This is a genomic window from Pedobacter nutrimenti, from assembly GCF_003208655.1.
Lineage (GTDB): Bacteria > Bacteroidota > Bacteroidia > Sphingobacteriales > Sphingobacteriaceae > Pedobacter > Pedobacter nutrimenti.
The window spans coordinates 241,628-299,298 of sequence record NZ_QKLU01000002.1; the positions used below are offsets into that span (position 1 = coordinate 241,628).

55 protein-coding genes, 1 tRNA gene and 1 riboswitch (1 of these 57 cut by a window edge) are annotated in these 57,671 nt (G+C 42.6%); of the genes, 23 read left to right on the top strand and 33 right to left on the bottom strand.

What is annotated here, in order from left to right; translation table 11 throughout:
- A protein-coding gene (locus B0O44_RS05735; protein WP_211321322.1) for a UvrD-helicase domain-containing protein crosses the window boundary here: on the bottom strand, positions 1-2,268 show its 5' portion. The gene continues 966 nt to the left of window position 1, outside the view; 2,268 of the gene's 3,234 nt are visible here — the first part of the coding sequence; its start codon is at positions 2,266-2,268; its stop codon lies off the left edge, out of view.
- 557 nt (positions 2,269-2,825) lie between these two features.
- Between B0O44_RS05735 and B0O44_RS05745 the strand changes: the two genes are divergently transcribed.
- Complete coding sequence (locus B0O44_RS05745) at positions 2,826-3,344, top strand: thioredoxin family protein (protein ID WP_110828051.1); 519 nt, start codon at positions 2,826-2,828, stop codon at positions 3,342-3,344.
- A gap of 63 nt (positions 3,345-3,407) precedes the next feature.
- On the opposite strand, the gene B0O44_RS05750 is transcribed toward B0O44_RS05745, so the two are convergent.
- Positions 3,408-5,114, bottom strand: a complete 1,707-nt coding sequence (locus B0O44_RS05750) for a glycoside hydrolase family 3 protein (RefSeq protein WP_110828053.1) — start codon at positions 5,112-5,114, stop codon at positions 3,408-3,410.
- A gap of 121 nt (positions 5,115-5,235) precedes the next feature.
- Positions 5,236-5,820: a DUF4136 domain-containing protein gene (locus tag B0O44_RS05755; RefSeq protein ID WP_110828056.1), complete on the bottom strand. Its 585-nt coding sequence runs from the start codon at positions 5,818-5,820 to the stop codon at positions 5,236-5,238.
- Between the two features lie 359 nt (positions 5,821-6,179).
- Here B0O44_RS05755 and B0O44_RS05760 point away from each other — a divergent pair, with 359 nt between their 5' ends.
- Complete coding sequence (locus tag B0O44_RS05760) at positions 6,180-6,794, top strand: porin family protein (protein ID WP_110828057.1); 615 nt, start codon at positions 6,180-6,182, stop codon at positions 6,792-6,794.
- Positions 6,795-6,871: 77 nt separating this feature from the next.
- Here B0O44_RS05760 and B0O44_RS05765 read toward each other — a convergent pair whose 3' ends face one another.
- Together B0O44_RS05765 and B0O44_RS05770 are read right to left on the bottom strand one after the other, a co-directional pair.
- Positions 6,872-8,035, bottom strand: a complete 1,164-nt coding sequence (locus B0O44_RS05765) for a cysteine desulfurase family protein (protein ID WP_110829152.1) — start codon at positions 8,033-8,035, stop codon at positions 6,872-6,874.
- A 62-nt stretch (positions 8,036-8,097) separates the two neighbouring features.
- Positions 8,098-8,196, bottom strand: a riboswitch (SAM riboswitch).
- A 74-nt stretch (positions 8,197-8,270) separates the two neighbouring features.
- Positions 8,271-9,008: an SGNH/GDSL hydrolase family protein gene (locus B0O44_RS05770; RefSeq protein WP_110828059.1), complete on the bottom strand. Its 738-nt coding sequence runs from the start codon at positions 9,006-9,008 to the stop codon at positions 8,271-8,273.
- 109 nt (positions 9,009-9,117) lie between these two features.
- Here B0O44_RS05770 and B0O44_RS05775 point away from each other — a divergent pair, with 109 nt between their 5' ends.
- The gene (locus B0O44_RS05775) at positions 9,118-10,683 is read left to right on the top strand and encodes a M28 family metallopeptidase (RefSeq protein WP_245943603.1); all 1,566 of its coding nucleotides are present in this window, start codon (positions 9,118-9,120) and stop codon (positions 10,681-10,683) included.
- Between the two features lie 51 nt (positions 10,684-10,734).
- On the opposite strand, the gene B0O44_RS05780 is transcribed toward B0O44_RS05775, so the two are convergent.
- The 5 genes from B0O44_RS05780 to B0O44_RS05800 form a co-directional block, all read right to left on the bottom strand.
- A complete protein-coding gene (locus B0O44_RS05780; RefSeq protein ID WP_110828063.1) occupies positions 10,735-12,138 on the bottom strand; it encodes an outer membrane protein assembly factor BamB family protein in 1,404 nt (467 codons plus the stop codon).
- A 77-nt stretch (positions 12,139-12,215) separates the two neighbouring features.
- Positions 12,216-14,264: an ATP-binding protein gene (locus tag B0O44_RS05785; protein ID WP_110828065.1), complete on the bottom strand. Its 2,049-nt coding sequence runs from the start codon at positions 14,262-14,264 to the stop codon at positions 12,216-12,218.
- Between the two features lie 157 nt (positions 14,265-14,421).
- Positions 14,422-14,512 (bottom strand) — tRNA-Ser (locus B0O44_RS05790).
- A 54-nt stretch (positions 14,513-14,566) separates the two neighbouring features.
- Complete coding sequence (gene pyk, locus B0O44_RS05795) at positions 14,567-15,997, bottom strand: pyruvate kinase (protein ID WP_110828067.1); 1,431 nt, start codon at positions 15,995-15,997, stop codon at positions 14,567-14,569.
- A gap of 140 nt (positions 15,998-16,137) precedes the next feature.
- A complete protein-coding gene (locus B0O44_RS05800; RefSeq protein WP_110828069.1) occupies positions 16,138-16,557 on the bottom strand; it encodes an IPExxxVDY family protein in 420 nt (139 codons plus the stop codon).
- Between the two features lie 159 nt (positions 16,558-16,716).
- Here B0O44_RS05800 and B0O44_RS05805 point away from each other — a divergent pair, with 159 nt between their 5' ends.
- From B0O44_RS05805 to rnc, 3 genes are read left to right on the top strand one after another with little or no spacing between them, the layout of a single operon-like run.
- Positions 16,717-16,953, top strand: a complete 237-nt coding sequence (locus tag B0O44_RS05805; RefSeq protein WP_031266521.1) for an acyl carrier protein — start codon at positions 16,717-16,719, stop codon at positions 16,951-16,953.
- A gap of 28 nt (positions 16,954-16,981) precedes the next feature.
- Positions 16,982-18,235 (top strand): beta-ketoacyl-ACP synthase II, encoded by a 1,254-nt coding sequence (fabF, locus tag B0O44_RS05810; RefSeq protein ID WP_110828071.1) that lies wholly within the window; start codon positions 16,982-16,984, stop codon positions 18,233-18,235.
- 28 nt (positions 18,236-18,263) lie between these two features.
- Complete coding sequence (gene rnc, locus B0O44_RS05815; protein ID WP_211321323.1) at positions 18,264-18,992, top strand: ribonuclease III; 729 nt, start codon at positions 18,264-18,266, stop codon at positions 18,990-18,992.
- 2 nt (positions 18,993-18,994) lie between these two features.
- On the opposite strand, the gene B0O44_RS05820 is transcribed toward rnc, so the two are convergent.
- Positions 18,995-19,708 (bottom strand): hypothetical protein, encoded by a 714-nt coding sequence (locus B0O44_RS05820; RefSeq protein ID WP_110828073.1) that lies wholly within the window; start codon positions 19,706-19,708, stop codon positions 18,995-18,997.
- A 179-nt stretch (positions 19,709-19,887) separates the two neighbouring features.
- On the opposite strand from B0O44_RS05820, the gene B0O44_RS05825 reads away from it, so the two are divergent.
- Genes B0O44_RS05825 through nadD form a run of 3 tightly spaced genes read left to right on the top strand, consistent with a single transcriptional unit; the run spans position 19,888 to position 21,969 of the window.
- Positions 19,888-20,751: a YicC/YloC family endoribonuclease gene (locus tag B0O44_RS05825; protein WP_110828075.1), complete on the top strand. Its 864-nt coding sequence runs from the start codon at positions 19,888-19,890 to the stop codon at positions 20,749-20,751.
- 19 nt (positions 20,752-20,770) lie between these two features.
- Positions 20,771-21,343, top strand: a complete 573-nt coding sequence (gmk, locus tag B0O44_RS05830; protein WP_110828077.1) for a guanylate kinase — start codon at positions 20,771-20,773, stop codon at positions 21,341-21,343.
- 53 nt (positions 21,344-21,396) lie between these two features.
- On the top strand, positions 21,397-21,969 hold the full coding sequence (gene nadD, locus B0O44_RS05835; protein WP_110828079.1) for a nicotinate (nicotinamide) nucleotide adenylyltransferase: 573 nt from the start codon (positions 21,397-21,399) through the stop codon (positions 21,967-21,969).
- 9 nt (positions 21,970-21,978) lie between these two features.
- On the opposite strand, the gene B0O44_RS05840 is transcribed toward nadD, so the two are convergent.
- The gene (locus B0O44_RS05840) at positions 21,979-22,692 is read right to left on the bottom strand and encodes an SAM-dependent methyltransferase (protein WP_110828081.1); all 714 of its coding nucleotides are present in this window, start codon (positions 22,690-22,692) and stop codon (positions 21,979-21,981) included.
- Between the two features lie 306 nt (positions 22,693-22,998).
- Here B0O44_RS05840 and B0O44_RS05845 point away from each other — a divergent pair, with 306 nt between their 5' ends.
- A complete protein-coding gene (locus tag B0O44_RS05845; protein WP_110828083.1) occupies positions 22,999-24,426 on the top strand; it encodes a DUF6600 domain-containing protein in 1,428 nt (475 codons plus the stop codon).
- A 91-nt stretch (positions 24,427-24,517) separates the two neighbouring features.
- Positions 24,518-26,098 (top strand): peptide chain release factor 3, encoded by a 1,581-nt coding sequence (locus B0O44_RS05850; RefSeq protein ID WP_110828086.1) that lies wholly within the window; start codon positions 24,518-24,520, stop codon positions 26,096-26,098.
- 183 nt (positions 26,099-26,281) lie between these two features.
- Here B0O44_RS05850 and B0O44_RS05855 read toward each other — a convergent pair whose 3' ends face one another.
- The 11 genes from B0O44_RS05855 to B0O44_RS05905 all read right to left on the bottom strand — a co-directional run bounded on the left by B0O44_RS05855 (position 26,282) and on the right by B0O44_RS05905 (position 37,691).
- Positions 26,282-27,535 carry a pyridoxal phosphate-dependent aminotransferase gene (locus B0O44_RS05855; protein ID WP_110828088.1) on the bottom strand — a complete coding sequence of 418 codons (1,254 nt, stop codon included), beginning with the start codon at positions 27,533-27,535 and terminating at the stop codon, positions 26,282-26,284.
- Between the two features lie 26 nt (positions 27,536-27,561).
- Complete coding sequence (gene argH, locus B0O44_RS05860) at positions 27,562-28,893, bottom strand: argininosuccinate lyase (RefSeq protein ID WP_110828090.1); 1,332 nt, start codon at positions 28,891-28,893, stop codon at positions 27,562-27,564.
- Between the two features lie 88 nt (positions 28,894-28,981).
- A complete protein-coding gene (locus B0O44_RS05865; protein WP_110828092.1) occupies positions 28,982-30,049 on the bottom strand; it encodes a M20 family metallo-hydrolase in 1,068 nt (355 codons plus the stop codon).
- Positions 30,050-30,054: 5 nt separating this feature from the next.
- On the bottom strand, positions 30,055-30,873 hold the full coding sequence (gene proC / locus B0O44_RS05870) for a pyrroline-5-carboxylate reductase (RefSeq protein ID WP_110828093.1): 819 nt from the start codon (positions 30,871-30,873) through the stop codon (positions 30,055-30,057).
- Positions 30,874-30,875: 2 nt separating this feature from the next.
- Positions 30,876-31,664, bottom strand: coding sequence for an acetylglutamate kinase (gene argB, locus B0O44_RS05875; RefSeq protein WP_211321324.1), 789 nt, complete (start codon positions 31,662-31,664; stop codon positions 30,876-30,878).
- A 2-nt stretch (positions 31,665-31,666) separates the two neighbouring features.
- Entirely contained in the window at positions 31,667-32,623 is a 957-nt protein-coding gene (locus tag B0O44_RS05880) for an alpha/beta fold hydrolase (protein WP_110828097.1), read from the bottom strand.
- Positions 32,624-32,645: 22 nt separating this feature from the next.
- Positions 32,646-33,611, bottom strand: coding sequence for a Rossmann-fold NAD(P)-binding domain-containing protein (locus tag B0O44_RS05885; protein ID WP_110828098.1), 966 nt, complete (start codon positions 33,609-33,611; stop codon positions 32,646-32,648).
- The gene (locus B0O44_RS05890; protein ID WP_110828100.1) at positions 33,608-34,741 is read right to left on the bottom strand and encodes an aspartate aminotransferase family protein; all 1,134 of its coding nucleotides are present in this window, start codon (positions 34,739-34,741) and stop codon (positions 33,608-33,610) included. Before B0O44_RS05890 ends, B0O44_RS05885 begins: the two co-directional genes overlap by 4 nt.
- Before the next feature lie 35 nt (positions 34,742-34,776).
- A complete protein-coding gene (gene argC, locus B0O44_RS05895; protein WP_110828102.1) occupies positions 34,777-35,748 on the bottom strand; it encodes an N-acetyl-gamma-glutamyl-phosphate reductase in 972 nt (323 codons plus the stop codon).
- Positions 35,738-36,931, bottom strand: coding sequence for an argininosuccinate synthase (gene argG, locus B0O44_RS05900; protein ID WP_110828105.1), 1,194 nt, complete (start codon positions 36,929-36,931; stop codon positions 35,738-35,740). The genes argC and argG overlap by 11 nt, the downstream gene beginning before the upstream one ends.
- Before the next feature lie 58 nt (positions 36,932-36,989).
- On the bottom strand, positions 36,990-37,691 hold the full coding sequence (locus B0O44_RS05905; RefSeq protein WP_110828108.1) for a GNAT family N-acetyltransferase: 702 nt from the start codon (positions 37,689-37,691) through the stop codon (positions 36,990-36,992).
- A gap of 549 nt (positions 37,692-38,240) precedes the next feature.
- On the opposite strand from B0O44_RS05905, the gene namA reads away from it, so the two are divergent.
- From namA to B0O44_RS05920, 3 genes are all read left to right on the top strand, one after another.
- On the top strand, positions 38,241-39,317 hold the full coding sequence (namA, locus tag B0O44_RS05910; RefSeq protein WP_110828110.1) for an NADPH dehydrogenase NamA: 1,077 nt from the start codon (positions 38,241-38,243) through the stop codon (positions 39,315-39,317).
- 70 nt (positions 39,318-39,387) lie between these two features.
- On the top strand, positions 39,388-39,693 hold the full coding sequence (locus B0O44_RS05915; RefSeq protein ID WP_110828113.1) for a YbaB/EbfC family nucleoid-associated protein: 306 nt from the start codon (positions 39,388-39,390) through the stop codon (positions 39,691-39,693).
- 14 nt (positions 39,694-39,707) lie between these two features.
- A complete protein-coding gene (locus B0O44_RS05920; protein ID WP_110828115.1) occupies positions 39,708-40,385 on the top strand; it encodes a metal-dependent hydrolase in 678 nt (225 codons plus the stop codon).
- Positions 40,386-40,457: 72 nt separating this feature from the next.
- On the opposite strand, the gene B0O44_RS05925 is transcribed toward B0O44_RS05920, so the two are convergent.
- Positions 40,458-40,820, bottom strand: coding sequence for a hypothetical protein (locus tag B0O44_RS05925; protein WP_110828117.1), 363 nt, complete (start codon positions 40,818-40,820; stop codon positions 40,458-40,460).
- Between the two features lie 65 nt (positions 40,821-40,885).
- Entirely contained in the window at positions 40,886-43,702 is a 2,817-nt protein-coding gene (polA, locus tag B0O44_RS05930) for a DNA polymerase I (RefSeq protein WP_110828119.1), read from the bottom strand.
- 221 nt (positions 43,703-43,923) lie between these two features.
- Between polA and B0O44_RS05935 the strand changes: the two genes are divergently transcribed.
- A complete protein-coding gene (locus B0O44_RS05935) occupies positions 43,924-44,616 on the top strand; it encodes a hypothetical protein (RefSeq protein ID WP_245943604.1) in 693 nt (230 codons plus the stop codon).
- A 1-nt stretch (position 44,617) separates the two neighbouring features.
- Here the strand turns inward: B0O44_RS05935 and B0O44_RS05940 are convergent, their stop codons facing one another.
- From B0O44_RS05940 to trmB, 4 genes are read right to left on the bottom strand one after another with little or no spacing between them, the layout of a single operon-like run.
- Entirely contained in the window at positions 44,618-45,178 is a 561-nt protein-coding gene (locus B0O44_RS05940; RefSeq protein WP_110828123.1) for a DNA-3-methyladenine glycosylase I, read from the bottom strand.
- A 2-nt stretch (positions 45,179-45,180) separates the two neighbouring features.
- The gene (locus tag B0O44_RS05945) at positions 45,181-45,522 is read right to left on the bottom strand and encodes a carboxymuconolactone decarboxylase family protein (protein WP_110828126.1); all 342 of its coding nucleotides are present in this window, start codon (positions 45,520-45,522) and stop codon (positions 45,181-45,183) included.
- A gap of 23 nt (positions 45,523-45,545) precedes the next feature.
- On the bottom strand, positions 45,546-45,872 hold the full coding sequence (locus B0O44_RS05950; RefSeq protein ID WP_110828128.1) for an MGMT family protein: 327 nt from the start codon (positions 45,870-45,872) through the stop codon (positions 45,546-45,548).
- Positions 45,872-46,522, bottom strand: coding sequence for a tRNA (guanosine(46)-N7)-methyltransferase TrmB (gene trmB, locus B0O44_RS05955; protein WP_110828130.1), 651 nt, complete (start codon positions 46,520-46,522; stop codon positions 45,872-45,874). Before trmB ends, B0O44_RS05950 begins: the two co-directional genes overlap by 1 nt.
- Before the next feature lie 109 nt (positions 46,523-46,631).
- Between trmB and fcl the strand changes: the two genes are divergently transcribed.
- The 3 genes from fcl (at position 46,632) to B0O44_RS05970 (ending at position 49,095) form a co-directional block, all read left to right on the top strand.
- The gene (gene fcl, locus B0O44_RS05960) at positions 46,632-47,564 is read left to right on the top strand and encodes a GDP-L-fucose synthase (RefSeq protein ID WP_110828132.1); all 933 of its coding nucleotides are present in this window, start codon (positions 46,632-46,634) and stop codon (positions 47,562-47,564) included.
- A 102-nt stretch (positions 47,565-47,666) separates the two neighbouring features.
- The gene (locus B0O44_RS05965) at positions 47,667-48,101 is read left to right on the top strand and encodes a hypothetical protein (RefSeq protein ID WP_110828134.1); all 435 of its coding nucleotides are present in this window, start codon (positions 47,667-47,669) and stop codon (positions 48,099-48,101) included.
- 61 nt (positions 48,102-48,162) lie between these two features.
- Positions 48,163-49,095: a hydrogen peroxide-inducible genes activator gene (locus B0O44_RS05970; RefSeq protein WP_110828136.1), complete on the top strand. Its 933-nt coding sequence runs from the start codon at positions 48,163-48,165 to the stop codon at positions 49,093-49,095.
- A gap of 10 nt (positions 49,096-49,105) precedes the next feature.
- Here B0O44_RS05970 and B0O44_RS05975 read toward each other — a convergent pair whose 3' ends face one another.
- Positions 49,106-50,761 carry an ABC1 kinase family protein gene (locus tag B0O44_RS05975; RefSeq protein ID WP_110828138.1) on the bottom strand — a complete coding sequence of 552 codons (1,656 nt, stop codon included), beginning with the start codon at positions 50,759-50,761 and terminating at the stop codon, positions 49,106-49,108.
- A 158-nt stretch (positions 50,762-50,919) separates the two neighbouring features.
- On the opposite strand from B0O44_RS05975, the gene B0O44_RS05980 reads away from it, so the two are divergent.
- From B0O44_RS05980 to B0O44_RS05995, 4 genes are all read left to right on the top strand, one after another.
- Entirely contained in the window at positions 50,920-51,255 is a 336-nt protein-coding gene (locus B0O44_RS05980; RefSeq protein WP_110828140.1) for a tRNA-binding protein, read from the top strand.
- Positions 51,256-51,726, top strand: coding sequence for a nucleoside deaminase (locus tag B0O44_RS05985; protein WP_110828142.1), 471 nt, complete (start codon positions 51,256-51,258; stop codon positions 51,724-51,726).
- 118 nt (positions 51,727-51,844) lie between these two features.
- Positions 51,845-52,456, top strand: a complete 612-nt coding sequence (locus tag B0O44_RS05990; RefSeq protein WP_110828144.1) for a superoxide dismutase — start codon at positions 51,845-51,847, stop codon at positions 52,454-52,456.
- 72 nt (positions 52,457-52,528) lie between these two features.
- A complete protein-coding gene (locus tag B0O44_RS05995; protein ID WP_110828146.1) occupies positions 52,529-53,716 on the top strand; it encodes a class I SAM-dependent rRNA methyltransferase in 1,188 nt (395 codons plus the stop codon).
- Here B0O44_RS05995 and B0O44_RS06000 read toward each other — a convergent pair.
- Together B0O44_RS06000 and B0O44_RS06005 are read right to left on the bottom strand one after the other, a co-directional pair.
- Positions 53,713-53,970 (bottom strand): DUF6814 family protein, encoded by a 258-nt coding sequence (locus B0O44_RS06000; RefSeq protein ID WP_110829155.1) that lies wholly within the window; start codon positions 53,968-53,970, stop codon positions 53,713-53,715. The two genes, B0O44_RS05995 and B0O44_RS06000, sit on opposite strands and share 4 nt — an antisense overlap.
- Positions 53,971-53,981: 11 nt before the next feature.
- Entirely contained in the window at positions 53,982-55,514 is a 1,533-nt protein-coding gene (locus B0O44_RS06005; RefSeq protein ID WP_110828149.1) for an MFS transporter, read from the bottom strand.
- Positions 55,515-55,668: 154 nt separating this feature from the next.
- On the opposite strand from B0O44_RS06005, the gene B0O44_RS06010 reads away from it, so the two are divergent.
- Entirely contained in the window at positions 55,669-56,568 is a 900-nt protein-coding gene (locus tag B0O44_RS06010; RefSeq protein WP_110828151.1) for a bestrophin family protein, read from the top strand.
- 6 nt (positions 56,569-56,574) lie between these two features.
- On the opposite strand, the gene B0O44_RS06015 is transcribed toward B0O44_RS06010, so the two are convergent.
- Entirely contained in the window at positions 56,575-57,630 is a 1,056-nt protein-coding gene (locus B0O44_RS06015) for a nucleoid-associated protein (RefSeq protein WP_110828153.1), read from the bottom strand.
- Between the last annotated feature and the right edge of the window lie 41 nt (positions 57,631-57,671).

Consider the following 57,671-nt stretch of genomic DNA (forward strand, 5'->3'; position numbering starts at 1 on the left):
GGAAGGCAGCGTTTTGCGCAGGCCCTCCTCCTTCCAGTAATTCAGAAAAGCTGCAATTCCCCGCTCTCCCTGCAGGGTAAAACGTCCGGCCAGGTCTCTCAACGCAAATAAATAAGGCAAATTGAAAGCCTGTTCAGGACGCTGTAATCCATAAGCCTCTATGATTTTCTCCAGCAAGGCCGGAAGAGGCTGCTGCATCCATTTTTCCCATTCAGTGCAAAGTGCATGCGGCAGCAAATCACCCAAATCTGAAAGTTTCTTTAGCTTCAATCCAAACAGGTCACTGGGTTTCAATGACCGGTGCTGCAGATCGGCGTACAGGCTAATGCAGTTGGCTTTGTATAAAACCGTATTTTCTGCAAGCCCTCCCATCACCTGTAAGGTATTGATCAGCAATTTTATCGCCCGGTTATTGCTCAGCAGCAGCGCTTCGCCCGAAACCACATCAATCCCATGCTCCATTAAGGCCTCCACGGCAGCGATCGCCTCTGAGTTAGAGCGCACCAGAACACAAATGTCCCCTGCTTTATATTTTTTTTCCTGGAATAAATGTTCCAGTTCTGCAATCATTTTATCCAGGGCAAGTTCCCGAAAAGAAGTTTTGGTTAAGGCAGCTCCTTCTTCATCTGTTTTAAACACATTAAAACTGATCGTTCCACCTTCCAGGGTGAAAGGTGTTGTTTTTTGTGCAGCCTCTGCATAAACGGCTGTAACCACCTGATCAAAACCCTTTTCCTGCCACCAGGCCGCAAGATCCCCAGGCCCATTCTGCTCAGCGACTGTTGCATTTAAACTGCCTTGCATGAATTGGGGCAGTTGCCCGTACAGGTAATTGTTAAAATCAATAATGTTTTTGGTGCTCCTGTAATTTTCTTCCAGACTTTCTTCCTGCACATTATGTGCTTTTACATCCTTCTTTGCCTGCTGGTGCAGAATGTTCCAGTCTCCGTTGCGCCACCGGTAAATGGACTGCTTGGTATCTCCAACAATCAGGTGATCAATCAGTTTACCACTCGGAGCGGCCATCGCATTACTGAGCAAAGACTTAAAGCTGCCCCATTGGTTGGCAGAAGTATCCTGGAATTCGTCAAAAAGAAAGTTCCGGTAGCGGTTGCCCATTTTTTCCCAGATAAAAGAAGGATTTTCATCCGCATCATCTGTAATTCCTTTTAACAGGGTCTGCGCATCACTGATCAGCAGGTTTGGACTTTCATTTCTATACGCTTTCAGCAATACAGCCATTTCCTGCATGAGCCGCAGGTAATAAAGGTTTTTGTTAAAAGCATGTGCTAAAAGATAAGATGGCAGCCCCTGCTGATAACGGTTTACCAATTTACCCAGTACCGGATTCAGCTCCTGATAAGCCCCGGTATAATCCGAGCCTTTCTGAAACCATTCTTCCGGTTGGTCCAGCAGTTTTTCCAGACTCAGGACCTTGGAAAGGTCTCCCGAGGCAATTTTTTGCAAATTATTTAAAGGAGACCTCGATTTCCCCTTTAACTCCGATACATCAATGCCTTCTACCTGGAAAATTTCCAGTGCCTGGGTGGCGAGATCAGTCATTTCCTGCTCAAAAGCCTCGATTCCCAGCCTGGTCACTTTATCATAATCTTTGAAAAGGGCATCCAGGTCTGCCGATTCCCCCAAAGCCTCTATCGCCTTTTCAAATGGCTGATAACGTTCTTTAAAAATTTCATTGCTCAATTCAAGCAGTTCCCTGCGGTAATTCCAGCTCAGGTTATTGTCAATCCGGTCCAGGGCAAGATCAATGATCCACTGCAACAATACCGGGTTTTTATCCAGGGCCTTATCCAGTCTTTCTGCAAGTTCATTTTTTACCTTGTCATAATTCATTTCCAGACCATAACCGGCATCCAGTCCCAGTTCAAAAGCAAAACCACGGATCACTTTCTGGACAAATCCGTCAATGGTGCTCACCGAAAAACGGCTGTAATCGTGCAGGATTTTCCTGTAAATTGTATCTGATTTTCGTTTTAAACTGCCTGGGTCCAGCTCCGGGTGCGCCCTTAATACAATTTCACGGTAATCGTTAATTTTTTTGGAGGGGTCGTCTTCCGCAAAGCCTTTTAACACTTCCATAATGCGGCTTTTCATTTCCTCGGTCGCCTTATTGGTAAAGGTAACCGCCAGTATTTCCCGGTATTTTGTTTCGGAAGCCAAAAGCAGGGTCAGGTAATGCGCAGTCAGGCTAAAGGTTTTACCAGAACCTGCAGAAGCTTGTAATATTTTAAGAGGCAGTTGGGCCATCAGGTAAAGCTATCATTTATTTGCAAATTTTTTCTGACAAATGCGCTTTAGCCAGCAAATGAATTCCAATAACCCGGGCATCAAAGCAAAATGAACAGGGTATTTTTTTCAGATAAAAAGTTCTAAAAATGAACCCATTTTCCCTGAAAAGTTGTATCTTGAACAGGCAAGGAAACGGAATTGGACCCGGACTTAAACAATTGTGGAATAAGGCCCTGGGTTTGGCTGGTAACCAAGCCGACGCTAAGATTAGTATGTGCCGGATTTGAGCCGCATTTCATTCGATAAAATACATCTGACAGATGGCCGACAAGGCACTTAGCCTAAAACTTTAGCCCATGCAGCAGTAGGCCCTGCTTTAACCCTCATTTCAGCCCTAAAAAAACAAACACCGGAATGTGACAACCACCGCTTGCTCCTTAAAAATAAACTACCATTTAAGTCGTATAATTTTAAAATCAGATTACAAATGTTAAACATCAGGGCCGTAACTTTGCTTTCGGCAGGGCTCATGGAAAGGGCGAAGGCTGCTTAAAAAAAATACAAATTACAAATTGATGAAAAAAACAATCTTAATACTATCTGTCCTGCTGACCTTCAGTTCGGTTTCATTTGCCCAGGAAAAAAAAGAAGTCGTTCACATTTATAACCCTCAGGCTGATGCCCAAAGGGATATCAATGCTGCGGTGCATAAAGCAAAATTGGCACAAAAAAATGTACTGGTACAGGTGGGCGGAAACTGGTGCATCTGGTGTATCCGTTTTCATGATTTGGTAAATAAAACACCTGAGTTAAAAAAGACCATCAACGATAATTTTGAATGGGTACTGGTCAACTGGAGCCCGGAAAATAAAAATACTGAAGTACTCACAAAACTGGGCAACCCCGGACGTTTCGGATACCCTGTATTTGTTGTTCTGGATGGGGATGGAAAGGTCTTGCACATCCAGGATTCCGGTTATTTAGAACGCGACAAAGAAGAAACAACGGCTGAAGGAAAAGGACATAGCATAAAAAAAACAGAAGCCTTTCTTAAAAACTGGACTTATAGCGCTGTGCATGCCCCGGCAAAATAAGGTTAAAAACACAAAAAAGCCTCCTGTCTAATGGACAGGAGGCTTTTTTGTATATCCTATTTTTTATTGTCCGTCCCCGGATTTAAAAAAGGCATTTACGGTAACCGGCAGTTTACCTGTAGGTTTCAGCTCATTTTTAAAAGCAGCTGCAGCCGCTTTCTGCATAAAATCTTCTTTCTGATAAGCCACCAGCAAGGCCTTGCTGTTTTCCAGTCCAGGCCATTGGGCTAAGTTATAAGGATTGGCAAAAACAGCCAAAAGCGCGTTTTTCTGGGACATGTCTTTCAAAAACATTTTCAGGTCCGCACTCAGGACCATTCCGTTTCCAGGCCGGCTTCTTGTATCGTGTACGCCGATAATCACCTGCTCAAACATAGCCAGTTCCCTGCTTACTTTCGCAATGTCATTGGCATTGGCACTTTTGTCCAGTGTATAAAACACCGAATTCTGATAATAAGCGCCCAGTTCTTTCTGGAAAGTGGTGACCTCAGCAGAGCCAACACTAATAATTACGGTCCTTTTGCCTTTATCCAGTTGAGGTAAAACTGCTGCACCCCGCAGCATGGTTACCGCTGCGTTGGCCAGTTCCTGTACCAGGGCAATACTCTCGGGACGGTTCACATCAGCAGCCACATGATGCTCATTGAGGGTATCCTTTCGGTTTAATCCAACCCAGTACTTGGCCATCAGGATTTTTTTAACACTTTCATCAATCCGTTCCATGCTGATTCTTCCAGAACGCACCGCTTTACGGACCAGTTTAATCGCACGCTCACTATTCTGGGACAATTCTAAAATGTCATTACCTGCAATCACGGCCATTACATCGGCCTCTCCGTCTTTGAAATACTTGATGACCCCTTTCATTTCCATGGCATCGGAAATGATGATTCCCTTAAAGCCCAGTTCTTCTTTCAGTACACCCGTAACGATCGGTTTGGAAAGCGTTGAGGGCATATGTGGCGTATTGTCCAGGGCCGGGATGTTCATATGCGCAATCATCACACCGGAAGCTCCTTCTTTAATCAGCTCGCGGAAAGGATAAATTTCCAGACTGTCCAAACGGGCTTTGGTAAAGTTTAACTGTGGCAAATCATAATGTGAATCTACATCTGTATCTCCATGACCAGGAAAGTGTTTTAAACTGACCATCAGGCCCCCATCCTGCATACCTTTCATATAGGCACCTGCTTTGGAAGCCACATTGTATTTATTTTCCCCGAAAGAGCGGTAATTGATAACCGGGTTTTTTGCATTATTGTTCACATCGGCATCAGGGGCAAGGTTCATGTGCATCCCGATCCGGCGGTAATCCCTGGCCACTTCCAAACCCATTTTATAAATGAGTTCTTTATTTTGAATGGCCCCCAGGGTCATCTGATAAGGATAAGAAATCGTACTGTCCAGGCGCATGCCCAAACCCCATTCTCCATCTGAGGTCACCAGTAAAGGCACCCTGGCCAGTTTTTGGTATTTATTGGTCAGGATGGTTTGCCTGCCCGGGCCGCCCTGAAAAAAAACCAAGCCGCCAACCCTTTCTTTTTTGATCACATTGGCCACAGAATCTTCATAGGCTTTTGTCGAATTGGTCAATGCCCGCACAAAAAACATCTGCGCAATTTTTTGACGCTTGCTTAATTTATTAAAAACAGAATCGACCCAATGATTGGGTTCTGCTAAAGTTTGTATATAAGTTTTTTTCTGAGCGTTTACCGAAGAGACAGAGGCCGCTGCAAGAAGTACAGCAACCGAAAGGTGTTTGGTGTTCATTATTTAGTGCTATGGTTAGGTCTCCAAAGTTAAACAAAAGACAGGCTTATGAAAATTCAGGGGCATAAAAAATCCCGGAACAGTGTAACCATTCCGGGACATTGTGCTTCGGGGTTGCAAACTATGGTAGTTTTTTAAAAATATTGGTCACCACCTGAGGGATATCATCGACGGCTTTCTGAGGATTGCTCAGCTCTCCTTCTGCCCAGCCCCTCCAGATTACTTTTTTTGTTTTCCGGTCAATCAGATCGATCATAATACTTCCGGCTTTAACGGTTTCCCTCCTGGCCTGACTGCCCACGTATACTGGAAAGGGATCATAATAGGAATAATAGTAAAAAGCCCTTCCCCTATAGTAGGCAAGCCTTGGGCTTAACCTTGCCGGAGGGTTATAATACATAGGCTCATTATACGTTTTTACTTCTTTATTCACCACAGCGGTGTAGCGCACCAGAATGTCCGGGTTCTGATTGTCCAGGCTCAATCCTTTTTTATCCAGCTCTTTACTGGCTGCCTCTACAATTTTATCGGTGGCGACATCATTATTGTAAAAACTGGTGGTTTTGGACTGTTCTTCCGGAATCCAGGCATAAGTCCGGTAATGCTGGCTGCTCAGGGGTTTATTGCTGACGGCATAATAGCTGTAGGAAGAACAAGCTGAAACTACAATACTCATTGTAAACAGCAAAAAAAATATTCTTTTCATGGCGATCTATTTTTTTCTTCAAGAAAGATTACTATCCTATAGACATTCCTCTGGTCAAAAAGTTTAATAAACTCTACCGGTGATGATATTAAGTTACGGTTTTTTTTTGTTTAATCATATTCCGATGACAATTCACAGGATTTGTAGCAAATCGCATACACTTTAACCATCAGCCTATTTCAAAGTCCTGCACCTTTCTGTTTTTTTTATTTTTCCATTAAAACGCTACCCAAAAGCGTTCAAGGGCTTATTCTGATGTATTTCCAATGGCCACACTAAATTTACTGGCACATTATTTCGCAAGCTGTTCCCGACAATATAAAAATGAATCATCAACACCCTTATTAAATCAGATGCGTATGAAAAAGTTATTTGTCCTGCTGACCGCCCTGTTTATTACAGGGGCAGCAAATGCCCAAAGTCCAATTAGAATTGGTATAAAAGGGGGGTTAAACCTGCCCAACATTATTAAAGAGAACAACAACAATAATTTCAGCACCAAAGTAAACCCGGGTTTCAATGCCGGCCTTACCCTTGACATCAGCCTGATCGAAGGACTTGCCCTTACGCCCGAGGTCCTGTATTCCACTAAAGGGTATAAACTGAGCTCTTCTTTTGGAGATTTTACCCAAACCACCAATTTTCTTGACATTCCGGTTCTGCTGAGTATACGTCTGGCCGGAACTGGTTTAAATGTAGTCGCGGGTCCACAGGTCTCTTTCCTGCTCTCTACCAAAAATAAATTCCAGAACGGATTTGGTTCGGTCGATCAGACGATTGTAGAAGATGACGCCAACCGATTCAAAAAAAACCTTATTGGTGGTGTAATTGGCCTCCGTTATGACATAAACAGCAATGTCGATATCCATGGCCGCTATGCTATAGATTTTCAAAAGAACAATGAAAACGGAAGTTCCAGAACACCTGAATACAAAAATCAGGTCTTTTCAGTAGGCTTCGGATATAAATTCTAGACCTTCTATTTAAGAGGATAATTACCTATTGTTGTCCTGAGCATCACTCCTATGGAGTGATGCTTTTTTTAGGTCATTTAACACACCGCACTCAGTTCATGGAGTGTTTCCTTTACATACAAACTGGCCAGACGGTCAACGACATCATCAATTTCTTCAATGGTATTGTACCTGCTGAAAGAAAAACGGATGGTTGTCCTGTCTGGTTCTACTCCCAGTGCACTTAAAACATGCGAACCCGTACCCGAATTGCTGCTGCAGGCACTTCCTCCTGAAGCAGAGATTTCCTGCTGGTCCAGGTACAGCAAAGGGGACCTGCCGTCCGGAGCTTCCGGCAAAGAAACACTTAAAACAGTGGACAAGCTTAATTTTTCATTTGCGGTATTGCCGTTGAATCTGATTCCCGGAATCCTGTTGATGAGGTTGTAGATCATTTTATTTTTTAAATGTCTGAGGTGTGGCTGATAGGCTGATGAATTGGTATAGGACAGTTCCAGGGCTTTGGCCAGACCGATGATTCCGCTTACATTTTCTGTACCACTGCGCTGGCCTTTTTCCTGTGATCCACCTAAAATCAGGGGAGCAATTGGGTCCAGGTCCTTTTTATACAGAAAGCCTATTCCTTTTGGTCCATGAAATTTATGAGCGGAGCCAACCAGGAAATCGGCCCCCAGATTTTGGGTATCAAAACGGTATTGACCCATGGTTTGTACCGTATCGGTGTGAAATATTGCGCCGTAGCTTTTACAGCAGGCGGCAATTTCCTGGATGTCGTTCAAATTGCCAATCTCATTATTACCGTGCATAACCGACACAAATGCTTTTCCATGTGCTGCCAGAAGCTGATCTAAATGAGAAAGGGATAAATTTCCTTTCTCGTCGTGCCTGAGGTAAATAATTTTGATTTCCCCACTGCGCTGTAATGCCCTCAATGGGTTTAAGACGGCAGGATGCTCAAATGCAGTGGTAATGGCTATACGTATTCCCTGCGAGCGGATGGCCGAAACAATGGCTGTATTGTCTGCCTCGGTACCTCCTGAAGTAAAGATGATTTGCTCCGGCCGGGCATTGAGTAAATCTGCGATAATCCTGCGGGATTGCTCAATAGCCGTTCTGGCTGCTTTTCCATGATGATGTGAAGAAGAAGGGTTTCCAAAGTTTTCAAAAAAGTAGGGCTCCATAGCCCTGAAAACTTCTCTGCTTAAAGGTGTCGTTGCGGCATTGTCCAAGTAAATTCTCATGTCCATTTAATTTAAAATGTTGATAAAAATTACTCATTCAGAATTTTCAGATGATGTCATCAATCTTATCTTTCTGCCACCGGCAGAAGGAATTAGCACCTTGTCGGGGACAGGTTGCTAAGACGTCACAGGGCCTTTCCCTCAGTCTTTCTGGATAAGTAAATAAGTTATAAGAACGAATTCTTGGGACAAAGATATAAATAGTCTACCAATTAAGTATACTATTTGTGAAATTTTATTTTTTATTTTTTCCAGCTGCCGCTACAGCGCTCACCAGCAGCGGCTCCATCAGCTGATAACCTTTTAAGTTCGGGTGCACCCCATCCCCGGATAAATCGGCTTTCATTCCTTTTCTTTCATCCTTCATGACCTGGTAATAATCCAGGTACACCAGTTGCTGTTCCTTTGCGTACTTTTGCAGCAGCTCATTGAGCCGGGCAATCTTTTCTACCGGCTCCAGCCCCTTTCTCCAAGGATAATCGTATACCGGCAGGACCGAACAAATGACCACCTTTATGCCATTTGTCCTGGCCAATTCCATCATAGAAACCAGGTTACCAAAAATTTCATCAACCGTTGCCGGGCCCGTATTCCCTGCCAGGTCATTGGTTCCACCAAGCAACACCAGTATCCGGGGTTTCAAATTAATTACATCCTGCCTGAAACGCAAAAGCATTTGTGGGGTGGTCTGCCCGCTGATCCCACGGTTGATGTAATTTTTATGGGCCTTAAAAAAGTTGGAATCCACCCGCTGCCACAACTGGGTAATGGAATTGCCCATCAGCACCACCCTGTTTTCTTTAGGGTGCTCCAGATCAGCATTCTGGTTGGCTTGCTGGTAAAATTTCAGGGCTGCCCAATCTTGCTCCTTTATTTTCTGTGCGGCTGGTACAGGTTTTTCCTGCGCAGGGGCTGCAAAATTAAAAACGCACACCAGAATGAAGGTGATCTTAAGAGGCTTTCTCAAATTCATAACTTAACTGCATTTGCGGATCATTTATTGTAAAATTATTGGTAGACGTCGCGATTCTTTTCTTTTAACGCTAATTTCAGCTATCCAAACTCAAACTTAACTAATTTATATGATGAAAAGATTTACAACAACCTTATTGGGGCTTGGGCTTTGTCTTTCTGCTATGGCTCAGGAGAAAACAGATCCCGCAGCCATTCAAAAAATCAGAAAGGAAGGCCTTGAAAATTCGAAGGTGATGGACATTGCGTTCCACATTACCGATGTTGCGGGTCCCCGGCTGGCCAATTCACCAGGCCTGAAACGGGCACAGGAGTGGGCTGTAAAACAATTTAATGAATGGGGCCTGAAAAACGTTCAGCTGGAAGCCTGGGGAAATTTTGGTAAAGGCTGGCAAATCGATAAATACTATGCCGCCACCACCCTTCCTTTTTACCATGCCATTATCGGTTCACCGAAGGCCTGGACACCTGGCACCAATGGCCCTGTTAAAGCGGAAGTGATCCTGATCAAAGCAGATACGGTTACCGATCTGGACAAATACAAGGGAAAGCTGGCCGGAAAGATCATTTTATTTGATCAGATGACCATCCAGCCTTTAAAAAACACCTATAAACCCGATGCGGTACGCCTAACCGATTCTGCCTTAAATGCAATGGCTGCCGCTGAAGCGGGACAGGTGGCTGCACGCCGTCCGGGCAATCCAAACAATATGATGGCCCAAATGCTAAAAATGAGGGCTACCCGTGCGGCCATTGCCGACAGGTTAAAAGAAGAAAATGCGGCCTTGCTTTTGGCTTTCGCCCGGGGCAACCATGGAACTTTTTTTACCAGCAACGGCGCTTCTTATGCCCTTGACGCCAAAGCCGTATTGCCTGAGCTGGAAATTTCTGCGGAAGATTACCTGCATATGCTCCGTTTGCTGAGGGCCGGACAAAAAGTAGAAATGGAAGCCGACATTAAAACTTCTTTTTACGATCAGGACCCTCAGGGTTACAATGTCATTGCGGAGATTCCCGGAACGGATAAAAAATTAAAAGAGGAGCTGGTGATCATCGGGGGCCATTATGATTCCTGGCATGCGGCAACCGGCGCTACAGACAATGCTGCTGGTTCAGCGGTTATGATGGAAGCCATGCGTATTTTAAAAGCCATTGATTTTAAACCCAAAAGAACTGTCCGTATTGTTTTATGGAGTTCTGAAGAACAAGGCTTGCTGGGCTCCAGAGGTTATGTATTGAAACATTTTGGAGATCCTAAGACCATGGTACTGACTCCTGATCAGAAAAAAGTAAGTGCCTATTATAACCTGGACAATGGTACGGGTGCCATCCGCGGTATCTATTTACAGGGCAACAAGGAAGCCGGGCCAATTTTCCAGGAGTGGCTGAACCCTTTCAGTGACCTGGGTGCAAAAACGGTGACCATTAACAATACAGGCGGAACTGACCACCAGGCTTTTGATGCAATTGGTATTCCGGGTTTCCAGTTTATACAGGACCCTATGGATTACAATACCCGTACCCACCATTCCAATCAGGATACCTATGACCGGCTGGTTGAAGAAGACCTGAAAAGATCTGCAACCATTGTCGCTTCTTTTGTATACCATACTTCCGAGCGTGCAGCGCAGATTCCAAGAAAAGAACTGCCAAAACCTGCCCCGGTTAACCCTTAAGCAGGGTATTAAATTTATAAAAGCGCCCGGCCGTGATTGACCGGGCGCTTTTTAATTCACGGTATTCATCCCACTTGAAGGCGGATAATAAGCCTTTCCCGACTTCAGTACCACTGGCGAGCCCCCATAAGGAAAAGTACTTCTGATCTGGTTACCGATCCTGTTTCCTGTTCCTGCATCAAACACATTAAGGGAAAGAGAAGCAGACCCCGTGCTTACATAGATCTTATCTCCGGTAAGCACAAGCTCATTCATAAAATTCCCCTCAATAGACCAAATGACATTTCCAGTAACACGATCCAATTTCATTAAACTACTTGCACTTAAATAAATGCCACTTTCATCTACAATTAAACCCGATGCAGGCACAACCAGTGCAACCGTTTTTTTCCAGACGACAGTTCCCGTAGCAGCATCCATGGCATAAACATATCTGAATTGTCCATCATAACCTTTATCGTTGTGGCTCACAAAATAAACTTTGTTGCCGTACAACACCGGAGAGCCAACAAAAGGAGCAGTTGTCAGAGAAATTTGTCCAGAAAATTTACTCCTCCATTTTAAAGTCCCTGTATTTGCATCAAGGGCATACATATAGCCTTCTCCATCAATCTGGTAATAAGCAGCACTCAGGACATAGAGCGTCCCATCCTTTGCCACAGCCATCCCCAATGAGGCAGGCGCTATAAAATCCCATTTTATGGCCCCTGTATTCACATCAATGGCGTAAAGATGTTCCCGGTAACTGATGTACAGTATATTTTTACTAATGGAAGGGTTAACTGTTGTTTGCAATGGGATACTCCACAAGGTTGCTCCCGTTGCCGCGCTTAATGCCGAGATTTTCTTTTCAGAGGTGATAAAAACTTTATTCTGAGCGTATAAGACGGCGGCATTTTCTTTTTGAACCAGGTCATTTGTCCATAAAACATCTCCCGTTTTGGCCTTAATCGCATAGACTTTTTCCTGTCCGCTGAAAATCACATCGCCGGAAACTGCGGGCACACTACGTGCGTATTCTCCCACCCTCCAGCTTATTGTACCTGTATTGGTCAATCCCATTAAACCAAGGCTATAATAACCCGTACCCATTAAAATTTGTCCCTGATAAACTTCTATATTAAAGCTCTGAGAAACCGACAGACCTTTTTTGTCGGAAGCGATGATGCGTCCTGTATAGGTTTTATCCGGCAAAAGACTTGTAAGGATATACTTTCTGTTGGGCAGATTTTTAAAAAGTATTTTTCCATCAAGTTCTATGCTGTAACTGACCGCATCACCTTCAGGATCTACCGCTTCGGTCCATTCCAGTTCCTGGGTATCAGCTTCTCTTTCCAGCATGGTTATGGTAAATTTTTGCGGAGGGTTATTGTATTCCGGTGAAAGCGGGTTTTGTTTTGAACAGGAAACCAGCAACAAGGCAATAATGGCCTGAATGAAAAGAAATTTCTTCATGAAATGGGGGTATCTTTAGAGGGTTTGGTTGGTTTTATCTCCGCAAGGATAAGGATTTCTCTGAAGATTCCATATTTCTATTCTACCCTAATTTGACCCGGCTGGATGGCGGCACTGTTTTCCAATTCTTCCAACAGTTCATCCAGTTCCAGTTTATCGTTCCCGGCACCTAATTTTTCCTTCTCCACAAGGAGTTTTTGATTGATCCATTGCAATCTTAAATCTACTTCATTAAAGACCTCGCTCCATTTTTTAACATAAATTTTATAGTTTTTTATTTTAAAAGCCAGGCCGAATTCTCCATGATGCTGGGCGTTTTCGAGTTGATTTCGAATGAAATCGTCATAATCCTGTCCAATGAGGTAAAATTCCCAAAAATAATTTCCGGCATTGAACTGGTCCACACTTAAAATGGTATTCATATAGGTTTGCACCTGGTTAAATTCTTTCTGTGTCAAACGCTTAACACTTGTCGGGCTTTTCAGCTCAACAACCACATTGTTCACCTGATTGGTCTGATAGTCCTGCCGGACGAGGAAAATGTCCATCTCTTTCAGTTTATCCGGATGATCAATTTTTTGTTTGCCCTTATCTCCCTTCAAAATATAGCTGTATCTTCTTAAGGCTTCTTCAAATTTAACCTCTGCTGCACAGACCATGTTATATTGCTCTCCAAAAATCCAGTAATGCTGCTCTATCACCCTTTGCAGGTGATCTCTTTCATTCGCCTGCAGCTCATGGTCCAACACCAGTTTTTTAAGCTGTGACAGCGTTAAAATACGGTCATGCACCAGTTTAGTTGCTTTAATTACATTGCTCAGCCTGGTGGTACTCAGCAGTTCTTTTAATTCTTCGCGGTCGCGTGCGTCCAGCCGGACCACATCGTCAAGGATCTTAAAGAGATTTTCCCTTTCGTCTGCATCAATAACCAAGTTCAACAGATGAAGAAAAGTCTTTTTCTGCTCCATATTTAGCTTAACAAACAAGGCGGGTTCAACCTCATATAATTCCTTTACCAGGGCAACGAACTCTTCTTTTTTTAACTGGTCCCAGGGATTATTGCCAAATTTTGGAAAAACCTTTTCCCGTTCAAACTGGTGGATCAGGATTTCGGAATATTTTTTCAGAAAGGGCCTCCGTTTATCTTTAAGGTATTTATCCAGAAGCTCAATCAGTTCCCGGAAGACCACATAATCGTCCCTTTCATAAAATAAACGCAGCTTTCCGGTATCCTGCGAGGCTTCGGCCTCTTCTGGCGCTATAAAATTATTAAAGAAGTTATTTCTTATAATCATAGAATGATAAAAGCGGTCCCCTTTTTTATTGAGCTTGGTTGTCATTTGGTTCTTTAGGACAAATTTGTCGTTCAGAAAATAAAACCTGGAGAACTCATCATTCAGCTTACTTTTCCATTGGATAAAATAACACTTAAAAGTAATCAGATCTGGCGTTTCTATCGTTTTTCGAATGCTGACGGGAAACTCCTGCACATCTTCAATAATTGCCGAGTAATCAACCGCAATGCCATTGATTAATAGTTTATAGCCTTTATCCTTATTGATTTCCAGGTACCAGGCAAACTCATTAAGAATATAGGGAACCAGCTTTTTCTCTATAAAGCCTGGATGAAAATGATCGGAAAAGCCGCTGAATTCAATTTTTGTTCCGGATGAACCGGAAGTTGGGACAGGCCTTGTCTTTGTAAAGCTATCCATAGAATGACTGTTAATGGAAATTTTGTAAGCAAGCAGTCCTGCTTCGGATTCAAATGTAGTTTCCCATTGAGCAAAATTGCAAAATTTAAAAAAGGTCAACCTTCCGTACCCATCCTTTCCACGCAGGGTAAAATCCTGGTACTTCCCTTTTTTTGCTTTTTCAGATTCATAAAAGGGTTTAAATTTCTTTGTCAGTTCATGATAATTTATTCCCGAGCCATTGTCCTGGATACTGAATGTGGTCAGGGTATCAATGGCGGTCCGGGCAAGCGCGTAGTCCAGATTAATTTCTGTGGCCCCGGCATCAAAACCATTCCAGATGTATTGACAAACGGCATCCTCCTGACTAAATTTTTTGAGTGTTTTTTTGATGGCCAGTGAACTGATTTCTATTTTTTCTATGTCTTCCATAAGGCAGGTCTTGATTTACAAAACTAATATTTTTAGCAAAAAAATCAATCCCAAAACCTCATTTATTTAAAAATCAGAAAATTATCCCTTAGCGATGCAGCAGAAAACAAAAAAGCCCACAGGTTTTATCTGCGGGCTTGAACCTTTTATTAAGATTTGGCGGAGAGTGAGAGATTCGAACTCTCGATACCCTTTTGGAGTATACACACTTTCCAGGCGTGCTCCTTCGACCACTCGGACAACTCTCCTTTTCAGGATTGCAAAAGTATAAAAATTTTTGAAACCTGATGAATTATATTTTTTTATTCAATTACGGTTATTTTAAGCATATTGGTTTTGCCTTTACGTTCCATAGGAATCGCAGCCGTATTGATCACCACATCACCCTTTTTAATCAATTTGTGTTTTTTAAGGATGCTGTTTACGTCCTGAATGGTTTCGTCGGTGCTTTCAAATTTATCATAATAAAAGCCCTGAACACCCCAAACCAGGCTTAAGGTATTTAACAGGTTTTCATTGCTGGTAAAAATATACGTCAATGCTTTAGGCCTGTGGCTGGAAATTTCAAAAGCCGTATATCCGCTCAGGGTCATGGAAACAATTCCTACCGCATTGGTTTGCTTGGACAGGAAACTTGCTGTATCACAAACCGCATCACTTAAAAAGCTATCTGAATTTTGTTTAAGGAATTTTTCTGAGTGAAAAGGATAGTTGTTCTGCTCAATGTTCTGGATAATCTTTTGCATGGTCTCGATCACAATCAGCGGGAACTCACCTACAGAGGTCTCTCCGCTGAGCATCACTGCATCTGCACCGTCAAGAACCGAGTTGGCCACATCGTTCACCTCTGCCCTTGTTGGCCTTGGTGTAGTGATCATACTTTCGAGCATCTGGGTAGCAATAATTACAGGTTTTGAAGCTGCACGGCATTTTTTAACAATCATTTTCTGCAGCAGGGGAACTTCTTCCATTGGCATTTCAACCCCAAGATCACCACGGGCAACCATAATACCGTCCGAAACTGCAATGATTTCATCGATATTTGCAATGGCTTCCGGTTTTTCTATTTTAGCAATTACCCTGGCCGATTTCCCTCTTTCTTTAATAATTTCTTTTAATTCGATGATGTCGGCAGCATTCCGCACAAATGATAATCCAATCCACTCCACATCATTCTGAAGCACAAATTCCAGGTTACTGCGGTCTTCTACAGTCAAAGAAGGGATAGAAACTTTTGTGTTTGGCAAATTGACTCCTTTTCTGGAGGTCAGGATACCACCGTGAACAATTTCACAAATCACTTCGTCTTTCAGATTGGTTTCAAGCACCCGCATTTGCAGTTTTCCATCGTCCAGAAGAATGATTTCACCGGCCTTTACATCTTTGGGAAAAGACTCATAGGTAATGTAAATACGCTCCTCATTACCGATACATTCTTTAGTTGTGATAATGGTTTTGCTGCCGTTTACCAGATGGATTCCTCCGTCTTTTACCATTCCGATGCGGATTTTTGGTCCCTGAAGATCGGCAAGTATACCTACATTATATTTATGTTTTTTGTTCAGGTCGCGTATGGTATCCAGTACTTCCTGGTGGTCGGCCTGTGAGCCATGGGAAAAGTTCAGCCTGCAAACATCCAAACCTGCATTGAACATACTAAATAAAACGTCTGGTTTGGCGGAGGCCGGTCCTAATGTGGCAACTATTTTTGTTCTCGAATGAAAAGGTTTCATCAATTTTACATTTATTTAAAATCAGCCTTATATGTTACGGAAATGACCCCGGAACCTGTAGATATATTTGGCTAATTTTGTTATTAAAAAAACATTATAAAATCAAATATAGTGTATTTAATACACCTTCTATATAAAATTTACATTACCAAATTCTCCCTGGACTTTAACTTATAGGGATCAATCTGTGCAGCAACCTGAATATCAGGCAGTTTATTCAGTCCTGACAAAATATAATTAAGGTCTTCTTTATCCAGAAACTGATGGATAATCATAAAATAATCCACCTTCTTCATCTCCGGAATCAGGAAACCTTCACTGTTCCTGTTGCTTAAAATAAAGTATTCGTTCTCTCCCTGTTCCACATAAAAATAATACTTGGAAAAAGCGACCGGTGCCTCATCAATATTGAAATAAACTTCGTGGTCATCGGTTTTTTCGAAATTAAAATCCAACCGGGTATTGATCTGGTGGCACAGGATATAATCTTTGAGGGAGGCAGTAATTGCAATCAGGATAAAATCAAGATCCAGGGATAATTTCAGATAGGTTTTATTCAAGGCCGGCGCTTATATTTTAAGATGCGAAATTATAAAACTAAATTTACTTTACCGTTTGAAATAAAAACATTAAAATTGGTACTGAAATAAAAACATTTGAAATGTGTTAGAATTTATTTTTCTTTGCACTGAATTATTTAACCATTAAATTATAACATTATGTCTGATATTGCTTCAAGAGTTAAGGCTATTATCGTTGAAAAATTAGGTGTGGATGAGAGCGAGGTTACCCCGGAAGCTTCTTTCACAAACGACTTGGGTGCGGATTCTTTGGATACTGTGGAACTTATCATGGAATTCGAAAAAGAATTCAATGTAGCAATTCCTGATGATCAAGCTGAAACCATTGGTACAGTTGGTCAAGCAGTTGCTTATCTAGAGAAAAACGTAAAGTAAACATACGGTCCCCGTATAACCCGTATAAATGGAATTAAAAAGAGTAGTAGTTACAGGTTTAGGTGCGCTCACTCCAATTGGCAATACTGTCCCGGAATTCTGGGATGGTTTGGTAAATGGTGTGAGCGGCGCTGCGCCTATTACAGGATTTGACACAGAAAAATTTAAAACAAAATTTGCCTGCGAGGTCAAAAACTTCAATCCGGAGCACTTCATGGATAAGAAGGAGGCCCGCAAATTAGATCCATTTGTTCAATATGCCATTGTTTCAACAGAAGAAGCTGTTAAAGATGGTGGCTTTGATTTCTCTCAGCTGGACACCAATCGTATCGGTGTCATTTGGGGCTCAGGGATTGGTGGTATCAAGACTTTTCTGGAGGAGATGAGAAACTTTTTTGCCGGTGATGGTACACCACGCATTAATCCTTTTTTCATCCCTAAAATGATCATAGACATTGTCTCTGGTCACATTTCTATTAAATATGGCTTAAGAGGGCCAAATTTTGCAACTGTTTCTGCTTGTGCTTCATCCACTAATGCGATGATTGATGCCTTTAACTATATCCGTCTGGGAATGTCGGATGTAATTATTTCAGGTGGTTCAGAAGCCATTATTAATGAAGCCGGTATTGGTGGATTCAATGCAATGCACGCGCTTTCTACACGTAATGATGATCCTGCTACTGCATCAAGGCCTTTTGACAAGGACCGTGATGGTTTTGTTGCCGGTGAAGGTGCCGGTACAATTATTCTGGAGGAACTGGAACATGCAAAAAAACGTGGAGCGAAAATTTATGCAGAAATCGTCGGCGGCGGTATGAGCGCTGATGCAAACCACATTACTGCACCACATCCTCAGGGGCTAGGTGCGAAAATGGTCATGACAAACGCATTAAATGATGCAAAACTGTCTACCGCTGATATTGATTACATCAATGTCCACGGAACCTCAACTCCTCTTGGCGATATTTCTGAAACACAAGCAATTGTAGACCTGTTTGGTGAAGATGCTTATAAATTAAACATCAGTTCGACCAAATCAATGACAGGTCATTTACTTGGCGCTGCTGGTGCTGTTGAAGCCATCGCAGCGATCCTTGCCGTTCAAAATGACGTCGTCCCTCCAACTATAAATCACTTTACAGATGACCCTCAGTTTGATTCAAAACTGAATTTTACCTTTAATAAAGCCGAAAAACGTCCTATACGGGCTGCGCTAAGCAACACTTTTGGTTTTGGTGGCCATAATGCATCTGTAATTTTTAAAAAGTATGAGGAGTAAGACCAAATAGTGATATTTGCTACAATCGATGCCTTTATTTAACCTATATAAACTCCATTTCTCACGGGATCGGGAGTTTATAAAAAAGCTGAAAAATATTTTAGGCTTTGTGCCTGGTAATGCCATTTTATATAAAATGGCATTCAGGCATCGTTCTGTCGCAAAAATATTGAAGAATGGCAGCCGGAGCAGCAATGAGCGTCTCGAATTCCTGGGAGATGCCATTTTGGGTTCGGTAATCGCAGAATTGCTCTTTAAAAGCTATCCCTATAAAGAAGAAGGTTTCCTGACAGAAATGCGTTCTAAAATCGTAAACAGGGCAAACTTAAATCAACTGGCCCGAAAAATGGGGTTTGACCAGCTGATCATCTTTGACCAGAAAATGGTTAATGTGCAGACCAAACACCATTCTATGCTTGGTGATGCCTTTGAAGCGCTTGTAGGTGCAGTATATCTGGATAAAGGCTATAACTTCACCAAAGAGTTTTTATTAAAGCGCATTGTAAAACCTTACATCGACATCCATACCCTGGAGCAAACCGAAACCAATTTTAAAAGCAAATTAATTGAATGGTGCCAAAGGCATGGCAAGGACATTACTTTTGATATGATTGACAACGGAGAAGGTGAAAGTGCAAAACTCTTTACCGTACAGGCGGTTATTGACGGCGAAAGCTTTGGCATTGGCAGGGACTACAATAAAAAGAATGCAGAAAAACTTGCCGCCGAAAAAACCTGCGAAAGCCTTTCTATCTAATTTTATTTCTTTTTAAGGGTATCGCTGTACTTTTTATACGAATCCCGGATGTATTTAATGGCGTCATATTCTGTCCATTTACTTGCGACAGAATAGTCCGGCCGGTAATTGAGCATAAAATCTTCCAGCTCCTTTCCTTGTAGTTCTGTATGCTTTTTAATGAGTGCTTCATTAAAAAAACCATCTATTTCAGTTTGCTGCAATTCATTTGCATAATATTTACCAAACCTCCTTGCATTCCTGGGCGTGCGTCCAAACAGCTCATACACTGCGGTAAGCGGAGAAAAGAAATAAGACAGAATAGGTGGTTTACCGGCAAAAAAAGCCCCCTTATCCCGGAAATCTTTTTTGATCGCATCCATTTCCTGCTTTTTAGTTTGGCCATAGATGTTGACCTGGTTAAGCATATTGCCTTTGTTGAGCTGTACCACCAGGTCTTTATAGGAGCGGACGACAACTTCTGCGTCTGAAAAATCACTTTTAAATACAACAAGGGTATCCCCTATGTTTGCACGAATCTGAAACATCCCTAAATCGTTACTGCTCACCACGCCATTGGTTTTTCTATTGACAATTCCGGCCTGACCTACACGGTTCACTGTTCCGTTTTCTTTAATAACTCCTGTTATTAAAGTACCCTGTTGCGCAGAAACCCTTAAAACAGCGATCTGTGAGCTGATGATTACAATTAAAATATATAGGGCGTTTTTCTTCATATCTCATGTATAATACAACAAATTTACTTATATGTTTTCAGGATCAGTGTTAAAAATCCTATATGTCATGTTAAAAAAAGTTAAATACAACCTGCTGGCTTTAAATTTATCTAAACGATTAGGAACCATAGTTTTCAACCATTAAACAATAAATCATATCTTTGCACATGATAAAATCAATGACAGGTTACGGCCTGGCCTCTACTGATCATGAGAATGTTAAATTTGCAGTAGAGATCAAATCTTTAAACTCCAAATTTTTGGAACTCAGTTTAAAACTCCCAAGGGCTTATTCTGAAAAAGAATTATTGCTGCGCAACCTGTGCAGCAAAGATATTGAACGGGGAAAAGTAAATGTTTCGGTTAATATTGAACGCAGTGCTGACCAGCTAAAAGGCGCACAGATCAATGCCGCCCTGCTGACGAAGTACTATAAACAGCTGGAAGCATTAAATACCGATTTAGGGGCAAACTCCAGCAATCTTTTACAGGCCGCTCTGAATTTCCCCGATGTCATCAATTATTCTGAGGAGGAAGTGAATGAAACCGACTGGGAAATCCTTTTGAGCACTTTTACAAAGGCCATGCAGAACTTTAATCAGTTCAGGGAAACTGAAGGTGCTGTTTTAAAAGCTGATCTGGAATTAAGGATTAAAAATATTCTTGGTTTTTTTGCGCAGGTAGAGGTCCTCGAACCGCTTAGAATTCCCCAGGTCAGGGCCAGACTGAGCCAGTTTCTGGAAGACAATGTTGGCAAGATCAACATAGATCAGAACCGCCTGGAGCAGGAGCTGATTTATTACATAGATAAATTAGACATTACCGAGGAAAAAATCCGTTTAAAAAGTCATTGTGAATATTTTACACAAACTTTAAAAAGCAAGGATGCCAACGGTAAGAAATTAGGTTTTATTTCACAGGAGATCGGAAGAGAGATTAATACGATGGGCGCTAAAGCTAACGATGCTCAAATACAACAGTTAGTTGTTGGAATGAAGGAAGAATTGGAAAAAATTAAAGAACAACTGTTAAACGTACTTTAGTGTGCTGAAAGAAACAACAATGAAACAAGGTAAACTGATCATATTTTCGGCCCCTTCCGGTGCCGGAAAAACAACTATAGTTAAACATTTGCTCAAGAAATTTCCTTCTTTGAGCTTTTCCATTTCCGCAACCACCCGTGAATCCAGAGGAGATGAAAAGCATGAAAAAGACTACTATTTTATTTCCAAAGAAGCTTTTTTACATAAAGTAGCCCATCAGGAATTTGTTGAATTTGAGGAGGTTTATAATGGCACTTTTTATGGTACCCTGCGCTCAGAAATTCAAAGAATCTGGAATGAAGGCAAACATGTTATCTTTGATATTGATGTAGAGGGAGGCTTACGTCTAAAGCGTAAATACGATGGAAATGCCCTGGCGATATTTGTGCAGCCGCCTTCTCTGGAAGTGCTTAAAGAGCGTTTAAGCGGGCGTGGCACAGATAGTGAAGAGAAATTAAAGGAGCGCTTTATTAAAGCAGAAAAAGAGTTAAAATACGCCGATAAATTCGATGTGATCCTTAAAAACTATGATCTGGATGAAGCTTGTGCGGAAGCGGAGCTGCTGATTGGAAATTTCCTGAAAGAAGATTGATTGTAATTTTCAAAAGATCCTTCTGGTACATGATCAACATTAAACATAGATAAATGAAAACCGGGCTGTTTTTTGGTTCTTTTAATCCGGTGCACACCGGACATCTGGTCATTGCCAGCTATATGGCAAATTTTACAGACCTGGATGAAGTGTGGATGGTCGTTTCTCCCCACAACCCCCTAAAAAATAAAAAGGGCCTCTCCAATATGTATGACCGCCTGGAAATGGTAAGACTGGCCACAGAACATGCTGAAAAACTAAAGGTAAGTAATATAGAGTTCGGACTTCCGCAACCCTCTTATACGGTGGATACCCTGGCTTATTTAAAAGAAAAATACCCGGGCAGGGACTTTGCCCTGATTATGGGCGCAGATAACCTCGTATCTCTTCATAAATGGAAAAATTACGAGGTTATCCTGAACAACTACCGGATTTATGTCTATCCCCGGCCCGGAGCAGACCTTGGACAATGGGAAAAACACCCTTCGGTGGTGATTACCGATACCCCGCAAATGGATATCTCTTCGACTTTTATCCGTAAAGCCCTTCAGGATGGCAAAAATGTACGATACTTTTTGCCAGACCCTGTGCTGCACTTTATAGAGGGAAAAAACATGTACCGTTAAGCCCTTGTTTTAAACCGCCCGGTACAGTAAAAAAATGGCTGGCCGTTTATGCAGGTCAATGCGTTCTTTACGCCAAAAAGCAATAGACTGCGTTTTAATGTACTCCGACGGTGAGGTCAGGTCACAGGCAATACACAACAGGGTTTGTGGGGCTGCGCTTTTCAGTACATCCTCCAACAACTGATTGTTGCGGAACGGGGTTTCAATGAACAACTGGGTTTGTTTATATTTTTGGGCCAGTTGTTCCAGTTCTTTCACCCTTCTTGCTCTTTCGGCTTTGTCTATTGGAAGATATCCATGAAAAGTAAAGCTCTGTCCGTTAAAACCCGAGGCCATCAATGCCAGTAAAATTGAGCTTGGTCCCACAAGAGGAACCACTTTTATGCCTCTCCGGTGTGCCTCGGCAACAATGTCTGCGCCAGGATCGGCAACACCAGGACACCCGGCTTCACTCATTAGCCCAACATCTTTCCCGGCCAGTAATTCTTTAAAAAAAGGTGCAAGGGATGTATTTCGTTTGTGCTTTCCGTAATCATGAATGGTCAATTCACTTTGTGGACGCTTTAAGCCTGCTTCTTTCAGAAATTTTCTTGCGGTCTTTTCGTTTTCTACAATATATGTACTGATCTCATTAATCACCTCACCTGCATAAGGGGTAAATGATTTTCCTGTTGTTTCTTCTGCAAGCGGTACAGGGACCAGGTATAAAATGCCTTTTTCCATAATTACTTTAAATCCATTAATCCGGACCAATTTACAAAAGAAGTAAAATTATTACTGGGGCACACTAAAGCCTTTGAATTATTATCTATTCCTCTGTTTTTCATCGGCCCATTATTATATTTTTCTACACTTTGTTTAAATTGTACCCAAAGGGGGACAAATATACAATGGTCATTACCACTGGTCTTAAAATATTATTAGGCCTTATAAACTAATTATATTGCAATATTTTACATACAAATTAAACCGTTCTTATACTTTGGAACTCAATTTGATAGAGAATACGTACACACAAAACACACACAAATGAAAAGAATGTTCAAACTGCCGGTTTTAGTGCTGGGACTACTGTTCCTGCTAACCGGGACTGCGCAAAAAGTTGCCGCGCAGGAAAACGATGTCTCCCTGCAGACATTTTATGATGAATTGTCTCCCTATGGAACCTGGATACAGGACTCCCAATATGGCTATGTCTGGAGACCGGACGTAGACCAGGCTGATTTCAGGCCTTACTACAGCAATGGACGCTGGGTGATGACCGAATATGGCAATACCTGGGTGTCAGACTATAATTGGGGCTGGGCACCTTTCCATTATGGAAGGTGGGTGCTGAACCAGTTTAACCAATGGTTATGGATTCCCGATACCACATGGGGACCTGCATGGGTGAGTTGGAGAAGTGGTGGCGGATATTATGGCTGGGCGCCACTATCACCAGGTATAAACATCAATATTAATTTTGGTGGAGGTTATCATATTCCAAATTCCTGGTGGTGCTTTATTCCCCAAAGCAATATTTACTACAACCGTTACCCACGTTACAGAAGCTATAATAATGTAACCATCATCAACAATACAACCATTATCAACAATGTTTACAGGGGTGGCAGGAATACCTACTATACTGGTCCTGGAAGAGACGACATCAGACGTGCAACCAATCAGGATGTACGCGTTTATAATGTAAGCAGAAGCAGCAGACCGGACAGAACGGGGATCACCAACAACACTGTTAATATTTATAATCCAAGATCATCAAGAAGTAACGATGGCCGTACAGTTGCACCTAGGAATGCGATTTCACAAAGTGAGTATACCGCCAGCCGTGGAGAACGTTCCAGCCGTGGAGATGTCACAGATCGTGGGAATAATTTTGGCAACAGACCTGATCGTGGAGAAAGAAACCCAGGTAGCAATACCCCGGGTAACAACATGAACAACACCCCTGGACGTAGTTCCAGAGACCAGAATACCACTCCTGGAAGGGACTTTAACCGTGGCGATAACCCGCGCCCTGCCACCGATGGGACACAACCGGTAAGAACACCGGACAATGGAAACTTCAACCGTCCGACAAGGACTGACAGGGGAAATTCTTCTGGTAGTTTCCCGCAGCAAAGGCCTCAGCAATGGCAAAGACCAGAATCCGGTCAGCCTGTTCAACCGAACCAGCCTGCACAACCGGTTCAGCCAAGACCTGACCGCAGTCAGCGGCCGGAGCAGCCTGCGCGTACGGAGCAACCTCAACGCTGGCAGCAACAGCCTTCTCAGCCCCAAAGGATGGAAAGGCCCCCACAGCAACAGATTCAACCTCAAAGAATGGAAAGACCTCCGCAACAGCAGGTACAACCTCAAAGGATGGAAAGGTCACAGCCTCAACAAAGTGCCCCGGCCAGAGAAAGCCGCGGAGAACAGGGAGGTGGTGAAAGGGCTTCCAGAAGCGGCAGAGGCTAGCAAAATACAACAGCATAAAAACCGGTCATTTAATGGCCGGTTTTTTTCATTATCTTTGCAGCCTTTTATCAAGCCATACGCTTAACCCTTTATGATTCACCCGGAAATAGAAAAACGAAAAACATTTGCCATCATAAGTCACCCCGATGCCGGTAAGACCACTTTAACTGAAAAATTCCTGTTATTTGGTGGGGCTATTAACACTGCAGGGGCGGTAAAACGCAACAAAGCCAATCAAAGTAATACTTCCGATTTCATGGAAATCGAAAAACAACGTGGAATCTCTGTTGCGACTTCGGTAATGGGTTTTGAATACAGTGGAAAAAGGATCAACATCCTGGATACACCCGGACACAAGGACTTTGCGGAGGACACCTACCGGACCTTATCTGCAGTGGATAGCGTGATCCTGGTTGTAGACTGTGTAAAAGGGGTCGAGGAACAAACGGAAAAACTGATGGCCGTATGCCGTATGAGAAATACGCCGGTTATTATTTTTATCAATAAAATGGACAGGGAGGGTAAAGATGCCTTTGATCTGCTGGATGAAATAGAGAGCAAGCTAAATATTAGCCTTTGCCCCTTATCCTGGCCTATTGGCCAGGGACACACCTTTAAAGGGGTATACAGCATTTACAATAAGCATTTAAATCTTTTTGAACCTGATAAGACCAAAATCAGTGATCCGGTGATTGAAGTGAATGATCTGGATGATAAAAATTTGGAAAATTTTCTGAAACCAAAAGAACTCGAGGGGCTTAAAGGTGATCTGGAACTGGTCCATGGCGTTTATGGGGAACTCGACAACAGTCTGTATACAGATGGATTGCTGGCACCGGTATTTTTTGGCAGTGCGATCAATAATTTCGGGATCAAGGAATTGCTGGATACCTTTATCAAGATCGCTCCAAGTCCAAGAAGCCGGGAGGCCGAGCAGCGGGAAGTTTTGGTGGATGAAAAGAACTTCACAGGTTTCGTTTTTAAGATCCATGCCAATTTAGATCCCAAACACCGTGACCGGATTGCTTTTTTAAGAATCTGCTCCGGAAAATTTGAGCGTAACAAGTTCTATTTTCATACCAGACAAAATAAAAAACTGAAATTTTCCAACCCAATGGATTTCATGGCAAATGAAAAAAGTATAGTGGAAGAAGCCTGGCCGGGAGATGTTGTTGGTTTATATGACAGTGGAAACTTCAAAATCGGCGATACGCTTACTGAAGGAGAACAATTGCAATTTAAGGGCATTCCGAGCTTCTCTCCTGAAATATTTAAGGAAGTGGAGAACAGAGACCCGCTAAAAACAAAACAGCTGGAAAAAGGCATACAACAGCTGACTGAAGAAGGCGTTGCCCAGCTGTTTACCCAGCAACCCGGAAACCGTAAAATTATTGGTGCTGTTGGGGAACTCCAGTTTGAAGTGATCGCTTTCCGTTTGGAACATGAATATGGGGCTAAGGCGTATTTCAGAACCTTAAGCTACAGCCGCTCCAATTGGGTCACCTCTAAGGACAAAAAGAAACTGGAAGAATTCCTGAAACGGAAACAACAGCATATCGGCGAGGATAAAGACGGCAACCCGGTCTATCTGGCCGATAACGACTTTATGATCAATATGACCATGAGGGATTATCCGGATATTGAATTTCATAAAACATCTGAGTTTAAATAAATCTTTACCGGAACCTCTTAACGGGGTTTAAGCGATTGTTAAGGTACATGATTACGCGTTAAAATTTAAGGAACGGTTCAGGTGTCTGAAGAGCGGATCATCTGAACCATTATTCTACAAACGATCTTTTAATAAAAAGCCTGTTAATGTGTTAACAGGCTTTTTATTAAAAGAATATCCGTTTTATTTCAGCTTACTTAAAGCCGCTTTAATTCTTGGCATCATCTCTTTAATGTCCTGCAGCGCACAAGCACCTACTGAAGCGCGGAACCAGGGCATATGGTCTTCATTACCAAAAGCAGAAAAAGGCACAAGAGCGGCCCCTGCTTCTTTAATCAGGTAAAAGTTTACATCTGCACTGTCTTTCAACAATTGCCCATCTGCTGTGCTTTTACCAATATAATCAATTTTAATCGTCAGATAGATGGCGCCCATAGGCTCAATGGCATCTACGTTAAAGCCTTCATTTTTTAATTCAATGAAACCGTTGTATAAAGCCTCCAGGCTATCTTGTATTCGTTTTTTAAAGCCATTGAGGAAGGTATCTACTTGTCCTTTATGCTGAAAATAATCTGCCATGGCAACTTGTTCAGCTTTCGGTGCCCAAGCCCCCATATGGCCTACAATCGCTTTCATTTTATTAATGATCTCTGCCGGTCCAAATCCCCAGCCTACACGTACGCCCGTAGCCGCAAGACATTTAGAACTTCCGTCGATAAAAATGGTGTAATCTTTCATTTCCGGTCTTAAGCCAACCGGATGAACATGTTCCTTACCAAAGGTCAGCAGCGAATACATTTGATCGTACATAATGTACAATGCTTTTTCTCCTTCTTTCCTGGATTTGTTTTCTTCCAGCACTACATCACAAATTTCTGCCAGCTGCGCTGCACTGAACATGGTTCCTGTAGGGTTTAAAGGCGAGCACAAGGCCAGTAAGGTTGCCCCTTTTAAATGTGGTTTCAGCTGGGCCGCTGTTGGCATGAAATTATTTTCTGCATCTGTTTTTACGGCAACCGTGTTTGCTGAAGTCAAGTGACAATAGTGGTTATTGTTCCAGGACGGAGCAGGAAAAACAACCGTATCACCCGGATCAACCAGGGCCAGATAAGTGGCATAAATCAATGGTCTTGAACCTCCTGAAATCAGGATGCTGTTTGCGCCGTAATCCAGGTCAAACCGATCTTTGAGCAGTCCTGAAACCGTCTCTCTTAAAGACAACACGCCATCCGCAGGCGGATAATTGGTTTGATTCTGATGATAAGCCTCAACAATTCCGGTTTTCAACTCCGAAGGTATCGGATAAATGGAAGAATCGAAATCACCGATGGTTAAGTTGGCAATGGAGGCGCCCTTACGTTTCATTTCGTTTACCTCGTTACCAATTTTGATGATCTCTGAGCCAATAAGCGAGCTTGCTAATGCGGATACTTTCATTTCTGTGTTTTATAAAGATTAAAAATTTAGGCCAGTAATTTCTGAATGGCCGCTCTTGTCTGTTCAAATTTAAACTGGGATAACACCTTATTCATCATCTCTTCTATGGCCTGGTTATACAAATTACCGATGCTTCCTTCGTGGGTATGGTTCACACTTGTGCTGGGTACAAAGGTCCCGTTTTCGATGGTCTCTCCTACTATCTTATAGGCCTCTCTAAAAGGAACACCTTTTAAAGCCAGCTCATTGACCACCTCCACACTAAACAAATAGGCATATTTTTTATCCTTCAGGATGTCCTGTTTAATCCGGATATTTTGCAACATATAAGTGGCAATCTCCAAGCACTCATTTAAAGAGGTGATTGCAGGGAAAAGGTTTTCTTTTAACAATTGCAGGTCCCTGTGGTAGCCTGATGGCAAATTGGTGGTCATCATTGCAATTTCATTTGGCAGCGCCTGAATTTTATTGCACCTGGAACGGATCAGTTCAAAGACATCCGGGTTCTTTTTATGGGGCATAATACTCGATCCGGTAGTTAACTCGTCCGGAAAGCTGATAAAGCCAAAATTCTGGTTAATAAACAGGCAAATGTCCATAGACAACTTTGCAAGAGATGCCGCCACAGAGGACATGGCCTGGGCAAGTACCCTTTCTGTTTTACCTCTGCCCATTTGTGCATAAACCACATTATAGTTCATGCTTTCAAAACCAAGCAGGTTGGTGGTCATGGTTCTGTTTAAAGGAAAAGAAGAGCCATAGCCGGCCGCAGAACCCAGAGGGTTTTTATTGCATACCTTCCAGGCCGCCAGCATCAGTTCCAGGTCGTCTACCAGGCTTTCTGCATACGCACCAAACCACAATCCAAAAGAAGATGGCATAGCAATCTGCAGGTGCGTATAACCAGGTAACAGTTTATCCTTGTGCGCATTGCTCAGGGAAATCAATTGTTTAAACAAAACTGAAGTGTGGTGTACCATTTCTTCGATCCTGTTTCTGAAAAACAACTTCAAATCAACCAGTACCTGATCATTACGGGAGCGCCCGCTGTGAATCTTCTTTCCGGCTTCCCCAATCCGTTGCGTCAACAGCCATTCTACCTGAGAATGCACATCTTCAACGGTGTTTTCAATTTTAAAATCCCCTGCTTCTATCTCTGCATAAATATGCTTTAATTCTTTCTGAACAATAAGGAGTTCTTCTGCGGTCAGCAAGCCTATACTTTCCAGCATTTCTACATGTGCTAAAGAACCCAGAACATCAAAAGCAGCCATTTCCAGATCCAGTTCCCTGTCCCTGCCCACGGTGAAAGTTTCAATATCTTTATTTACTTCTATGTTTTTTTGCCAGATTTTCATTTAAATTCAAGTATAAATACCGATATAATCTTTCGCTGGTTATGGGCGTAAAAGTAATTATAAATACCGGTAAGGTGGTTAATATCTATTATTTGCCGTTGATGACCGGCTTTAGCATTTCTATATAAAGTTTTATTCCTTCCGAAATCTCTTCCACGAAAACATATTCATCTGCCATATGGGACCTAGCCGAATCCCCAGGTCCGACTTTAACCGAAGGAATGCTCAACAAGGCCTGATCGGAAGTTGTGGGTGAACCATAGGTTGTTCTGCCCAGGGCAATACCTGATTGAACTAATGGGTGTCCTTTATCTATTGAAGACGGCTTTAAGCGGATAGAGCGCGGCTTTACTTCACAATCCACATTTGTCCGGATAATTTTCAGCACCTCTTCATTGGTGTAGGCATCGGTCACCCTTACATCTACGGTAAAGGTGCAGACTGCAGGGACGACATTGTGTTGTGAACCTGCATTGATAATGGTCACCGACATTTTTAAAGGGCCGAAAACTTCCGATACCTTTGAAAAACGATAATGACGGAACCAGTCAATGTCTTTTAACGCTTTATAAATCGCATTGTCACCCTCTTCCCTTGCTGCATGACCGGCTTTACCATGAACTGTACAGTCCAGAACCAGCAAACCCCTTTCTGCAATAGCCAGGTTCATTTGAGTGGGTTCACCAACAATTGCAAACTCCAGTAGTCCCAAATCTGGCAGTACGCATTCCAGCCCATCATTTCCCGAAATCTCTTCTTCTGCAGTTGTGGCCAGACAGAGGTTATAGCTCAGGTCTTTTTGGTCATAGAAGTACAAAAAAGTAGCGATAAGCGACACCAGACAGCCCCCTGCATCATTGCTCCCTAAACCATACAACCTGCCCTCTTCCACATCGGGGGAAAATGGGTCCCGGGTATAGCCTGAATTGGGTTTTACCGTATCGTGGTGTGAATTCAACAGGACTGTTGGTTTAGCCGCATCAAAATGGAGGTTATAGGCCCAGATATTGTTTAGCTTACGGTGGGTTTTAATGTTTCTTTCCTGCAAAAATTGCTCAATCGTATCCGCTGTTTTGTCTTCTTCTTTACTGAAAGACGAAATGCTGATCAATCTTTTCAACAATTCTAAACTCTCTTTTTGCAGTTGTTCTATCATAAATATTATTCTTTTGTATACAAATCACCTGCTTTTACGGCAGATAGTTTTATCCCTTTAATGAGCGAAGAGCTAAAACCGTTATGCTCCATTTCATTCAGACCTGCAATCGTACAGCCTTTAGGCGAGGTTACCTTATCTATTTCCTGTTCAGGATGGGATTGCATTTGCAGCAACAGGTCTGCAGCCCCTTTGGCGGTCTGTACAGCCATTTTCAAAGCTTCATCTGCATGAAAGCCAATTTCTACCCCGCCCTGGGAAGCCGCCCGTATGGCCCTTAAAAAGAAAGCAATACCGCAGGCGCATAAAGCCGTTGCAGAAGTCATCAGGTCTTCATTGATTTTCACCACCGAACCGACAGTTTCAAACATACGGGTTACTTCTTCCAAATGAACAGTTGCAGCATTATCTGTTGCCATACAGGTCATCGATTGTCCGATGGCTATGGCGGTATTGGGCATGGCCCGGACCACCTGAACTTCGGTGTTCAGTTTACTCCGGATGTCTTTACAACTCACGCCCGAAGCCACCGATATGATCAAATGTTTTTTTGCATCAACTGAAGGGTTAATTTCATTTAGCAAAAGATTCAGTTGTTGGGGAAGAACAGCAAGCACAACAATATCTGCAGCGGCAACAGCCGCAGCATTATCACTGCCCACCACAAAACCCTGCTGTTCAAAAGTTTTTAATTTTGAGGCATTGCGCCGGGTTAAACAAATCTGTCCGGCCTGGACATAACCGGACTTAACCAGTCCTTTTGCCAGGGACAAACCGATATTTCCACTACCCAGAATGGCGATACGTCCTTTATATTGTTCCATATTTAAGCGGTTAATCTAGTTCCAAAATCCTGTTCACTGATCCGGGGCAATTCATCTGCTTTTCCAATATAGACCGCAGCAAGCCCATTTTTTATCGCTTCAAAAGCATTGTGCAGCTTCGGAATCATCCCTCCTGAAACAACACCTTGCTTTTGCAGCATTTCAAATTCTGAGGCCCTGATTTCTTTAACGAGCGAATCCTCATTTTCTACATCACGGAGTACGCCTTTTTTTTCAAAACAATAAACCAGACTGGTTTGGTAAACAGAAGACATGGCAACGGCTACTGATGAGGCGATGGTATCGGCGTTGGTATTCAATAACTGACCTTCACCATTGTGTGTAATGGCACAAAGTACAGGCACCAGGCCCGCCTGAAGCAAACTTCCCAGTGTTCCGGCAGCTACTGCATTTTCATCCAAATCACCAACAAAACCATAATCTATGGTTTTTACAGGACGTTTGACTGCTTTGATGATGTTCCCGTCTGCTCCGGTAAGTCCTATTGCATTACAGCCTCTGGCCTGCAGCTGGGCCACCATATTTTTATTGATCAGGCCCGCGTAGACCATGGTCACCACCCGTAAAGTTTCCACATCGGTAATTCTGCGTCCATCGACCATTTTCGCTTCTACGCCTAAAGAGGTCCCCAGTTCGGTTGCAATTTTTCCACCCCCATGCACCAGGATTTTTTTGCCTGGCAAGGCCTGGAAATCCAGCAGGAACCGGTGAAGGTTTTCTGAATTGTCAATTACATTTCCACCAATCTTTACAACTGTTAGCTGCTCCATTTTTATTTTTTTAGAAAATCATTAATCAGGGCAAATTCTTTTTCCGGTTCTTCAACCTGCGGGTTGTGGCCCGATTGCTCAAACAACACAAATTGCGCCTGTGGGCAATATTCTTTATATTTAACCATCATCCAGGGTGTGGCCACGCGGTCAAACCGACCGCCGATAATCAGCACGGGCATTTTCAGGTCTTTTAACTGCTTTCTGAAGTCAAAGGCCCCAATGTCACTGCCCACATAAAAATCACCGTCCCTGCCCACCAGCTGGTAGTACAATTTGGAATTAAAACTATTTGGATAAGGCTTTTTACCCCTGGATACAAATTTATCGGGATTATAGGCATACAAAAAACCATAAGGCACCTTTCCATACACCGCCTGATGATCTGCATCACTTGATACAGCTCCTTTTTCCCGAAGCTTCATCAGTTCATCCCATACCTCTGGATAATTGGTTTTGATTTCCCGGTTGGAATTGTCATCATTCTCCTGCCACATGACATAACTGTGAAAGGTATTGGCCAGAATCAGATGACTGACCTGCCCAGGGTACCTGATCGCATACCCTTGGGCAACAAGCCCACCGTAAGAGTGTCCCAGTATGGAGATTTTCTGGAGTTTCAATGCTTTACGCAAGCCCTCCAGATCTTCAATGTCCCGCTCCAGGCTATAGGCCGAGACCACCTTTGCCGTGTCGGATTTTCCCCGCCCAAAACCATCAAAATAAATGAGCTGATGACCAGAAGCTGCAAGTGGATCAAAACTACGTAAACCCGGATGTGCTCCACCTGGTCCTCCTGCAATAAAAAAGACAGGGTCACCCTGTCCTACCGTGACCACCCATAACCTGGCCCCGTTTACCGTTACATATTTTCCATCTGTTTCGCTGTCCACTTTTTGCTGGGCAAAGCAAGACAGGCCGATCAACAATGCGACAAAGAATAAGCCGGTTTTACGCATAATGGTCTTTTTTAAAATTCCCCTAAGTTAAACTTTGCAGCAACGCTTTCAAAACGGCCTGGGCCGCCCACAACCGGTTACCCGCTTCATGAATCACCAGGGAGTTGGGCCCATCCAGAATTTCTGAAGAAAGCTCAAGGTCTCTTCTCACTGGCAAACAGTGCATTACTTTTGCATTATTGCTCAGTTTAAGTTTTTCATTGTTCATCATCCAGCCATCGGGATAAGTAAGGACTTTTCCATACTCTTTAAAGCTTGACCAGTTTTTTACATAAATGTAATCTGCTCCCTTAAGTGCCTGTTCCAGACTATGACTAATCTCTGCCCCAGGGGTAAAATCCTCGCTCAGCTCATATCCTTCGGGATGTACGATGGTGAAATCGAGCATTCCTTCCTGTTGTGCTTTACACATCCATTCCGAGAAAGAGTTGGGCACCGCCTGGGGTAAAGCCTTTACATGGGGCGCCCAGGCCAGCACTACTTTAGGTTTAGCTGCCCCATGCCAGGTTTCCCGGATGGTAATCAGATCTGCAAGACTTTGCAGCGGGTGACGTGTAGCACTTTCAAGACTGACAACCGGTACCCCACAGTATTTTACGAATTTATTGAAAAAATCTTCGTTATAATCCTCATCACGGTTGGTCAGCTTAGGAAAAGACCTCAGGCCCAGTACATCGCAGTATTGTCCCATCACTGCCGCTGCTTCGCGGATGTGCTCCACTGTTGAGCCATTCATCACTACGCCATCCTGTGTTTCCAGTGCCCAACCTTCTTTATCCATGTTCATCACCATCACACTCATTCCCAGGTTAATTGCAGCTTTTTGCGTACTTAACCTGGTGCGGAGACTTGGATTAAGGAATACCAGTCCCAGGGTTTTGTTTTTTCCCAGATGCTGATCTGCATAAGGATTGTTTTTTAATTTTAAAGCAGCCTCTACAAGCTGCCCGATGTCCTGGACATCATTTACCGAAGTGAATTGCTTCATCCTTTTAAAACGGTTTTAAAATTAGCTAAAAATTGATCTGCCTGGGCTTTGCTTAAACTCAGTGCCGGTAAAAGCCTGATGACATTCGGTTTCGCCTCTCCGGTAAAAATATGCTGTTTAAACAACAGGTCTTTTTTTACATATGCTTTATCCGCGGGAAGATCAATACCAATCATCAGTCCACGGCCACGTACTTCATTAATCCCTTCTATCTTTTTCAATTCTTCAATCAGGTAAGTTCCAACCACCTCCGCATTCTGCAACAGGTTGTCCTGTTCTATAATTTCCAAAACGGCCAGGGCTGCGGCACAAGCCAAATGGTTTCCACCAAAAGTTGTTCCCAGCATACCGTGCCAAGGTTTAAATTTAGGGGCAATCGATATTCCGGCTACCGGAAAGCCATTTCCCATTCCTTTTGCCATGGTATAAACATCGGCATTTACACCTGCAAAGTCGTGGGAATAGAACAACCCTGTTCTGCCATAACCGCATTGAACACTATCGGCAATATAAACTGCATTGTAGGTATCACAAAGTGCACGGATTTTTTGAAGGAATGCTACTGATGCCTCCTGTATCCCTCCAACACCTTGTATTCCTTCAATAATAACAGCGGAGACCTGATCTCCAAACTCCAAAAAGGCTTGCTCCAATGCTTTGACATCATTGTGGGGCAAAAAAACAATATTGTCCGTTTGGTTAACCGGGGCCACAATTTTAGGGTTATCTGTCGCCGAGACAGCCAGAGAAGTCCTTCCATGAAAAGCGCCTTTAAAAGCAATAACTTTTTTCCTGCCATTGTAAAAAGAAGCGAGCTTCAGGGCATTTTCATTTGCTTCTGCGCCTGAATTGCACAAAAACAACTGATAGTCCGGTTTCCCGGAAACCTGTCCAAGTTTTTCAGCCAGGGCAACCTGCAAAGGAATTTTAACTGAATTGGAGTAAAAACCAACTTTATTCAACTGGTCTGTTAACCTTTTAACATAATGAGGGTGGGTATGGCCAATGGATATCACGGCATGACCGCCATATAAGTCCAGGTATTCCTGTCCGTTAGCATCCCAGACAGTACTTCCGGAAGCTTTTATAATTTCTATATCATTGAGGGGGTAAACGTCAAATAAATTCATTTTTATATGCTTTAATGGGTAAAATAATTGATCTTTTAAAATGCTGCTGCTTTTAATGCCAGGCCTTGCCGTTCTTCCAGGCCAAACAGCAGGTTCATATTCTGTACAGCCTGTCCGCTTGCGCCTTTCAGCAAATTATCAATTATACTCACTATAAAAATTTTGTTCCCGTGCTTTTCAACATGCACCAGGGCTTTATTGGTATTGACCACCTGTTTAAGGTCAATGTTTTTTTTGCTGACGTGCGTAAAGGCATGCCCGGCATAATAGTCTTCATAAAGCTGCTCAATTTCTTCAGCAGGCAAATCGCAGTCCGTATAAATGGCCGCCAGAATACCCCTGGTAAAATCACCCCGTTGCGGGATAAAATTCAAGCTGCTGTTAAAGGCTCCATCCAACTGTCGCAAACTTTCTCCAATCTCATTCAGGTGCTGGTGCTCAAAAGCCTTATATACCGAAAGATTATTGTTTCTCCAGCTAAAATGGGAAGTCGTGGCCAAGCTTTGTCCGGCACCGGTTGAGCCTGTCGTTGCATTGATATGAACTTCTCCTTTGAGCAGGCCTTTAGCAGCCAGGGGCAATAAGGCCAGTTGAATGCAAGTGGCAAAGCATCCCGGATTGGCTATATACTTTGCTTTTCTGATCTTTTCTCGGTTCAGTTCAGGCAAACCATAAACCCAGGCTGTACCAGCATGTTCTTTTAACCTGAAATCCTGGCTCAGGTCAATAATCTTAATAGTTGGATTAATTTCATTGGCAAGGAGAAACTTCTTCGCATCTCCATGGCCAACACATAAGAACAAGACATCAATATCCTGCGACAATTCCGCCGAGAAACGCAGGTCTGTATCTCCTAAAAGATCTGTATGCACGTCAGACACCAGGTTTCCGGCATTGCTGTTGCTCAGCACAAATGAAATGTCTACAGCGGGGTGGTTGATCAGGATGCGGAGCATTTCTCCTCCGGTATAACCTGCCCCTCCTACTATTCCCGCTTTAATTTTCATGGTCGTTCACTTTATGCCAGATCATAACCTGATTACCAAAAATTTTGGAAAACCCTTTTACATCCTCACCTGACCAGGCATTGTTCATTTCTCCGTAGCTGCCAAATTTATTGCTCATCAGGTCATGTGCAGATTCAATTCCTATAATCTGGAAACGATAAGGCAATAATTCTACGAACACTTTCCCGCTAACGGTTTTTTGGGTATCCGTTAAAAAAGCCTCTATATTGCGCATAATTGGGTCATGAAATTGTCCTTCATGCAACCAATTGCCATAAAACGAAGATAACTGCTCTTTCCAGGACAACTGCCATTTGGTTAATGTATGTTTTTCCAGTGTATGATGGGCTTTGATGATCAGGACCGGTGCGGCAGCCTCAAAGCCAACACGCCCCTTAATCCCGATAATGGTATCACCAACGTGAATATCCCTTCCAATGCCATAAGGCTGTGCAATGGCCTGCAGTTTTTGAATCGCAGCGACCGGTGCCAGCTGTTGTCCATCCAGGGCAACGAGTTCACCTTTTTCAAAAGTCAACTCCAGTTTACGGGATTTGCTTTCTGAGACCGGGGTAGGCCAGGCTTCTTCCGGTAAAGTCTCGTGAGAAGTTAAAGTCTCTTTTCCTCCTACAGAAGTTCCCCAAAGGCCCTTATTGATGGAGTATCTGGCTTTCTCGGCACTGTACTCCACACCGTGTTTCTGTAAATATTCAATTTCCGCCTCACGGGATAACTTCAGGTCCCTGATCGGCGTAATGATTTCCACATTTGGAATAATAATGTTAAAGATCATATCAAAACGGACCTGGTCATTTCCTGCCCCGGTACTTCCATGGGCAACATAATCTGCTCCGATTTTTTTCACATAGTTTGCAATTGCTGTTGCCTGACTTACGCGCTCCGCACTTACTGAAAGCGGATAGGTTGCATTTTTCAGCACATTTCCAAAAACAAGGTATTTAATACACCCTTCATAATAATTAGTCGTTTCATCCACTACTGCATGGGAAGCCACACCTAAAGCATAAGCCCGTTTTTCAATTTCCTGCAATTCGTTTTCAGAAAAACCACCTGTATTTACAATCACCGAGTGCACTTCCAAACCTCGGTCCTGCGCTAAATAAATACAGCAAAATGAAGTATCTAAACCTCCGCTAAAAGCTAAAACTACTTTCTTCTTCATGAGTCTTTATTGTTTTTGGTAATGATTCTGTTTTCACAAAAATCATCGGATGTAAAAGCTATTTAAATAAAATTGGAATTAACATTAATAAGGATTTCAGCCCTTTATTGGGTTGCTTTGGTTTCAAGACCAGGCGTTGTTTGATCCGCATAAAGCGTTCATACAGCTTTGGCTTTTTCTGTAACTCTTCAGCAAATTTTTTGGCCACATCATGTTTTTTTGTTTCAGGATCATAAAGCATAGCCGTACACATACAGTTCTTACGCTCCTTCATTGTTAAAATCTCGAAATTCACACAACTCTGGCAACCTTTCCAGAACTCTTCGTCCTGGGTGAGTTCAGAATATGTTACGGGCTCATATCCCAGGTCAGAATTGATTTTCATCACCGCGAGTCCCGTCGTTAGTCCGAATATCTTGGCCTTGGGGTATTTCTGTCTGGAGAGTTCAAAAATTTTGTGCTTTATGGCATTTGCCAGTCCTGCTTTTCGATATTTGGGACTAACAATAAGACCTGAATTGGCCACAAACTGTCCATGGCTCCAGGTTTCGATATAACAGAAACCAGCCCATGATCCGTCTTTATGAAAAGCGATCACCGATTTCCCGTCCGATATTTTTCCTGCAACATAATCCGGAGAACGCTTTGCTATACCCGTACCACGGGCTTTAGCAGATTCTGCCATTTCCTCACAGATTTCTTCTGCAAAGACACGATGTTCAGGAAGTGCAACCTGCACTATAAAATCGTTTATATTCATTAATAGGTTAACGAAAAAAGATAAAAATTCTGATTAATTGTTTTTTGAGAGGCAATCCTCTATGATTGAGTAAAGAGATCACTCAAATACGGGGTGTATAATTTTGCCGGTTTGTAGTCACCGAAAATATGGGTCGCAAACGTTCAATAAACAGACTTCTGGAAGCAATATTTTTTGCTTCTAGGATGGAAAGTTTATGGAGATTTGTTCTGATCATTTTCTGTTGATATTTCCGCTTTAAATTACTTGAGGCGCAAAGGTTTAAATAAATATTGAGTTGTGCAATAAGTTTTTCATTTTTTTACATTTTATACATGATTTTTAGCCTCAAAAAAACTTTTACCCCCAAACTTTGCAAAGTCGTTTTTTTAACCTTTAAATCATGTGTATTTTCAGGTTCTTCGGTAAAAGGTTTAAAAACATCCACATAGCTCCGGAATCTATCAATTTAAATACCACAAAACAGGCTTTCCGTTAAAATGAATTTCAGTTTACAAAAGCTGTAACAAATTTAGGTCGCAGTTGTTAGCTTTACATAAAAAACAGGTTATGTCATTATTATTTTCACCGCTTCAACTCAAGAATATCCGGCTTAAAAACAGAATTGTTGTTTCACCGATGTGTCAATATTCCGCAAAAGACGGTTTTGCAAATGACTGGCACCTGGTCCATCTGGGCAGCAGGGCTATCGGTGGGGCTGCACTGGTCATTCAGGAGGCTACAGCTGTTTCCCCGGAAGGTAGAATTAGTCCGGGTGACCTGGGCATCTGGAAAGATGAACATATTTCAGTTTTAAAAAGAATTACCGGTTTTATCCATGCAAACGGCTCCATAGCGGGTATCCAGCTGGCACACGCAGGAAGAAAAGCCAGCAGTACGGCGCCCTGGGAAGGTGGCGAAAAAATCAGTAAGGCCGCAGGTGGCTGGGACAGTCTGGCCCCAAGCCCCATTGCTTTTCAGCCCAGCCAGGATACGCCCACTGCCCTGGAAATAGAGGGTTTAAAGAAAATAAGGGCAGATTTCAAAGCTGCGGTGATCCGGGCTATTGATGCCGGATACAAAGTATTGGAAATTCACGCCGCACATGGTTACCTGATCCATGAGTTCTTTTCGCCTTTAAGCAACCAAAGGACGGATCAATACGGTGGCAGTTTTGAAAACAGAATCCGCTTTATGCTGGAAATTCTTGAAACCGTACAACAGGTTTGGCCAAAGGAAAACCCATTATTTGTACGCATTTCTGCAACAGACTGGGCCGAAGGCGGATGGACAGGGGAAGAATCTGTCAAACTTTCCTCTATTTTAAAAAACAAGGGCGTTGATGTCATTGACTGTTCCAGCGGTGGCTTATCTGCTCAGCAACAAATTCCTGTCGCAGCGGGCTATCAGGTTCCTTTTGCGGAACAGATCCGAAAGGAAACGGGCATTTTAACCGCTGCAGTTGGGCTCATTACCGAAGCCAGGCAGGCAGAAGAAATTTTACAGCAGGGAAAAGCCGACCTGATTGTAATGGCAAGAGAACTTTTAAGAGACCCCTACTTCCCTTTGAGGGCCGCAGCGACCCTAGATCAGGAGGTTAAATGGCCCTTACAATACGAGCGGGCAAAACCCAGAAAAAGATCCTGATGAGCGTCTGCAAAAATATTTAAACTAAAATCCTTTATTTTCGTTTTTAATTTATAAAAACACAAACACTATGTTCGATAAACTAATGGCCGCACAGCAAATGGCGGGTGAGATCAAAAAAAGACTGGATACCATCTCTGTTTACGGAGAAGTGGAAGGGGGCGCCATAAAAATTACAGCCACGGCCAACAAGGCCATCACGGCGGTTGAAATTCAGGAAGAATTCTTTAAACAAGCTGACCGAGAGGAACTGGAGGAACTGATGTTGACAGCCATAAACAAGGCTTTAAGTCAGGCAGATCAGGTTAGTGCAGCCGAAATGCAGGCAGCAACCCAAGGCATGCTGGGTGGTTTGGGTGGAATGTTTGGCAATTAAAAAATTAGCAAATCATGAAATACACCTATTATGGGCAATCCTGCTTTTTACTGGAAGCAGAAGGAAAAAAATTTTTATTTGATCCATTTATCAAACACAACCCCCTGGCTAGTCATATTGACACAAAAGCCATCAAGGCCGACTACATTCTGATCAGTCATGGTCATGGTGACCACATTGCCGATCTTGTGGAACTGGCCCAGCAAACCGGGGCCCTGGTTATTGGTATGGTTGAAGTGGTGGACTGGATAGAAAAAAAGGGCATCAAAAACATACACCCCATGAATTTCGGCAAGAAGAAATTTGACTTTGGAAATCTGCGCATGGTTTGGGCTACACATTCCAGCTCAATGCCCGATGGCAGTTATGGTGGAAACCCTGCAGGCTTTGTACTGGAAACTGCAGGAAAAACGGTTTATTTCGCTGGAGATACTTCTTTAAATGCAGACATGAAAATCCTGCCTGATCTTCATAAAATCGACTATGCAATTTTACCTATAGGAGGAAATTACACAATGGACACAGATGACGCCCTTCTGGCGACCAAATACATTCAGTGTGACAGGGTCATTGGTGTTCATTACAATACTTTTCCGGTCATTGAAATAGATACAGAAGAAGCACAGGCAAAATTTAAAAGAGAAAACAAGCACCTCCTTCTTCCGGCGATCGGAGAGACCATAGAACTTTAATAGCACACCATTTTAAAACAAAAAGGCCGTTCTCTTTTCAAAGACGGCCTTTTTGTTTTTTTCCTTTTTTGCTTAGCTTTTTTTAGCTGCTTTTTTGTTTGCTTTATAACGCATGTCAGGAGTTCCGTCTTTTTTTACCGGACCTGCTGCTACAGCCTTAGCTTTGTTTTCTTTCAGACGCATATCAGGAGTTCCGTCTTTTTTTAAGCCATTAGCTGCTGCTTTTGTTCCTGCTGCCGCTTTAGCGCCTGTTGCTTTTACATCTGCTTTTGCTGCTGTGGTTGCTGCTTTCGCATCTGTTTTGGCAACAGTTGCTTTTGCTTCTACTTTTTTAGCGGTTTTTTTAGCTGCTGTAGTTGCAGGAACTGCGGTTTGAGCAAATGTAGTGCTTAAGCCTAACAAGGCAACAGCAACAAAACTTAATACTTTTTTCATGTTTCTTTAGTCTTTTTTTTAAATCCAAAATTGGTTAACGTAAGTTAAAGAAAAATATTTCAAATTTAATGCGCCTCTAACCAATTTTTTCCTTCACCAATTTCAACCTCAATCGGCACGGTTGTCGCGATCGCCGTTTTCATTCTGTGCCGGATAATTTCCTTCATTTGGGCAACTTCTGATTTCAATACATCAAACACAAGCTCATCATGCACCTGCATGGTCATTTTTGATTGTAAGCCCTGCTCCTGTATGTCTTTATGGATGCGGATCATCGCCACCTTAATCATATCGGCGGCAGAGCCCTGAATAGGTGCGTTAATGGCATTTCGTTCGGCAAATCCCCGAACAGTCTGGTTTGCGGAGTTAATGTCTCTCAGGTATCTTCTGCGGCCCAAAATGGTCTCCACAAAACCATTTTCCCTGGCAAAATTCATGGTATCACTCATATACCTTTTAATACCCGGGTACTGTTCAAAATACTGCTCAATAATCTGTGCGGCTTCCTTGCGGGGAATCCCCAGGTTCTGGGACAGGCCAAATGCCGACTGCCCGTAAATAATTCCAAAATTAACCGCTTTGGCATTTCTGCGCTGGGTAGCATCTACCTCCTGGATCCCAACACCATAAACCTTTGCTGCGGTGGCGGTATGAATGTCGATGCCTTTGTTGAAAGCATCGAGCATGTTCTCTTCTTTGCTGATCTCTGCGATGATCCGGAGCTCGATCTGCGAATAATCTGCCGAAAGCAACACATGGTCATCATCTCTGGCAATAAATGCTTTACGAACCTCTCTGCCCCGCTCGGTACGAATAGGAATGTTCTGCAGGTTGGGGTTATTGGAGCTCAACCTTCCGGTCGCAGCAACAGCCTGGTTATAACTTGTATGTACCCTACCCGTTTTAGGATTGACCATTAAAGGAAGCGCATCCACATAAGTTGATTTTAGTTTCTGCAACTGACGGAAATCCAGAATATCCTGTACCACATCACTTTTGTGGGCCAGGGCAAGCAATACATCTTCTCCGGTCTGGTATTGACCGGTTTTGGTTTTTTTTGCTTTTGGGTCCAACTGCAGTTTATCAAAGAGGACTTCGCCAAGCTGTTTGGGAGAAGCCAGGTTAAACTGGACACCACACTTGTCATATACATTCTGTTCGAACCTTCTGATGTCCAGCTCCAGTTCTTTAGAATAGTTCTGCAGGGTGTCCATATCAATTCTTACCCCCTCCTTTTCTATATCTGCCAGAACATATACCAAAGGGTTTTCGACATTAGCGGCCAGTTCAAAAGCATTCTGTTTTTTAAGCATCGGCTCAAAAACATTGGCCAGCTGCAGGGTTACGTCCGCATCCTCAGCGGCGTAATCCACCACTTTTTCTACCGGGACATCCCTCATCGTTCCCTGATTTTTACCTTTAGGGCCAATTAATGCCGTAATAGAAATGGGCTGATAACCCAGATAATTTTCTGAAAGAATATCCATGTTATGTCTGGTATCCGGATCAATCAGGTAATGCGCCAGCATGGTATCAAACAATTTTCCTTTTACCTGTACGTCATACCATTTCATCACCAGGATATCGTATTTTAAATTCTGTCCTGTTTTGGCAATTTTCTCATTTTCCAATACCGGTTTAAATTCTTCCAGAATCAGCAGCACCTCTTCTCTATTGGCAGACAAGGGAATATAATAGGCCTCCCCCGCTTTGACGCAAAAAGACAAACCAACCAGATCGGCCTGATTAGCATCAGTACCTGTTGTTTCGGTATCAAAGGAAATATTCTCCTGGGACAGCAGGGTTGAAATCAACGCTTTTCTTTTTTCAGCGGTATCGGTCAGCAAATAAGTATGCGGAACATCAGCAATGGTCTTCAAAGTCGTTTGCTCGGCAGGTTCAATTTCAGGTTCAGCAACAACAGTCTGGGAGGCATAACTTGCTCCGGTCACATTTCCGAAAAGGTCAGTTTGCTGAGCAACCAGGGTTGCGCTGCTGGCCCCAACAGAAAATCCTTCTCCAAAAACTCTTTTGCCCAGCGTCCTGAATTCCAGTTCTGCAAAAAGAGGTTCCAGAAGCTCCCGGTTTGGTGCGCCCATTTCCAGGGCGTCTTCATCAAAGTCCACCGGAACATCCAGTATAATGGTGGCCAGTTTCTTTGAAATCAATCCTTGTTCCGCAAAATTCTCTACATTTTCCCTTTGCTTGCCTTTGAGTTCATGTGCATTGGCAATGATGTTCTCGACAGAGCCATATTGTTTGATCAGCTGCTTTGCTGTTTTTTCACCAATACCAGGAATTCCCGGGATATTATCTACCGCATCTCCCCACAGGCCCAGGATATCAATCACTTGCCGGACATCCTCAATTTCCCATTTTGCCAAAACCTCCCGCACCCCCAAGATCTCCATTTCATTTCCCATACGGGCCGGTTTATAAATAAAAATATTCTCAGAAACCAATTGGGCAAAGTCTTTGTCCGGGGTCATACAATATACGGTAAACCCTCTTTTTTCCCCTTCTTTAGCCAGGGTACCAATGATATCATCTGCTTCATAACCATCTTTAGTGATGACCGGAATGTTAAAACCTTCTATCAGTTTAATCACATAAGGAAGTGCGGCGGAAAGATCTTCCGGCATTGCTTGCCTGTGGGCCTTATAGGCTTCAAAATCCGTATGGCGCTCTGTTGGTGCTTCGGTATCAAAAACCACGGCCAAATGACTGGGTTTTTCTTTTTTAAGAACTTCCATCAAAGTATTGGCAAATCCCATCACCGCAGAAGTATTAATTCCTGTTGAAGTAAATCTTGGATTTTTACTTAATGCAAAATGAGCCCTGTAGATGAGCGCCATGCCATCAAGGAGAAAAAGTTTTTTCATTGGCCTATCGTTTTTTATGATCATTAAAGCCTGCAAAACTTATTCTATAAGTGATCCGCATTGCAGGTTTTATTTTATATGTTGTTTTAGTATTCAGCTGCCAAGCTATGTGTCACGGCAGCAATCCTAACAAAGTTAGCAATAGACATGAAAAATGATCTTATATTCTTTATTTTTGTTCTGCAACAAAAAAGAGTATCCCGGCGTTAATTATAAAAACTATGATGAAGTCCGTTAAATTATACCTGCTGTTTTTTTTTCTGATCTGTTTTATACGACCAGTTTCCGCCCAGGATGCAGTGATCATCGAGGATGGAAATTTTGTACGGGGAACCATACAGGGCACTGATTTTTCAACGGTGCAGATCAGACTGGATGACCAGTCTGTTGCAGCTTATAAAGCCAAAGACATCAAAGAATTTTTATGGAACGGCAATACCTATGTCAGTAAGCCGGTTGTGATCAAAAAACGTATGGAAATCCGTTTCTTTAAGGCAGAAGAACTCGGTACGGTAAATCTGTATTCTATGGGTGAGGACGCTTCAGCAGAGGCCACCGAACCAACAAGAAGCCGTGTCAGACCAGCTGTTGGCCTGGGCCTGGGAACAGGAGGTTATGGAAGCGGCGTGGGTGTTGGCGGCGGACTATCTTTTGATTTGGGAAGACGCCAGGGCAATTCTTCAAGAAAAGGAAGTGGCAAAGCAATTTACTATATAGAAAGACCCGGAGCTGGCCCTATACAGGCCCTTCCTTTGGATGGTGGATCGGATGCAAAAACCAGTCAGATCAAGGCCATCCTGTTGCAAAAACTAAGCAATGACGAAGACCTCGCCGAAAGGATCAATGCAACGGAAAGCTTTGACGCAAAGAGCATTAAAGCTTATGTAAATGCCTACAACGCCATGCACAAATAAATCAGCGGCTGATACAATCCATTAAATGATCATTGACCATCCCCGTTGCCTGCATATGGGCATAACAAATGGTTGTTCCAAAAAATTTAAAGCCCCGTTTTTTCATGTCCTTACTGATCGCATCAGAAAGTTCCGTTCTGGCCGGCACATCCTTTAAAGAATGGACAATATTTTCAATTGGCTTTTTATCCGGTACAAAGCCCCACATATAGTCCGAAAAAGATCCGAACTCTTCCTGTATTTTAATAAAGAGTTTCGCATTGCTGATGGCTCCGTTCACCTTCAACCGGTTTCGGATAATCCCCTGGTCATTCATCAAGCGCTCTACATCTTCCTGCTTAAAAGCAGCAACTTTTTGAACATCAAATCCTGAAAAGGCTTTGCGGTAAGCCTCCCTGCGTTTTAAAATCGTAATCCAGCTTAAACCCGCCTGGGCTCCTTCCAGGATCAGAAATTCAAACAAGACCTGATCGTCATATACGGGCTTTCCCCATTCCTGGTCGTGATACTTCTGGTACAGAGGATCTGTACCACACCAGCCACATCTGATTTCTTTGGCCATAATTACCTGCTTAATTCATCCCAATATTCAACAGCCCTGCGGTAGTGAGGAATTACAATGGAACCGCCCACCAGATTAGCAATCATAAAGACCTCATTGATTTCTGCTTGATTTACACCCTGGTCATGGCATTTTTCCAGGTGATATTTAATACAATCGTCACAGCGTAAAACCATAGAAGCCACCAAACCCAACATCTCCTTGGTTTTCACGTCCAGTGCTCCCTCGGCATAAGTGGTGGTATCTAAAGCAAAAAATCTTTTTATATTCGTATTGGCTGTTTCCATAATCCTATCGTTCATTCTAGAACGATAGCCATTAAATTCTTCGACAAGTTTTCCCATATCATTAAAGAAGTATGTAAATATTATAATTCGATCATTGGATCCCAGAAGACTTTTTTGAACTGCTGGACCTTATCTTCTTTTACCACAATTCCTTCAGCTTCCAACAATTCAACCATCAATTCGGGCGGATTGAAATGAAATTTCCCAGTCAGCAAACCGCTGCTGTTGACCACCCGATGAGCAGGAATGGGGGGATGGGCAAGCGCTGCATTTCTCATGGCATAGCCAACCATACGGGAGGCACGGCCTGCACCCAGACTTTTGGCAATAGCCCCGTAAGAGGTCACACGGCCTTTTGGGATGAGCCTCACCAACTCAAAAACCTGCTCATAAAAATTCTGATCCATTAGCTTAAGGAAAACTGTATATAATTGATGCTTTTATCCTTTTTCAAATAAATTCTTTCATAGTGTGTTTTAATCGCCAACACCTCATCATAAAATTCAGACCGGTATAAATCGTCTGTTTTCTTAAAGCAGGGTAATCCCAACTCCTCCACCGTCTGGGCAGTATACTGGTACAAACCATCATTATCTGTTTTAAGATTGATTTTTCCACCCGCTTTCAAAAATGCTTTGTATTTATTCAAAAAGCCGGGAAAAGTAAGCCTTTTCTTCTCACGACTTTCCTGTGGCTGAGGATCAGGAAAAGTAATCCATATTTCGTCTACTTCATTTTCAGCAAAAAACTCCATAATATCTTCAATCTGGATTCTTAAAAAAGCCAGGTTTTTTATACCTTCGTCCACCCCTGTACGGGCACCCCGCCAGATCCTGTTCCCTTTTAAATCTATACCAATAAAGTTTTTTTCTGGAAACATCCTTGCCAGCCCAACAGAATATTCTCCTTTGCCACAGGCAAGTTCCAGCACAAGCGGATGGTCATTTTTAAAGTGTTCCGCAGCCCATTTTCCTTTCAGTGTTTTTCCGGCATCTAACTGGTACACATTATCAAAGGTATCTATCTCCGCAAATTTTCTTAATTTATCTTTACCCACTGTTAAGCGACTTAATTTTTAATAATTTTTACACAAAAATACAATTAAATCCATCATATGGTTAAGAAGCATTCTAATTCGTATTTTTGTAGCATCAACTTTTTATACATTGGAAAAACATTCAAAAATATATGTTGCCGGTCACCGTGGAATGGTGGGTTCTGCGATTTACCGAAAACTACAAAAAGAAGGTTTTAATAATCTTTTGACCCGGACATCTGCCCAGCTGGACCTCCGCAATCAACAGGCAGTAAGTGATTTCTTTGAAAAGGAAAAACCGGAGTATGTATTTCTCGCTGCGGCCAAAGTGGGCGGAATTATTGCCAACAACACCTACAGGGCAGACTTTCTTTACGAAAACCTTGCTATTCAGAACAATGTGATCCATGAGTCATGGAAAAACGGGGTCAAAAAGTTAATGTTCCTGGGTTCCAGTTGTATTTACCCGAAGTTAGCCCCACAGCCCCTGAAGGAAGAATACCTTCTTACAGGTTTGCTGGAAGAAACCAATGAACCCTATGCCATTGCAAAAATTGCCGGTATTAAAATGTGCGATGCCTACAGGGCCCAGTACGGTTGTAATTTCATCTCCGTCATGCCAACCAATTTATACGGCTATAATGACAATTACCACCCACAAAACTCGCATGTACTCCCTGCGCTGATCCGCAGGTTCCATGAGGCAAAAATAAGCAAAGCTTCAGAAGTTGTAGTTTGGGGTTCAGGTCAACCTTTACGGGAATTTTTGTTCGCTGATGACCTGGCAGATGCCTGCTATTTTTTAATGGAACATTATAATGAAAATCACCTCATCAACATTGGCACCGGAAAGGACCTGAGCATCAAAGACCTCGCTATTTTGATCAAAAACAGTGTTGGCTATGAAGGTAAATTGAGTTTCGACAGCACCAAACCAGATGGCACTCCAAGAAAATTAATGGACGTTTCCAAATTGCACAAGCTTGGCTGGAAACATACCATAGAACTGGAGGAAGGGATCGGTCTGGCTTACCAGGATTTTCTAAGTAAACAGCCGGATTAATTGCTTTAATTTTTGCATTTTGAACAGGTATTGCGGGACATCGTGATTATCTTTAACTTGCACAACAAAAGATTCTTTGATTCCAGTGTTTATTAAAATATCATGAAAAAATATATTGCCTTATTGATGTTGCTTTTTGCAGCAAGCGCCTTAACCAAAGCTCAGCCTAAACCTCCGACTGCCCAGGAAATTACAGCCAAGATCATGGAAGAATACGACAAAAGGCTTAAACTGAACCCTACCCAAAGAGGTGTTATCTACAACTACACTTATGATCTGGCTAAGGAACAAACAGATCTGGTTAAAAGACGCCAGGCCGGCACTTTCAAAGAAGAAGATATTTCTAAGTTTGACCGTTTTCAAAACGAAACCAATGCCAACATCAGAAAAATTCTAAAAGGAGAGCAACTTACCGAATTTGAAAAAATTCTGGATGACCGGATGAATGGTGTGAACGATAAGAAAAAAAAGAAAAAACGTGGTAAAGAAGAAGAGGCTGCTGTTACAGGAATAGAAGGCCTTAAACTACAGCCTTAATTATCTAAACGCAATTCATCGTTAAAATTTATATCTTTGTTATAGATTATAAGTTTTAGCTATGACCTTGGTACAACTTGAATATATTGTTGCTGTGGACACTTACAGAAGTTTTGTTGGAGCCGCAGAAAAATGTTTTGTTACGCAACCAACCCTCAGCATGCAGGTCCAGAAGCTGGAGGAAATGCTCAATGTAAAGATCTTCGACCGAACCAAACAACCGGTCATTCCAACAGAAATCGGGCAGCAGATTATTGCCCAGGCCCGTCTTGTTCTGCAGGAAAGCCAAAAAATCAAAGAGATCATCAACAGTCAGCAGCAAGATGTAGTCGGGGAGCTCAAAGTGGGCATTATTCCCACCGTAGCCCCGTATTTGCTCCCTCAGGTTATTGCGGCCATGATGGAAAAATACCCTGGACTTAAACTACTTATTTGGGAGTATACCACCGAAGACATTATCCATCATTTAAAAACGGGCGTTTTAGATTGTGGTTTACTTGCTACGCCGCTCGCAGATGAAGCCATCATTGAAGATCCTTTATACTACGAAAATTTTGTCACCTACATCAGCAAAAACAGTAAGCTCTTTAAAAAGAAGACCATTGATCCAGAAGACCTGGAGTCCGAAAACATCTGGCTGCTGAACGAGGGACATTGTATGCGCGCGCAGGCCCTTAACATCTGCCGTTCCACAAAAGAAAACAGGTTGCAAGGCCTGACCTACAATAGTGGCAGTGTAGAAACATTAATCCGCATGGTGGATATGAATAATGGAGCAACATTATTACCGGAACTAGCCCTTGCAGAACTCAGCAACAAACAACTAACTAAAGTAAGGTCTTTTAAATCTCCGGAACCCGTTAGAGAGATCAGCCTGGTCACGCACAAAAATTTCATCAAAAAGAGGATGTTAAACGCCTTCAAAGAGGAAATTCTGCAGCTGATTCCCAAGTCCATGAAACAGAAAAAGAAAAAGGATGTAGTCGGGATCTGATGATCCGGGACTATCCTCTTTTTGAAAAGATCAGAAAGAGCCCGGCGATGAAGCAAATGCTAAAACCGGCCAGAGCCAAAACCGGTATGCCATTAAACTTTGGGGCTTTATCTGCATCAACCAAAACAGCAGAACCAATAAACAATGCGCAAAAAACAATGGCCAAAATAAGCCGGCTGGAGGTCCTGGCCAACTGCCTTTGCAAACCTGACAAACCCTGTACTTCCTGGATGATTTTTAAATCACCCCTGTCCAGCTTTCCGATAATGGACTGCAGGTCATCCGGTACGGTTTTCATGGCGTGGTTTAAGGTCCTTAATAGCTTTATTCCATCTATTTTCAACTGCTCCGGACTCAATTTACGTAAAGCAATTTTAAGAACATAGGGTCTCAAACGGGCAATGACATTTAAATCCGGAACAAGCGTCCTGCCAATGCCTTCAAGCAATACAATTCCACGCACCAACAGGTAAAGATGAGGCGGCATTAAAATTTCATTTTCGTTCATGATGACAGAAAATCTGCTCAAAAAGGCTTTCATATCAATTTCCTCTAAGGAAGTACCATCCAGCAGACTAAAAAAATGAAGGATGTCCTTTTCGAGTTTTTGCTCGTCTGCTATATTGAACCGAATGGCCAATTTTTTAATCACAACAATTAGTCTTCGGGCATCCTGAGCAATAAAATGACTGATAAAGTCTTCCAGTAGTTCTTTTTCCGCCGGCATCATGCTGCCCATAGCGCCAAAATCTATAAAAGCAATCTGGCCACTCTTTAATACAAGCAAATTTCCAGGATGCGGGTCTGCATGAAAAAATCCGTATTCCAGTACCTGCTTCAGATAAAGGTCCAATCCCCTGGAGGCAACAACCTCCAGATCCAGTTGAAAAGAAAGTAAGCCCTGTTTATCTGTTATTTTTACCCCCTCTATAAATTCCATACACAGGATGTTGTCATTACACAACTCCCGGTAAACCTTTGGCAGATAAATTGTCCTTTCATTTTTAAAGTTCTGGTTAAACTTTTCAATATTTGCCGCTTCATTGCGAAAAGACAATTCCAGAAAAATAGATTGTTCAAAAGCAGCAAGCACTTCTTTAAGGTTAATCTTTCGGAAAAGTTCACTATAGCTACTCAGTAATTTTGCCACATCTTTCATGATCAGCATATCGGCAGCTACCACATCCTGTATCCCTGCTCTTTTAAGCTTCAGGATGACCACCGGCCCCTCTTTAAGTTTCGCTCTGTAAACTTGTGAAATAGAGGCGGATGCAAAAGGCGCTTTGTCAATCCACTCAAAATGTTCCTTGGCCCGAATATTTAGTTCATCCTCGAGTACGGCTTCCACATCCAGTATTTCTGGTTCTACCTTATCCTGAAGTTTTTGCAATTCCAGGATCATTTCTTTCGGTAATAAATCCTCTCTGCTGCTAAATGCCTGCCCAAATTTCACATAAGTTGGCCCCAATTCCTCTAACGCCATTCTGATCCGTTCATAAACCGATAGAGATAGTTCTGGCTCAACATGCGCTTGTTCAACAGCATACTCCAAAGGCAAAAGGCTTTTAATATTACTCCTAATCAATAATTCCTCAAATCCGTACTTCACAAAAATCCGGATGAGGGAGATTGTTCTTTTAAATTTCTTTTTCTGGTTTTCCATCATCGGCTTTCAATTTGGCAAATACTTAGTGCTCAGGAGAAAAATCCATGCCAGAATAAACCATAAAGAAATGCTCAAGCCAGGATATTAGTTGCAAATCGGGAATTTATTCATTTTCTTTTTCCAGAAAATGTATTTTTACGCTTTACCAATAAAAGAAGATGGAAGAAATAAACTGGAACGATTTTGAGAAAGTAGATCTTAGGGCAGGTACCATACTGGAAGTATTTGATTTTCCGGAAGCCAGAAAACCCGCTTATAAAGTTAAAGTAGATTTTGGTGATCTGGGTGTAAAAATGAGTTCTGCTCAAATCACCAAACATTATACAAAGGATGAACTGGTTGGACAACAAATCGTTGGAGTTGTTAATTTTCCAAAAAAGCAAATCGGCAAATTCATGTCAGAATTTTTAGTAACCGGTTTTGCTGACGAAAATGGTGATATTGTATTAACCTCGCTTAGAGGCAAAGTGCCAAATGGCAGTAAATTATGCTAAATGTATTTTAATTTCACAGAAGAAGAGGATCCCGCACAACAGGACGAACATTATATGCGTTTGGCTTTACAGGAAGCACAAAAAGCCTATGAAGCAGAGGAAATTCCAATTGGTGCTGTTGTTGTCTGTAAAGGCAGGATAATAGGCCGGGGGCATAACCTTACCGAACAACTTAATGATGTTACTGCCCATGCAGAAATGCAGGCCTTTACCGCAGCCAGCCAAACCTTGGGTGGTAAATACCTTAAAGACTGTACCCTTTATGTAACCATAGAGCCTTGTGTAATGTGTGCAGGTGCCAGTTACTGGATGCAAGTGAGCCGTATTGTTTACGGGGCCAGCGAGCCCAAAAGAGGCTTTAGCACCAAAGGCGGCAATTTACTGCACCCCAAAACGGTGCTCAAGGGCGGCGTATTATCTGAGGAATGTGGCGCTTTGATGACCCGCTTTTTTGCAAATAAACGGGGATAACTTGACAAAGTATTGAACAAAACTTAACCTTTGAATGTTATATTTGCTCAAGCTTCTTTTTTAAGAAAAAAAGAGAAGTAAAACAGAAAATAAATTTTAAACTTAAATCATAAATAGTATGGCTTTTGAATTACCTGCGTTACACTACGCAACAGATGCATTAGAACCGCATATCGATAAACAAACCATGGAAATACACCATGGCAAACACCACCAGGCTTATGTAACCAATCTGAACAAAGCACTGGAAGGTAAACCAGAGGCAACACACAGCATTGAAGACATCATCAAAAATATAGATAAATTTCCCGCAGCAGTTAGAAATAACGGTGGAGGTCATTACAACCACTCTTTATTCTGGGAAGTGATCGGACCAAATAAAGGTGGGGAACCTACAGGTGCTTTAGCTGATGCCATCAAAGCTGCTTTTGGTTCTTTTGCTGATTTCAAAACTAAATTTGCAGAAGCTGGAGCGACCCGTTTTGGTTCAGGCTGGGCCTGGTTAAGCGTTGGTGCTGATAAAAAACTGGTTGTTTCTTCAACCCCAAATCAGGATAACCCTTTAATGCCTGTTGCTGAAGTAAAAGGCACGCCGATCCTGGGCATGGATGTTTGGGAACACGCTTACTACTTAAAATATCAAAACAGACGCCCTGACTACATTGCTGCTTTCTGGAATGTAGTGAACTGGGACGCTGTGTCAGACCGTTTCAAAAAAGCGACAGCTTAATCCAAACGATCCGTACAAAAGCAAAAAGGGCTGTAAGACAAACTTACAGCCCTTTTTTATACCTTTGCACTTATGATTGATGTATTTCTAAAAAAAGGCAAAGAAAAAGCTGCTGTGCAACGTCACCCCTGGATCTTTTCAGGCGCTATTGAAAAAATAAAGGGCAGTCCCGAAAATGGCGAAGTGATCAAAGTTTTGGCGGCAGACAAAGAATTTCTTGCTTATGGATACTACAATGCACAATCCAGAGTAGCGATAAGGTTATTGGAATGGGATGAAAATGTACATATTGATAAAGCTTGGTATCAGCAGAAACTGCAAAACGCCATCTCTGCCCGTCAACACGTATTAAAAAACGGAGAAACCAATACCTGTAGGCTGGTTTTTAGCGAAGCCGACTTTCTTCCAGGTCTGATTGTAGATCAGTATGCAGATTTTCTTTCCCTTCAGATCCTCAGTGCAGGCATTGAAAAGGCAAAAGAAGACATCATTGACATTCTGAAAAAAGAACTACATCCTAAAGGTATTTTTGATAAAAGTGATGCAGGAGCCAGGGCCCACGAAAACCTGGAACTTAATCCCGGCTTACTTTGGGGAGAAACCCCTCCTGAGTTCATAGAGGTCTCAGAAAATGGCATACGCTACCACATTAACATTGCAGAAGGGCAAAAATCAGGTTTTTATTGTGACCAGCGGGACAACCGTCGCATCCTGGCCGAGTACACAACTGGAAAAAATGTCCTGGATTGCTTTTGCTACAGTGGCGGTTTTACGCTCAATAGCCTTGCAATGGGCGCTGCTAAAGTCACCAGCGTAGACAGTTCGGCCCTGGCCATAGAAACCCTTAAACACAATATTGTACTCAATAACTTTGAGACCCACAGGCAACAGAGCATACAGTCTGATGTCAATAAACAACTAAGGACATTTAAAGAAAACGGCCAAAAATTCGATGTCGTGGTGCTGGATCCGCCTAAATATGCCCCTTCCAGATCTGCTTTAGACCGCGCAGCAAGAGCCTATAAGGACTTGAACAGACTGGGCATGCTGCTGCTTGAAAAAGGGGGCCTGCTGGCGACATATTCCTGTTCAGGAGCCGTTGACATCGAAACGTTTAAACAAATTATTGCCTGGGCCGCACTCGATGCAGGAAAAGAGGTCCAGATTCTAAAACAGTTTAACCAGCCCGAAGACCATCCCGTAAGGCTTTCTTTTCCAGAGGGAGAATACCTTAAAGGATTGTTGTTAAGGGTACTTTAGACGCGTTCTGATCCCTCTTCTGAAGGAAGCCGGTCATACTCGCCCTTTAAGGCATAATAGCCAAAAATAACCAGCCCTGTGCTGATGGGAATAAAGATCAGCAAAATAATTCCCCACTGCAGGGCGGTATTGGTTTTTGCCGCGCCTTCAGCGGCAAGCCCGATTTTTTCGATGGCCTGCAAAGACATCAGTATAATGGCGCAGGGTCCGAGCAATATCCAGAAAAGTCCTAATATTCTTTTTAATACGTTCATCATCATTTCTTTTAACCGGCCTCAGTATGTTCCGGTTTTTTATTGGATAAATAAATTGTTCCTATTACAAAACTCAGTGCGGCAACTCCAATGGGATACCATAGTCCCGATAAAGGAGAGGCCCCCGGAAAACTGGCAATTAGGGTCGCAATAAAAGGCACCAGCCCCCCAAAAACACCATTACCGACGTGATAAGGCAAAGACATGGAGGTATAACGGATTTTGGCTGGAAACAATTCAACCAGAAAAGCGGCAATCGGACCGTATACCATAGTGACCAGCAGAATCTGGAAAAAGATCAGTCCAACGAACTTCCAAAAAACAGCTCTGTTGAGTTTTTTATCTTTAAGAACTTCAGGCTGGAAATAAACCGCTTTTGCCGGATCAGCATATTTTATCTGAGACTGAATTTTAGTATAAACTGTAGCATTCTTCAAAGCAACTTGTCTGGACTCACTGATCAGGCTATCCTGGCCATTTTCCATCAGCATTGATGTTCTTACTGGTGCTGAAACCGATTTGATGTCTTTTTGTTCTACCCTGCTTAGGTCACTATCTTCCAGAAAAACCTGATAAATCGGCCGGTAAAAAATGACACCGAGCAGCATTCCGCCCAGCATGATCCATTTACGGCCAACCCGGTCACTCCAGGCGCCAAAAATCACAAAAAAAGGCGTTGCAAAAGCAATTCCCCATAAAAGGATGTATCTGGAGTCGTTAAAATCAAGCTTACAGGTGTTTTCAAGAAATGACTGGGCATAAAACTGTCCCGTATACCAGATGACCCCCTGCCCCATCGTTGCTCCAAATAAGGCCAGTAAAACCATTTTAAAATTCGCTTTATGGTTAAAGCTTTCTTTTAGAGGGTTCTTTGAAACCTTTCCTTCGGACTTCAGCTTACTAAATACGGGTGATTCCTGCATTTTCATCCGTATATATATAGAAACCCCCACCAGGAGGATAGAAAGCAGAAAAGGGATCCTCCAGCCCCAGCTGGCGAAATCGGCTGCGCCCAGAAAATTCTTAGTAAGCACAATAACCCCAAGCGACAAGAACAAACCACCTGTTGCTGTGGTTTGAATCCAGCTGGTAAAAAAGCCTCTTTTATGAACAGGGGCATGTTCGGCTACGTAAGTAGCCGCCCCTCCATACTCTCCACCAAGCGCCAAACCCTGCACCAGGCGTAAAATCAGCACTAAAACAGGTGCCGCATAACCGATGGTAGAATAAGAGGGGATCAGTCCGATTAAAAAAGTAGATCCGCCCATCAGCACCAGGGTCAGCAAAAAAGTATATTTTCTGCCAATTAAATCACCCAGGCGCCCGAAAACCAGCGCCCCAAATGGCCGGACAATAAAGCCTGCAGCAAATATGGCCAGGGTATTGATCAGCGCAGATGCGCCTGTATCCTGGGGGAATAATTTGGATCCGATAATACTGGCCAGACTTCCGAAAATGTAAAAATCGTACCATTCAATCAATGTGCCCAACGAGGAAGCACCAATAACTTTAAAAATACTGTTCTCTTTGGTTTCCAGGGGCATGCCGCGTTAAAAATATTTGGTTACTAAAAATAAACATAGCAAATGTTTTCCACATAGGCACACTGGATTAATTAAAAGTATAAAAAAATAAATTTCCCAGCCAGGGAAAGAAAAAGAACAATTGTTCGTAAATTAAACTTACAAAAACCTATTTATGCTCATTGGAAAAAACATCAAGCTCAGCAGGATCCTCATCAATACCTGGCAGGTAGACATCATTATGATCGTTTCCTGTTCTATTACGTATTTTGCCAGAGAATTTCTTATTACACACAATCTGGATATTCCTGCCATTATTCCAGGGGTCTTGGGGACCGCCATCGCATTTTTTATTGGTTTCAACAATAATCAGGCTTATGACCGCTGGTGGGAAGCCAGAAAAATATGGGGCTCACTGGTCAATGATTCCCGTTCCTGGGCCAGAAGCCTATTGAGTTATGTAGAAGAAAACGCAGAAACCAAAGAACTGGTACGGAAAATGATCTGTCAGCACATTGCTTTTCTGTACACCCTTAAAGGTGCTTTACGCAATTACGACGACAAGATTTACACAAAATACCTGAGCATCCAGGAACTGGAAGAAATCGGCAAACAAAGCAATCAACACAATGCCATTTTAAATATTCAGTCCAGGGAACTTCAACTGCTTTCCAAAAAAGGCTATATAGACGGTTTTCGTTTCATACAGCTGAACCAGCTGCTGGTCAATTTCACGGACCACATGGGCCGTTCAGAACGGATCAAGAACACGGTGTTCCCCACAACTTATTCTTACCTTACCAAGGTGTTTATATGGCTTTTTGTGGTTTCTATTACCCTGGTCATTAGTCCTTACCTGGAATATTGGTCCATTTTTATTGGCTGGCTGGTGGGTTTTGTATTCGTGTCTACACAAATTAACGGGATGAGCCTGATCAATCCTTTTGAAAATAATTCTGCAGCCATCCCGCTCAACCAGATCACCAGAACCATAGAAATTAACCTCCTGGAAATGCTGGGCGAAACCGACATTCCGGCACCAGTAAAACCAGTAAATGAGGAATATGTCCTATAAAAACAGCTATTGCTCTTCCCGGAAATAAACTTTGTAATAGTTCATAGACTTATCGTCATCGAAACCTTTTTCGATCAGTTCTTTATCTCCGTGAATATAGATGTGAAAATTCTTGTCCAGCTTTAAGACACTTTTATAGTCCCGCGCCTGTTTTTTAACGGCCGCCCCTGAAATATCAAAGGTATCTGGTATCGGGCTGTCAAATTCCTCTTCATAGCTCTTTTTATAGCTTTTAAAGGACTCTATTCCCTCCGCGTTGGCAATGACCTCATTGGAAAATTCATCGATGTCAAAACTCTCCTTTTCCTTAAAGTATTTAATGGACTTGTTCAGCAGGTCAATCTTATCTGCTTTTGAAATGTCAAAGTCTTCATCGAGTTTTTGGGTTACAAAACTTTTATAGACCCCAAGCACATTATTCGTCTGGTTGTAATTGTCGTTTCTGATTTTCAGTTTTAAAAATTCATCCTTCCAGTAAACGGCTTCTGCGCTGCGATTGGTTTGATCGATCACGGCAACTTTATAGCCTTGTTCTTTTTCAGTATTAAAGATCAGGCAGCCTTTATCCAGCTTGGAGATGTTTATGGCTTCCTGTTCGTAACTGACATTAAATCCGCTGTTTTCAGGATAGACCTTCAGATAGGTTTCTTTGGTTTCAGATTTAAAAATACCAATGGCATCCTGCAATTCTCCCTCAATCTGTACATTTTCGAAATACACGACGTACAATTCCCCAGATTTGATTTTGGGGTGATTGGAAATTTCATACAGGTATTTGGCCAGTTGCTGGCTGTTTTCATGAAAATGCTCTCCTTTTTCAAAAATGGCTTCCGCAAAGTGATAGGCTTCGTTCAGATTTAAATCTTCATTGGGATGAAAAAACCTATAAATCTCGTTTACTTTGGCATAAGGACCCAGAAAGTACTGCAACAAAAGGTTTTTTAATTGTTCATCCTGAATCACCAGGGACTGATCGGAAAGCACATAAAACTCATCCTCAGATTTATTACCAATTCTGTGTATGGAAAGTTCTGCCAGCGAAGCTTCGAAAAAAGAGATCATAATGTCATTTACCTAAAAAAATGAAGGCAAAAGTACCTTTT

Bases quoted from the DNA above. Each gene is read 5' to 3' on its own strand.
- B0O44_RS05745 (WP_110828051.1), top strand. From the start codon at position 2,826: ATGAAAAAAACAATCTTAATACTATCTGTCCTGCTGACCTTCAGTTCG.
- B0O44_RS05750 (WP_110828053.1), bottom strand. From the start codon at position 5,114: ATGAACACCAAACACCTTTCGGTTGCTGTACTTCTTGCAGCGGCCTCT.
- B0O44_RS05755 (WP_110828056.1), bottom strand. From the start codon at position 5,820: ATGAAAAGAATATTTTTTTTGCTGTTTACAATGAGTATTGTAGTTTCA.
- B0O44_RS05760 (WP_110828057.1), top strand. From the start codon at position 6,180: ATGAAAAAGTTATTTGTCCTGCTGACCGCCCTGTTTATTACAGGGGCA.
- B0O44_RS05765 (WP_110829152.1), bottom strand. From the start codon at position 8,035: ATGAGAATTTACTTGGACAATGCCGCAACGACACCTTTAAGCAGAGAA.
- B0O44_RS05770 (WP_110828059.1), bottom strand. From the start codon at position 9,008: ATGAATTTGAGAAAGCCTCTTAAGATCACCTTCATTCTGGTGTGCGTT.
- B0O44_RS05775 (WP_245943603.1), top strand. From the start codon at position 9,118: ATGATGAAAAGATTTACAACAACCTTATTGGGGCTTGGGCTTTGTCTT.
- B0O44_RS05780 (WP_110828063.1), bottom strand. From the start codon at position 12,138: ATGAAGAAATTTCTTTTCATTCAGGCCATTATTGCCTTGTTGCTGGTT.
- B0O44_RS05785 (WP_110828065.1), bottom strand. From the start codon at position 14,264: ATGGAAGACATAGAAAAAATAGAAATCAGTTCACTGGCCATCAAAAAA.
- pyk (WP_110828067.1), bottom strand. From the start codon at position 15,997: ATGAAACCTTTTCATTCGAGAACAAAAATAGTTGCCACATTAGGACCG.
- B0O44_RS05805 (WP_031266521.1), top strand. From the start codon at position 16,717: ATGTCTGATATTGCTTCAAGAGTTAAGGCTATTATCGTTGAAAAATTA.
- fabF (WP_110828071.1), top strand. From the start codon at position 16,982: ATGGAATTAAAAAGAGTAGTAGTTACAGGTTTAGGTGCGCTCACTCCA.
- rnc (WP_211321323.1), top strand. From the start codon at position 18,264: ATGCCTTTATTTAACCTATATAAACTCCATTTCTCACGGGATCGGGAG.
- B0O44_RS05820 (WP_110828073.1), bottom strand. From the start codon at position 19,708: ATGAAGAAAAACGCCCTATATATTTTAATTGTAATCATCAGCTCACAG.
- B0O44_RS05825 (WP_110828075.1), top strand. From the start codon at position 19,888: ATGACAGGTTACGGCCTGGCCTCTACTGATCATGAGAATGTTAAATTT.
- gmk (WP_110828077.1), top strand. From the start codon at position 20,771: ATGAAACAAGGTAAACTGATCATATTTTCGGCCCCTTCCGGTGCCGGA.
- nadD (WP_110828079.1), top strand. From the start codon at position 21,397: ATGAAAACCGGGCTGTTTTTTGGTTCTTTTAATCCGGTGCACACCGGA.
- B0O44_RS05840 (WP_110828081.1), bottom strand. From the start codon at position 22,692: ATGGAAAAAGGCATTTTATACCTGGTCCCTGTACCGCTTGCAGAAGAA.
- B0O44_RS05845 (WP_110828083.1), top strand. From the start codon at position 22,999: ATGAAAAGAATGTTCAAACTGCCGGTTTTAGTGCTGGGACTACTGTTC.
- B0O44_RS05850 (WP_110828086.1), top strand. From the start codon at position 24,518: ATGATTCACCCGGAAATAGAAAAACGAAAAACATTTGCCATCATAAGT.
- B0O44_RS05855 (WP_110828088.1), bottom strand. From the start codon at position 27,535: ATGAAAGTATCCGCATTAGCAAGCTCGCTTATTGGCTCAGAGATCATC.
- argH (WP_110828090.1), bottom strand. From the start codon at position 28,893: ATGAAAATCTGGCAAAAAAACATAGAAGTAAATAAAGATATTGAAACT.
- B0O44_RS05865 (WP_110828092.1), bottom strand. From the start codon at position 30,049: ATGATAGAACAACTGCAAAAAGAGAGTTTAGAATTGTTGAAAAGATTG.
- proC (WP_110828093.1), bottom strand. From the start codon at position 30,873: ATGGAACAATATAAAGGACGTATCGCCATTCTGGGTAGTGGAAATATC.
- argB (WP_211321324.1), bottom strand. From the start codon at position 31,664: ATGGAGCAGCTAACAGTTGTAAAGATTGGTGGAAATGTAATTGACAAT.
- B0O44_RS05880 (WP_110828097.1), bottom strand. From the start codon at position 32,623: ATGCGTAAAACCGGCTTATTCTTTGTCGCATTGTTGATCGGCCTGTCT.
- B0O44_RS05885 (WP_110828098.1), bottom strand. From the start codon at position 33,611: ATGAAGCAATTCACTTCGGTAAATGATGTCCAGGACATCGGGCAGCTT.
- B0O44_RS05890 (WP_110828100.1), bottom strand. From the start codon at position 34,741: ATGAATTTATTTGACGTTTACCCCCTCAATGATATAGAAATTATAAAA.
- argC (WP_110828102.1), bottom strand. From the start codon at position 35,748: ATGAAAATTAAAGCGGGAATAGTAGGAGGGGCAGGTTATACCGGAGGA.
- argG (WP_110828105.1), bottom strand. From the start codon at position 36,931: ATGAAGAAGAAAGTAGTTTTAGCTTTTAGCGGAGGTTTAGATACTTCA.
- B0O44_RS05905 (WP_110828108.1), bottom strand. From the start codon at position 37,691: ATGAATATAAACGATTTTATAGTGCAGGTTGCACTTCCTGAACATCGT.
- namA (WP_110828110.1), top strand. From the start codon at position 38,241: ATGTCATTATTATTTTCACCGCTTCAACTCAAGAATATCCGGCTTAAA.
- B0O44_RS05915 (WP_110828113.1), top strand. From the start codon at position 39,388: ATGTTCGATAAACTAATGGCCGCACAGCAAATGGCGGGTGAGATCAAA.
- B0O44_RS05920 (WP_110828115.1), top strand. From the start codon at position 39,708: ATGAAATACACCTATTATGGGCAATCCTGCTTTTTACTGGAAGCAGAA.
- B0O44_RS05925 (WP_110828117.1), bottom strand. From the start codon at position 40,820: ATGAAAAAAGTATTAAGTTTTGTTGCTGTTGCCTTGTTAGGCTTAAGC.
- polA (WP_110828119.1), bottom strand. From the start codon at position 43,702: ATGAAAAAACTTTTTCTCCTTGATGGCATGGCGCTCATCTACAGGGCT.
- B0O44_RS05935 (WP_245943604.1), top strand. From the start codon at position 43,924: ATGATGAAGTCCGTTAAATTATACCTGCTGTTTTTTTTTCTGATCTGT.
- B0O44_RS05940 (WP_110828123.1), bottom strand. From the start codon at position 45,178: ATGGCCAAAGAAATCAGATGTGGCTGGTGTGGTACAGATCCTCTGTAC.
- B0O44_RS05945 (WP_110828126.1), bottom strand. From the start codon at position 45,522: ATGGGAAAACTTGTCGAAGAATTTAATGGCTATCGTTCTAGAATGAAC.
- B0O44_RS05950 (WP_110828128.1), bottom strand. From the start codon at position 45,872: ATGGATCAGAATTTTTATGAGCAGGTTTTTGAGTTGGTGAGGCTCATC.
- B0O44_RS05965 (WP_110828134.1), top strand. From the start codon at position 47,667: ATGAAAAAATATATTGCCTTATTGATGTTGCTTTTTGCAGCAAGCGCC.
- B0O44_RS05970 (WP_110828136.1), top strand. From the start codon at position 48,163: ATGACCTTGGTACAACTTGAATATATTGTTGCTGTGGACACTTACAGA.
- B0O44_RS05975 (WP_110828138.1), bottom strand. From the start codon at position 50,761: ATGATGGAAAACCAGAAAAAGAAATTTAAAAGAACAATCTCCCTCATC.
- B0O44_RS05980 (WP_110828140.1), top strand. From the start codon at position 50,920: ATGGAAGAAATAAACTGGAACGATTTTGAGAAAGTAGATCTTAGGGCA.
- B0O44_RS05985 (WP_110828142.1), top strand. From the start codon at position 51,256: ATGTATTTTAATTTCACAGAAGAAGAGGATCCCGCACAACAGGACGAA.
- B0O44_RS05990 (WP_110828144.1), top strand. From the start codon at position 51,845: ATGGCTTTTGAATTACCTGCGTTACACTACGCAACAGATGCATTAGAA.
- B0O44_RS05995 (WP_110828146.1), top strand. From the start codon at position 52,529: ATGATTGATGTATTTCTAAAAAAAGGCAAAGAAAAAGCTGCTGTGCAA.
- B0O44_RS06000 (WP_110829155.1), bottom strand. From the start codon at position 53,970: ATGAACGTATTAAAAAGAATATTAGGACTTTTCTGGATATTGCTCGGA.
- B0O44_RS06005 (WP_110828149.1), bottom strand. From the start codon at position 55,514: ATGCCCCTGGAAACCAAAGAGAACAGTATTTTTAAAGTTATTGGTGCT.
- B0O44_RS06010 (WP_110828151.1), top strand. From the start codon at position 55,669: ATGCTCATTGGAAAAAACATCAAGCTCAGCAGGATCCTCATCAATACC.
- B0O44_RS06015 (WP_110828153.1), bottom strand. From the start codon at position 57,630: ATGATCTCTTTTTTCGAAGCTTCGCTGGCAGAACTTTCCATACACAGA.